The sequence below is a fragment of the Gemmata algarum genome (genome assembly GCF_034097035.1).
GTDB lineage: Bacteria > Planctomycetota > Planctomycetia > Gemmatales > Gemmataceae > Gemmata > Gemmata algarum.
In genome coordinates, this window is record NZ_JAXBLV010000215.1 from 1 (window position 1) to 43,892 (window position 43,892).

A 43,892-nucleotide genomic window follows, 5' to 3' on the forward strand; every position below is an offset into this window, starting at 1 on the left:
ACAAGTTCGGAACGGCTGGAATTGGTATCAGTGCATCGAAGAAGCACGTCGGGATGAGAAACCAGTGGGCAGCAAAACGGTACGTGTTGGGGTAAACTGCCGTCGCTCGTACCCTGCGCGGCGCATGGAGGTGCTCCTGCCCGCGCTCGCCTTTGAGGAGGACGGTTCGTGTCTCTCACCCGCCGCGAGTTGCTTTGCGCCGCAGGCGCGCTTCCCTTCGTGTGCGGGGCCGCCGCGCCGAAGGTTCCACTCGGGTTCAGCCTGTACGGGATGAAGTCGGTCGCCCTTCCGGAGGCCCTCAAGGTGTGTCGCACCGTCGGTTACGACGGGGTCGAACTCGCTCTCATGCCCGGTTACCACGCCGAGCCGAAGGCCCTGTCCGCGAACGACCGCAAAGAACTCCGCGCCCGCCTCGCGGACCTCGGCCTTTCCGTTCACGGCCTGATGGAGAACCTTCAGGAGCCGGCGGCGGACCCGGCGCACAAAGCGAACCTCGAGCGCCTTAAAGCTGCGACGGAACTGGCACACTCTCTGGCCCCGGATGCGCCTCCGCCGATCGAAACGGTCCTGGGTGGCAAACCCGCCGAGTGGGATAAGGTCCGCGCGCAACTCGCGGAGCGGCTCGGGGCGTGGGCCGAACTCGGGCAGAGCACGCGCACCGTCATCGCGGTGAAGCCGCACGTCGCGAACGCCTTACACACGGTTGAAGGTGCCGTGTGGCTGATGAAACAGGTCAACAGCCCGTGGCTGCGGCTCGCGTTCGACTACAGCCACTTCGAGCTGCGCGGGCTGCCGCTCGAGCGGACCGGAGCGCTGCTCCCGTACACGGCATTCGTGCACGTCAAAGACGCGAAGGGTAAGCCGGAGAAGTTCGAGTTCCTGCTGCCGGGTGAGGGCACCACGGACTATTCCGCTCTGGCCAAACTTCTCACAACGGCTAAGTACGCAGGGCCGGTGGTCGTCGAAGTGAGCGGCCAAGTGAGTAACAAGCCCGGCTACGATGCCGCTTCGGCGGCGAAACGCAGTTTCGCCGCCATCGGCGCGGCGTTCGCGCGTGATCTGAAAAAGTGACACCCTGAGCCGCGCGCTTCTGGGGGCAGTCGGTTGTATGGTTGGGTGAGAACCACCCGACGCCCGGAGCGGCGATGTCACGAATCACCAAGCGCTGGCCCGAACCGGCCCACGCGCGCCCCGCATCCGTTGAACCCGCTCCCACCCCGCCCCCGCCGGACGAAACCCTGGAACGGGTGCCCGCGCGCACGCCCGCGGGCACGAACGCACAGCCACGTGCGCCGATCGCGTTTCCGGAATATGAGATTCTCGACGAACTCGGGCGCGGTGGTATGGGCGTTGTGTACAAGGCGCGCCACCGCGGACTGAACCGTCTCGTGGCGCTGAAGGTGATCCTGGGCGGGCCGCTGGCGCGCGACGAAGACAAGGCCCGGTTTCGCATCGAGGCCGAAGCCGGCGCCCGGCTGGATCACTCGAACATCGTGCAGGTGTACGACATCGGCGAGTGCTCCGGGTTCGCGTACATGGCCCTGGAACTGGTCGAGGGTGGGACGCTCCGGCAGTGGCAGGACGGGCGCCCGGTCGCGCCGCGGGACGTGGCCCGGCTGGCATCGGGTGTGGCCCGCGCGATCCACCACGCGCACGAGCGGGGCATCATTCACCGCGACCTGAAGCCCGCTAACATCCTGCTCGCACACGCCCCGGGTCCGGAACCCGAGCGGCGCAACGGAGCCGGCGGCGGGCGGCTTGGGGACGTGTGCCCCAAGGTGACCGACTTCGGGCTCGCGAAGGCTCTGGCCGGGGGCGCCGACCTGACCGGTACGGGGGTGCTCTGCGGAACCCCGAACTACATGGCGCCGGAGCAGATCGGCGGGGCGCGGCCCGGCCCGGGTGTAGACGTGTACGGGCTCGGGGTGGTGCTGTTCGAAATGCTCACGGGGCGCCCTCCGTTTGCCGGCGCGGACACCACGGACGTTTTGAACCAAGTTGTCCGTACCGCCGCCCCGGACGTGCGCCGGCTCGCGCCCCGCGCGCCCCGCGACCTGGCGGTGATCGTGGCCAAGTGCCTGGAGAAGGAGCCCGCCCGGCGGTACGCGACGGCGCGCGAGCTGGCGGACGACCTGGACCGCTATTTGAACGGCGAGCCGATCGCCGCGCGCCCGGTGGGGCCGGCGGGGCGGTCGTGGCGGTGGGGCCGGCGCAACCCGGTGGCCGCCGGGTTCCTGCTCGTGTCCACCGCCGGCTGCTTGCTCACTGGCGTGCTGGCGCTGGCCCTGCTGCACTCCCGCGACGAGGAGCGGGCGGCCCGCGACGTTGCCGACGCGGCGCGGCGCGAGGCGGAGCGCGCCCGGGACGAGCTGACGGGCGCGCTGGCCGCGGCGCAGGCCGCGCGGCGGGCGGCCGTCGAGCAGCACGAGCGGGCGGGCGCGGCCCAGCTCCAGTCCGAGGCCGACCTGCGCGTCGCGGGGCGGGTGATCTGCGACGCCGTCCGCGAACTGGCCCGCGAGCCGCGGTTCGCGGACGAGGAGCTGCGCGGCACCCGGCTCCTGTTGCTGGAGTCCGGCCGCGCGTTCCGCCGGTCGGTGATGGCCGGCCGCCGCGACTCGGAGGAGTGGCTCCAGTTGCTCGGGGACGTGTCGCACTGGCTCGGCTACCTGGAGTTCCGCAACGACAACTATGCCGGGGCGGCCATCGAGTACGGCGCGGCGGCCGAAGCGGCGGGCCAGTGGGCTCGACTGGACCCGGCGAGCCTGGGGGCGCGGGGCCGGCGGGCCGAATCGCTTCGGTGCGCGGCGGGCGCGCTGGCGACCCTCGAACGGCTCGACGAGGCCGAGGGCGCGTACCGCGAGGCCGCCGGGCTGATCGAGGGCGTGCTGGCGGAGCGGGCGCGGCTCCGGGACCCGGCCGAGGCCACCGACCGCCGGCGGGCGCGCGAGCTGTACGACCGGTGGGCCGCGCTGTGCCAGCACCGCGCCCGGCCGGCGGACCGCGAGTGGGCCGCGCGGAAGGCGCTGGAGCACGCCCGCGAACTGCCCACCGCCGGCCCCGACGCGGGGGAGCACCTGCGGCTGCTTCAGTTGGCGCACCAGGGCTACGCGCACGCGCTCGGCGCGCTCGGGCGGTGGGACGAGGGCGAGGAGCACCTGGCCGCCGCGCTCGAGGTGGCGGGGCGGCACCCGGTCGCGGGGCCGCCGGGTGCCCCGTACTCCCTGTACTCCCGGCCGCGCGTGGGCGCGCTGCTCGCCCTGGCCGAGTACCGGCACGCCCGCAACCACACGGCCCGCGCCGACGAAACGTTCGCCGACGTGATCGGCGGGCTGGAGCGGTCGTGCGCGGCCCAGCCGGCGGACGCGCCGGACCCCGCCCTGGGCGTCGAACTGGCCCGGGCCTGCGCGCGCCACGGGGACAGCCTGCGCGGGCGTGGGCGGGCGGTGGAGGCCGAGGCCCGCTACAACCAGGCCCTGCGGGCGCTCGTGCCGGTGCTGCGCCGCGCCCCGGGGTTCCGCGCCGCGCTCGACGCGGCGGCCGACGCCCGGGCGGCGCGCGCGGAGCTGTACGACTGCACCGGCCGGCACGCGCCGGCGGCGGCCGAGTGGGCGGCGCTCGCCGACGAGGACCCGCGGGCGCGGAACCGCCCCCAGTGGGAGCTGAACGCGATGCGCGCGGGGCTCCGCGCGGGCGCGTGGCGGGCCGCCTACGACACGGGCCTGCGCGCACTGGGGAAGCACCAGCCCGGGTGGGCGGCGGCCGAGCAGGCGCACGCCTGGTGTCTGGTCGTGAAGCAGATCGGGGCCGACCCGGCCCTTGCGCCCGATGACCGCGCGGTCGCGGCCCGGGAGGCGGCGGGCAACGCGGTCCGGTGCCTGGAGGCGGCGCGGGCGGCCGGGGAGTTCGAGCACCCGGCCCGTCTGGCGTGGTACGCGGAGCGGGCGGCGGACTTCGCCCCGGTCCGCGGCCGGTTCGACCCGAACCCGAGGTGACCCGGGCCGGTGCCGAGCCCGAGCCGTTTTGACGGGCGATCGTTCGTGGAGGTGCCGAGGGGCGAAAACCGGCTGGCGGTCCCGGCGGCGCGGGTTACAATCTCGCCACCTCCCCACTCCCGCGCCGGAGCGCCTCCGCATGACCCGTCCACTCGCCGCCCTCGTGGCTCTCGCACTCGCCGGCCCGCCCGTGCTCGCGCAAGCCGATTCGCCGGTTCCGGACACGGTGACGTTCGAGAAGGGCGTCGAGTACGCGAACCCGGACGGTCAGCACCTCCGGCTCAACGTCGCGCGGCCGAAGGGGGCCGGCCCGTTCCCGTGCGTGCTGTTCATCCACGGGGGCGGGTTCCGTGCCGGCTCCCGCGAGGGCTACAACGGCCAGATCGTCCGCCTCGCCGAGCGCGGTTACGTGGCCGTCACGGTGAGCTACCGGCTCGCGCCGAAGTACCCGTTCCCGGCCGCGGTCCACGACACCAAGGCCGCCGTCCGCTGGCTCCGCGCGAACGCCAAGACGTACGGCATCGACCCCGACCGGATCGGCGTCACCGGCGGGTCCGCGGGCGGTCACCTCGCGCAGTTCCTCGCGGTCACCGCGGACGTGAAGGAGTTCGAGGGGGACGGCGGCAACCCGACGTTCTCCAGCGCCGTGAGGTGCGTCGTGAACGTCTACGGCCCCAGCGACTTCACCAAGTCCTACGGCAAAAGCGTGGATGCCGCCGAGGTGCTGCCGCTGTTCCTCGGCGGGAACCTGGAGAAGGCCCGACCGCAGCACGTCCGGGCGAGCCCGCTCTACTGGGTGACCCCGAACGCGGCCCCGACGCTGTGCGTCCACGGCACTGAGGATAAGTACGTCCACGTCGAGCAGGCGGAATGGCTAGTGGAACGGCTGAAGGCCGCCGGGGTCGGGGCCGAACTGCTCAAGCTCGAAGGCGCCGGCCACGGGTTCAAAGGTAAGGACGCCGAGACCGCCGAGCGGGCGACGATCGCGTTCTTCGACAAACACCTCAAGCAGAAATAAGGTGGACGCGATGTCCGAGACGGGGAAAGTGGCCCTGGTGACCGGGGCCGGGTCCGGGATCGGCCGCGCGGTGGCGCTGGCCCTCTTGCGCGAGGGCTACCGGGTGGCGCTGGCCGGGCGCCGCGCGGACGCTCTCGCCGCGACCGCCGCCCTGGCCCCGGCCGGGGCGATCGCCTTAGCGGTTCCCGCCGACGTGACCGACCCGGCGGCTGTTCGTGCCCTCTTTGGGCGCACGCAAGAAGCATTCGGCCGGCTGGACGTGCTGTTCAACAACGCCGGGGCCGGTGCGCCCGCGGTGCCGCTCGAAGACCTCACGTTCGAGCAGTGGCGGGCGGTCGTTGACGTGAACCTGACCGGGGTGTTCCTCTGCACGCAGGAAGCGTTTCGGGTGATGAAGGCGCAGGCCCCGCGCGGCGGGCGGATCATCAACAACGGGTCCATTTCGGCGACCGCCCCGCGCCCCAACTCGGCGCCCTACACGGCCACCAAGCACGCCATCACGGGTCTGACGAAGTCCGCCGCGCTGGACGGCCGCAAGTACGACATCGCGTGCGGCCAGATCGACATCGGGAACGCCGCCACCGAGATGACCGCGCGCATGACCGAGGGGGTTCTCCAGGCGAACGGCACCGTGGCCCCGGAGCCGCGGATGGACGTGGAGCACGTCGCGCGGGCGGTCGTGTACATGGCGGGCCTGCCGCTCGACGCGAACGTACTGTTCATGACGGTGATGGCCACGCAGATGCCCCTCGTCGGTCGCGGGTAACAAAACGCGGTGACCGGGTTACGTGCCCCGCCGCGCCTTCTTCGCCGCGTTCGGTTCGGGTATCAACGTAGGTGAGAGAGTTGTTACCGGTGATACCTCTGCTCCGCCCAGTTGCGCGTTCCGGGCCAGGATCAACTTTTTCGGGGCCACCGCGCGGTAGCTTTCCTCGATCCATTCTTCCAGCAGGTCCGTCGGCACCTCGTCGCCGGGCCGAAACGTGCAGGTTACCCATCCGTGCCGGCCGAGCCCGTAGCCTGCCGGCGTCGCGTAGCGCTGCGTCAGTGCATAGGTGCCGGAATCGGGCAGCTTCATGCTGGTCCTGAACTGGTCGCCGAGGGCTGCCAGCGTAACGAAGATTTTGCCCCGCACTTTGATTGCCCGGTGCCCCCACGGGAACTCTTCGGTGGCCCCCGGAAAGCCGAGCGCGTGCGTCCGGAGTGCGGCCTCGGCTTCGGCGAATGGGTCTTGGTCCGGCATAGCTCGGCGCGCTCGTCTGTGGTAGATTGGCCCGTACCGGTGTTGTAACGTTAACGTCGTCCGAATCGACCGGCGGCCGTTACTCCGATACAATTCCGAGTCTGCCGGCTCGCGCACCGACCCGCACGCGCCGAACCGGTCGGTCCCGCCTCTCGCTGCCGAGGGACGCCATGCGCTTCGCTTTTGCACTCGCTCCACTGTTGGCCTGCGCCGCAACACTGGCCGCGGCCCCGCCGTCTTCGACCCCGTCTCCGAACCCGAAGGACCTCGTGGTCCCGGATACGGATCTGTCGAAGGCCCGCGATCTGGTGCGGAAGCTCGGCAGCGAGGTGTTTACCGAGCGCGAGGAGGCCGAGCACGACTTGAACGCGATGGGTCGGCTCGCCCGCAACGCCCTGCACGAGGGCGCGAACAGCGACCCGGACCCCGAAATCCGTGCCCGGTGCCGGCAACTCCTTCCGCGCGCCACCGCCATTGAGATGAAGGCCCGGCTCGACACGTTTCTGGCCGACGCCGACGGCCGGTACGAGCACGACCTGCCTGGCTGGACCCGGCTCCGCTCGACCGTCCGCGGCGAGTGGACGGCGTTCGGGTGGACGTTCAGTGCCCGGCCCCGGGGGGATAAGGCCGCCCGCGAGATGTTCGTGGAGTTCCTCAAGACCGCCGGCGGGCGGCGGCTGCTCACCGCGATCGGCACCGGAGAGAACCTCGGGCCGCTGGTGGCGGGCATGAAGAACGAACTGTACTACGCCCGGTTCCCGCGCGGCGGGGGCGTGAGCCGCGTCCCGAGTCAGATGGAGGTCGCGGCCGTCATGTTCGCGGACTCGCTCACCCGGCCGAGCGCGAACGTGCGGAACACGCTGTTCACCAGCGTCCTGACCACTTCCGGCATCGCCCAGGCCGCGCAAGGGTCGGACGATAAGGCGGCGGCGCTGCGGGCGGTGCTGAACGCCTGGATCGACACGCGCACGGACGCCTACGAGATGTACGCGGCTATGACCCTGGCGAACAGCAGTCAGAACCAGCCGGCGGCGTTACGGCTGGCGGTGCGGCTCTTGAGCGCGCCCGGCGTCCCCGGCTCGTACCGCGGTCAGGCGATGATGACGCTCGGCCGGTACCAGTCGAAGGAGCACCTGCCCGTGCTCGAGCGGCTCATCGGCGACGAAGGGATCGTTACCACAATGAGCACCAACGTGAACGGCGTGGTGACGCGGTACACCATTACCGTGGGGGACTTGGCCCTGGTGGCGGCGGTTCAACTCACCGGTCAGAAGATTGAAGCGTACCACATTCAGGACCGACTCAAGGGGAGCGCGGCCACGTCGATCAGCTACACCCGGTTCCACATTCCCGAGGAGAGCCGCAAAGAGGCCGCGACGAAGTACGGGTGGTGGCGCCTCAAGGAATCGCTGACGGCCGCGAAATAGTTAACCGTGCCGCGGTCCGGTCGTCTTTGTCACGGGGCGCCGTCAGGCGGGCGCTTTTCTGATTGGCGCGGCATCCCGGATACGCCATCTTTAATTGGGTCACGCGCGGCGCGCCACCGGGGCGCCCCTTGGTCCGGCGAGGGCAACTCATGATTCAGCTTCGTGCGGCTCTGTTCGCGTGTGCGGCGCTGGTCGCGGCTCCGGCCCTGGGTGCGTCTCCGGACCCGAAGGACCTTGCCGTCGCGCCGGAAGAGCTGTCCAAGGCACGTGAGCTGGTCCGCCGACTGGGTAGCGAGAGCTACCGGGACCGCGAGGAGGCCACGAACGCGCTCGCGAAAATGGGGCGCCTCGCCCGGCAGGTGCTGGCCGAGGCCGCGAGCGCCGAGACCGATCCCGAGATCCGAACCCGGGCGCTGCGGTTGCTCCCCAAATCCGAGGCCGACGACCTCCAGGCCCGGATTGAAACCTTCCTCGCCGATAAGGACAGCAAGTTCGAGCACAACCTGCCGGGGCTGAAAACGTTCCGCGCCACGCTGGGGACCTCCGCGGGGGCACGCGCGCTGTACGTCGATATCCTGAAGTCGCCGTACAACCTCGACATGCTGGCGGCGATGGACCGCGGCCCCGTCGAGGGCGGGCGGGCGGTATCGGACCGTCGGAACACGCTTTACAGCGACATGATTCAGCGAAACGTCGGGCGCGTCAGTGCCCGCACGACCCCGCCGAAGCAGCCCGCGCTCGCGGACATCGCGGCCGTGCTGCTCGCGGAGACGGTGATCCCTTACGATGCCATTCCGAAGGCAACGATCCAGTGGCAGCAGGTGAGCGGGGTGCTGCTGTTCAACCAAAATGCCTCGATCATGGCGATCAACGGGTCCGGCGCGCACGCGGACGTGTACAAGGTGCTGGCCGGCCGCTGGCTCGCCACCCGCAACGACCCGCAGGACCTGTCGCAGCTCGTCTACCAGCTCGGCAACGGCAACCTGCGGAACTTCCCCGAAACGCTCCCGCTGCTCCGCCGCATCGTCGTTCAGGACAACGTGCAAGGGTACGCGAAGGGGCAGGCGCTGAACTTCCTGGTGCAGCAGCGGGGAAAAGAAGAGGCGGCGTTTCTGAAAGCGGTCATGCGGAACGAGGTGCGGGTCGGCGACTACCCGGAGGCGTTCAAGAAGGGCGAGAACCCGGACAAGCTGGTGTCCGTGGGCGCCGAAACAATGGTGACGCAGGTCTGGTTCCAGCGGAACCTGAACGGCGGCGCCGCCGACATCCACACGGTGACGGTACGGGACGTGGCCTTCGCGTTTACGATCACCCAGGCCGGCCTGAATATGAAGGATTTCGGGTTCGAGACCGCCCCGCACCAGAGCTTCACCCCGACCCCGGCCGGGTTCGGGCAGTACGCCTTCACCTCGGAGGAGAAGCGCCAGAGCGCGTTCGTGAAGTTCGGGTGGTGGCAGATGAAAGAGGGGATCAAGAAGCGAGGGGTTATCCTGCCGAGCCTTCGCGATCGTTAACGGCCGGTCGTTGGACACTCGGGCCGCGCGCTCGGAATCGGGCGCTCGGCCCGTTTCAGTTCGGTCGCTCGCTGCCGCCGTAGGCGCCGGTGGGGGGCGGCCGGTCCGGTGACGCCGCCGGCAGCGCCGCGGGGGGCATTCGGTCCTCGCGGGGCAAAGTCGGTGGCAGCGCCGGTTGCCGCGGCCCGCAAGGTTCACAGGGCACACAGCAGCGGAAGCACCGGCAGCACCCGGTCCCTTGGACCAGCACCACAGTCACCACGAGCAGCACCAACGCGCGGGGGCGCATCTCCGTTTCCTCCTGCGAGAGCCGCAGGTCGCATACCCTGCCGCCTCGCTCCGGACAAGACGGACTCCGGGCGCGGTCGGCGATTGCCTCTTGCCGCGTTCGGGTGGATAATGGAAGAACAAGTCTGTCGTTCTCGACCCCGCTGCGGGACCAACGAACATGGCGATCGAGTTCAACTGCCCGCACTGCCAGCACGCTTACCGGCTCAAGGACGAACTGGCCGGTAAGACCGCGACCTGCAAGACCTGCCGCAACAAGATCACCATCCCGCAGCCGGTGACCGTTCCGGAGGGGCCGCCCCGGATGTCGGCCGAGGAGGCCGCCGAGGCCGAGGCGAGGGCACTCGCGGCCCTCGCCGACGAACAGGCGCAGGCCGAAAACGACCCGGCCGAACAAGTGATTCCGGTCGAGTGCCAGCACTGCAACCACAAGTGGACCGAACCGCTCGCCCGGGCCGGCAAGAACGCGCTCTGCCCCGAGTGCCGCCAGCGGATCAAGATTCCTGAGCCCACACAGGACCAACTCACGGACTGGCGGCAGCAGCACACGAAGCGGCCGAGCCTCGCGAAGCCCGCGTTCGAGAAGCCCGCGGACGCGATGGACATGGGCGATGTCCAGATCGTGACCGGCGGGTCGCTGAAGCAGGCCGGGGCGGACGGGATCGAGTACGAGCCGCGGTCGATCAAGCGGATGGCGATGTTCGGGTTCGTGATCCTCGCGCTCGTCGGCGGGAGCCTGTACGGCGTCGTGTCGCTGTTCCGCAGCCGGGGCGTGGCGCAGGAAGACAAGCTGATGCAGAAGAGCCTGGAGGAGTTCGGCCAGACGGTCGGCTCGCTCCCGGCGAGCGAGGCCCCGGCTGAGGTCCAACTGCTCGGCGCGGTACTCTCGATCGCGGCCGGCGAGCACGCCGTGCGGCACAACGAACCGAAAAAGCTGCAAGAGGCGATCGAACACTTCGCCAAGGCCCGCGACGCGGTCCGGAAGGCCCCGCCGTCTTCCGTTCGGTACGCGGTGGCCGCGGAACTGGCCGTCGCCACGCTGCTGCTCGCCGGCGAAGAACAGCAGATCAGCGAGCAGCTCCGCATCCGGTGGACGCCGGAGTCCGCCATCCGGCCGCGGCTCAACGAGCGCGTTTACACCGTTCACGAGGAGCTGCGGCTCACGCTCGCGCTGCTCCAGGGGGCCGAGTTCGATTTCAAAAACCACCTCGCCCGGCGGCTCGCCCGCGGCCTCGCGCAACGGGGACAGGCCGCGCTGGCCGTGGACCTCATCCCGCTGACGTTGTTCGCCCCCTTCGAACAGGATGAAGGGCGGGCGCTCGTTGCGCTTGAAGTGTACCGGCTCGACAAGGGCTCGCCCCTTGTGCGGAAGGTGATAGACGAACTGAAGGCCCGCGGCACGGTTCTGATGCAAGGGACGCCGACGCCGTCGAGCGCCCAGACGCTGTTCCTGGCGCTCGACGGAGATAAGCCGCGGCAGTTCATCCAGCCGCCGGCGACCGACCCGGTGTCCGACGCCTCCCGGCTCGCCTACGCGGGCAAACACCTGCTCGACGGCCAGCCCGAAGAGGCGCTGAAACTGGCCCAGCGCCGCGGCACCCCCGACGGCCAAGTGCGGGCGCTGGTGCTCTGTGCGGACTGGTCCGCCGACCCCGGCCCGGCCCTTGATGTCGCGCTCGGGCTGGTGACTGCGAACAAGGCCAACAAGGCGTTCGGGTACTCGGTCCTGCGCCTGACGCAGATCGCGGCGGAAAAGGGGCGGCCCGATCAGGCCAAGGAGCTGGCGAAGTTGATCGGCGACGACGGGCTCCAGGCCTGGGCGCAAGGCTCGGCGGTGGCGTTCCGGTCCGCCGCGTCGAAGGAGCGGGCCGACGACAGTTGGGCCGAACTGCCCGCCGCCGACAAGATGCCGAAGGACCTGCGGGCCGGGCACGTCTGGGGGCGGCTGTGGGCCGCGCGGCACAACACCCGGCTCTCGCACAACCAGAGCGCCGAGGTGAAGGCCGTGAGCGCGTGGCCCACGGCGGTCGGCCCGTTCGGCCGCGCCGGGATCGCACTCGGGCTCCAGGACCAGTAGCGTGTGGCCGTTCGCCTCGGTCGGCACGTTGGCCGTGTGGGAGTTGCGCCGGCTGGCCCGGCGCGGTCAGGCCATGCGCGTCCGGCTGGTGCTACTTTACGCCCTGTTCCTCACGTTCCTGGGGCTGACGGCCTATTCGTTTTACCCGCTCCCCGTGCATCGCATTTTCCTGTCCCGGCTGCCGCCGCTCTCGCTGCGCGAGTGTGCGGAGTTCGCGAGCACTTTCGCGCTGTTCACCCTCGAAGCGCAACTGATCGCTGTCGTGGCGGTGACCCCGGCGCTGGCCGCTTCGGCGGTCGCAGAGGAGAAGGACCGACAAACGCTCCCCCTGCTGCTCATCACGCTGATGAGCGACCGCGAGATCGTGTTCGGGAAGGCGGCCGGGCGCATCACGTTCGTACTGGCGGCGGTGCTGGCGGGGGTGCCGGTGCTAATGATCACGGTGCTGTTCGGCGGCGTTGATGTGCGGCTCCTGGGCGCGGGTTACGCTCTGACCGCCGGCACGGTGGTGCTATGCGGCGCGATCGGCGTTGGGGCCGCGTGCCGCGCGCCCGACTTGCGGTCCGCGGTCGTCGGCGCTTACGGGCGGGTCGTGGTACTGGTGTGCGGCGTGTTCGTGCCGCCGTGTTTGTTAGCGACGCCGTTCGGCGTACTGGGGCTGGCTTCCCGGTTCCGGCTTTCTGACACCGATTTCGTGCTGCTCGCGGTGGGGTACCCGCTGCTCCAGGTGCTGATCGGGTTCGCGCTGCTGGTCCGGGCGGCGCGGGCGCTGCGGCTCCGCGAGGCGACGGCCGGCCCGCCACCGGTGACCACGTACCCGCCGCCGCCACGGCCGGCCGAACCGCCCCTCATCCGGCCCGAAGACGAGGTGCCGCCGGACCTCCCGCCGCTCGATCCGGCCGATCCGGTGCTGTGGAAAGAACGGTGTGTGGGCTGGCGCCCGACGTGGACCTTGCCGCTGGCCTCAAAGGTGCTGCGGGGCCTCGCGGCCGTGCTCGCGCTACTGTGCCTGCTGGGGGGCACCTGGGCGCAGGTCGATCGGTTGGTGCGTGGCCTCAACACGGGCGACGCGTCCCGGTCTCGAACGCTGTCGGCCGTTGAGGGCGGGTGGCTGCTGATGGCCGCCGGGGTTCTGGCGGCCGGGCGGTACCTCCTCCCGGTGGCGGTCGGGGTGAGCGGGGCGGTGGCGGGGGAGCGGTTCCGGGCCACACTGGATTCGCTCCTCGCCGCCCCGCTCGACCGGCGGGCCGTGCTGCGGTCGAAGGTTCAGGCGCACGCGGAACGCGGGAGCGGGTTTGTGGCGGTCGCGGTGGCCGCCGTGGGTATGGCGTTCATCGCCGACCAGGGGGTGCGGGTCGGGGTGGCCGCGGCGGTACTGTCCGCATCCGGGATCCTGTTCGTCATCGCGCTCGGGGCGTGGCTAACGGTTCGCTGCGCGGCGGACGTGCGGGCGTTCCGGCTGCTGCTGCCGGTCGCCCTGTTGGCGGCGGGCTGGCCGGCGGCCGTGTGGAACGCTGCCCGGAGCGAACTGGCGATCTCTCAGGAGGATCTGTTTCGCGGGCTGCTGGCCGCTGCCGCCGTCTGTGTTTTAACCGCCGCTGCGTTGTGGTGGCGCGCGGGCCGCGATCTCGTCCGCGGCGTCTGATTGCAGGCGATCCCAGGGCGTGAGCTTCGGATGTGTCTGAATGTGATGTGCCGGCCGAGTTTCTGTCACCGGCCTAGTAGAGGCCGGTGACAGAAGAAAACTATTCTCTCTCCAACCGCATTCGGTTTTGCTCACGTTTCCATGAGGAGCCGGAGCGGGTCGCTGAAGAGCTGTGCGAGCCGCACCGTGAACCGGCACCCGTCGGCGCCGTCGATGACCCGGTGGTCGTAGGTGAGGCTCAGCGGCATCATCAGCCGGGCGACGATCTGGCCGTCCTTTACGATCGGTTGCATCGCAGACTTCGACAGCCCCAGGATGGCGACCTCCGGGTAGTTCACGATGGGCGTGAACGCGGTCCCGCCGATCCCGCCGAGGTTGGTGATCGTGAAGGTGCCGCCGCGCATCTCGTCGATGCTCAGCTTGTTGTCGCGCGCCTTGACCGCGAGGGCCGAAACCTCTGCGGCGAGGTCGCGGATGCTCTTCTTGTCGGCGTCGCGGATCACCGGCACCACCAGCCCGCGCTCGGTGTCGACCGCGATGCCGATGTGGAAGTACTTCTTGAGGATCAGCTTCCCGGCGTTCATGTCGTAGGAGCTGTTGAACCGCGGGAACTCCTTGAGCGCCGCGACGCACGCCTTGATGGCGAGCACCGTCATCGTGATCTTGGAGGCGCCCTTCGGGAGCTGGTCCACGAACCGCTTGCGGCCCGCTTCGAGGTCCGTGATGTCGGCCAGCTCGTGCTGGGTCACCATCGGCATGGTGCGCCAGCCGGCGGTGAGGTTCTTCGCGATCGTCTGGCGGATCGTTGCGACATCCGCGACTTCGACCGCGCCGTACTTCGAGAAGTCCGGCAGCGGCGGGAGCGCGTACTTGTTGACGACGACCGCGTCGGCCGCGAGCGCCCCGCCCGCGCTGCCGCTCTCCTTGGCGCGGGTGCGCTCGCCTTTGACGAAGCCCTTGAGGTCGTCGAGGGTGACGCGCCCGCCGCGGGCGGTGCCCTTCACCTCGGCGAGCGCGACACCCAGCTCGCGGGCGAGTTTACGGGTGGCCGGCCCGGCCGGAATAATGGTCTTGGTGGCGCCATTGCTGCTGGCGGATGCGGCGTGCGTCGGTTGTGGTTGCGGCGAGCGGGGGGCGTCCGCCCCCCGAGTCTGGGGCTGCGGTTGGGCGGGGGACGCCGACGGCTTCGGCTGTGGCGCCGCGGGTGCGGCCCCGCCCTTGAGGGAGAGGAGCTGGCCGCCGATGCTGACCTTGTCGCCGGGCTTGACGTGGACCGCTTCGACGGTACCGTCGGCTTCGGCGGCCACTTCCATCGCGGCCTTGTCCGTTTCGATCGCGACGACGTTCTGGCCCGCTTTCACGACGTCGCCGGCTTTGACGAACACCGCGGTGATGATCCCACCCTCAATGCCCTCGCCGAGCGGCGGGAGCGCGAACGTGCTTGCCGCGCCGCTAGTCGGAGCGGGTTCGGCTTTCGGAGCCGTTTCGGATTTCGCTTCCGGCGCGGGCTTCGCTTCCGGTTTGGCTTCCGGCTTCGGCTCGGCGTTCGCACCGCCGCCGCCGAACTTCAGGAGCGGGGCGCCGATTTGCACCTTGTCGCCGGGCTTCACCAAAACGGCTTCCACCGTGCCGTCGGACTCGGCGTTAACCTCCATCGACGCCTTGTCGGTCTCGACGGACAGGACCGGCTGGTTGGCGGCGACCTTGTCGCCGGGTTTCACCAGCACGGCGGTGACGATCCCGCCCTCAATGCCCTCGCCCAAGTTCGGCAGACGAAAGTCCATATGTGGCTCTCTAATGCTTGCTTCGCGTGCTGTCGAAGGTTGGAAACTCGAAGGTCGTAAAGTCGGGGGTGGGAACGCGACTTTACGACCTTCGAGTTAACGGCTTGTGACCCGGAAAATCAGACCGTCCACGGGTGCGGGCTGTCGGGACTGATGCCCAACTCGGCGACCGCCTTCTTGACGGTGCCGGGGTCGAGTTGGCCCTGCTGGAACAGCGAGTAGAGCGCCGCGACCACCACGTTTTCCGCGTCCACCTCGAAAAACCGGCGGAGCGCCTTGCGGGTCTCCGAGCGGCCGAACCCGTCGGTACCCAGCGCCAGCAGCCGGCCGTTGAGGTACGGCGCCACGGTTTCGGGCAGCGCCCGCATGTAGTCGCTGGTGGCGACGATCGGCCCCTTGGTGTTCCCGAGCACTTGAGTCACGTGCGGCGTCTTCTTCGTCGTGTCCGGGTGCAGGCGGTTGTGGCGCTCGCACTCGATCGCGTCCTTGCGGAGCATCTGATAGCTGGTGGCGCTGTACACGGTGCTGGCGACGCCGTACTTCTCGGCCAGAATGCCTTGCGCCCGCAGCGCCTCGTTGAGGATCACTCCGCTGCCGAGCAACTGCACCTCGAGCTTCGCGCCCTCGGGCCGCACCGTCTTCACCGGGTATAGCCCCTTGATGATGCCGTCGCGGACCTCTTCGCCCGGCATCGCGGGCATGTCGTAGCTCTCGTTGTAAACGGTGAGGTAGTAGAAGCACTCCTCGCCGCGCACGTACATCGCGTTGATGCCCTCCTCGACGATCACCGCGAGCTCGTAGGCGAACGCGGGGTCGTAGGTGCGGCACGTGGGGATGGTCATGGCTACGAGGTGACTGTGCCCGTCCTCGTGCTGGAGCCCCTCGCCGTTGATGGTGGTGCGGCCGGCGGTGGCGCCCATCAGGAACCCGCGGCACCGGGCGTCGGCGGCGGCCCAGGCGAGGTCGCCGATCCGCTGGAATCCGAACATTGAGTAGTAGATGTAGAACGGGATGGTGTTCACCCCGTGCGTGCTGTACGCGGTGCCGGCCGCGATCCAGCTCGCCATGCTCCCGGCCTCGTTAATCCCCTCCTGGAGGATCTGGCCGGTCTTCGACTCGCGGTACTCGGACAGCGACCCTTTATCGACCGGGGTGTAGGTCTGCCCGACGCTCGAGTACATGCCGAACGTCTTGTACATCGGCGGCATGCCGAACGTCTGGCCCTCGTCGGGCACGATCGGTACCAGCAGCGGGCCGACGTTCGCGTCGCGGCAGAGCTGGGTCATCAGGTTGACCCAGGCCAGCGTTGTGGACTGGCCCTTGCCCGCGATCGTGGCGGCGTACAGCCGCTCGAAGTTCTTCCGCTCGGGCGGCCGGCACGGCACGAACTGGTTGTTGCGGAACGGCTGCGGCCCGCCGAGCGCGGCCCGGCGCGCCTGCACGTACTTGGCTTCGGCGCTGTCGGCCGACGGCCGGTAGAACGGGATGTGTTCCAGTTCCTCGTCGGAAATGGCCGGCAGCTCGAACCGCTCACGGAACTGGCGGAGCGCGGCGAGCATCTGCCGCTTCGCCTTCTCCTCCGGCTTCATGTCGGGCACGGCCTCGACCTGCACCGTCAGCTTCTTGAGCTGGTGCGTGGTGAACTTGCCCTGGCCGCCGTCGCCGGGGATGCCGTAGCCCTTGACCGTCTTCACGAGGATGACGGTCGGTTGCCCCTTGTGCTCGGTCGCGGCCTTGTACGCCGCGAACACCTTGAGCGGGTCGTGGCCGCCGCGCTTCAGAGCGGCCACCTGCTTGTTCGAGAGGTGTTCGACCAGGGCCTTCAGCTCCGGCGTGTTGAAGAACGTGTCGCGGATGTACTGGCCGCGGCGCTCGGCGTCCTCTTCCTCGCTGATGAGCCGCCCGGTTTTCACCTCGTCGGGCGTCCGCATGTCGCGGCCGACATAGTTGCAGTACTCGCCGTCCACCACCTCCATCATGCGGCGCGACAGCGCCCCGGTGTGGTCGTTCTTGAGCAGCTCGTCCCAGTCGGTGCCCCACACCACCTTGATGACGTTCCACCCGGCGCCGCGGAAGATGCCCTCGAGCTCCTGGATGATCTTCGAGTTGCCGCGCACCGGCCCGTCGAGGCGCTGCAAGTTGCAGTTGATGACCCAGGTGAGGTTATCCAGTTTCTCGCGGCCCGCGAGGCTGATGGACCCGAGCGATTCGGGCTCGTCGCACTCGCCGTCGCCGAGGAACGCCCAGACGCGGGCCTTATCGGTTTGGGCCAGCCCGCGGTCGCGCAGGTACCGGTTGTACCGCGCGTGGTAGATGCTCATGATGGGGCCGAGGCCCATCGACACCGTCGGGTACTGCCAGAAGTCCGGCATCAGCCACGGGTGCGGGTAGCTCGAGATCCCGCCGCCCGGCTGGAGCTCCTGGCGGAAGTTCGTGAGCTTGAGCTCGTCGAGCCGCCCCTCGACGAAGGCCCGCGAGTACATCCCGGGGCTGGCGTGGCCCTGGAAGAACACCACGTCGCCGGGGTGGTCCGCCGACTTCCCGTGGAAGAAGTGGTTGAAGCCGACTTCGTAGAGGGTGGCCGCCGACGCGAATGTGGAGATGTGACCGCCGACGTTCGTGTTCTTGTTCGCCTTGAGCACCATCGCCATCGCGTTCCAGCGGACGATGCTCTTGATCCTCCGCTCGACCGCCCGGTCGCCGGGGAATTGGGGCTGGTTCTCGACGGGGATGGTGTTGACGTAGGGCGTCGTGACCCCGCCGGGCATTTTGGCCCCGCCGCGCTCGGTCGCGGCGATCAGCGTTTCGAGCAGGAACTTGGCCCGCTCCGGGCCGCCGTGCTTGAGCACGGCCTCAATCGCGTCGAGCCATTCGGCGGTTTCCTGCGGGTCCACGTCGTCGGGGAGTCGAGCGCTGGTGTGTGCCAACACGTCGGGGGTGACGAGCATCGACAACGTCCTCGTGAGCGGGCAGATGGCAGGGCAGGAACCGCGAGTGGCTCGGCTCTTCTAGCAAGGTTAGGATAGGTGGGTCCTTCCGCGTCGTCTATACGACCAGACGCCGCCCGAGACCGGGAGCCACGCATGCGCTTGTTGCCCATTATACCCCTCACTCTCGGCGCGCTCGTGACGCTGGCCCGGGCGGAACCGTCACCGCGTTCGGCACCGGTTCCGACCGCGGTGACGTTCGCCAGGGCCGGCGCGTCGCTGGGAGAGGTCGGCGGGGAACTGTCCAAGCAGTCCGGGGTGCCGATCGCGGTAGCCCCAGCGCTGCTCAAGATCAAGTGCGGTGCCACGTTTGACAAGGCGCCGTTCTGGTCCGCGCTGCAACAGAGCGCCGACACGTCGGGCGCGCGGATCGTGGTGCGTGAGGGCGGGGCGCGGGTGGAGTTGCAGCCGCGCGGCGGCTCGAAAGAGGTTGTTGCCACGAGCGGCCCGTTCCGGGTGGTCGCGCAAGGGGTCACCGGCCGCGCGCTGCTCGACGCGGGCGCCACGTTCCACGAGGTGACACTGTTGGTCCACTGGGAACCGCGGCTGAAGGTCTACCGGATCGACACCACGCCGCGCGTCCGCGCGTTGACGGACGACCGGGGCTCGAAGCTGCGGGACGCGGGCGGGTCGGCGCAAGTGCTCCCGTCCGGTGCGACGGCGGAGATGAAAGTGCGGATCGAGGGCGTGCCGCGTAAGGCCGAGCGCCTGACCGCGCTCGCGGGGGCGTTCCACGCGACCGTTGCCGAGCGGTTGCTGGAGTTCAAGTTTGAGGCGCCCGGCGGAACGCTGCCGCCGCCGCAGAAGTTGGGCGGCGTGACCGGCGCGCTCAAGAAGCTTCAAAAGAAAGGCAACACTTGGGAGGTCGTGCTGGAGCTCGATTACCCGCCCGGGGTGCCGGTGTTTCAGAGCTTCGAGGGCCAACCGTGGCTCCGTGACAACCGGTTGCGGCTCCGATCACCGGACGGGAACTTCGTAACCATCGACGAGTACGAGATCCCGCAGCCGGACCAGACGAGCCCGCTGCGGGTGATCCATCGGTTCGACGAGAACGCGAAGGCGGGGTTCGGTAACCCGACCGGGAAAGGGTGGGCGCTCGTGTACGAAACGCCGGCACCCCTCGCCGATGTGGCGGTGCCGTTCGAACTCAAAGACATCCCTCTGCCGTAGTCGGTGGGGGGCGCATGTTCGGGTTCGGAGCGCGTACCGATTTTAACCGTGGCTTCTGTTTTGCGACGCGGGTGGAACTTGGCGGGGCAAACACGCCGGTCGGACCGCCGGAACCGCCTGTGGCGCCAGTAAATTCGGCCCGAACTACTTGACAGACGGGGCCGTACCCAGAATGATTTCCCATAAATCGATCGGCTCGTGCACGCCGCTGCGCGTCCCGTGCCCCCGTTCTAAACTCCCCGCAAAGGGTGACCGTCATGGCGTCGCAACCGTCCCGTAAGCGCCGGCTCGAAGTCGAAGACATCGGGGACATCGCGGTCGTCAACTTCGTCGATAAGAAGATCTTGGACGAGCAGAACATCCAAATGATCGGCGACGATTTGTTCCGGCTCGTCGACGAGCTGGGCCGTCGCAAAGTGCTGCTCAACTTCGGGAACGTCGAGTTCATGTCCTCGGCGGCCCTGGGCAAGCTCATCACGTTGCACCGCAAGCTGCAAGCGGTGCAGGGTAAGTTGGTGCTGTGCAAGATCGCCAAAGACATTCTGGACGTGTTCAAGATCACGAAGCTGGACAAGATCCTGACGATCTACCCGGACGAGCAGGCCGGGCTTCAGGGGTTCTGAGCCGCGCCCGTTCGCCACGTAATGGGGCCGGGCGAGTCCGGCCCCTCCTTCGTTTCGCCGGTTCCGGCACCCGAGCATGAGCGCGACCAGCACCGCTATCGAACTGTCGATTCCGAGCGACCTGGCGGAGGCCCGGCGCGTTCAGGAATTGATCGAGGGCGCGCTCCAGTCCGCGGGGTACACGCAACACGACACCTTCGCCATCAAGCTGGCGCTGGAAGAAGCGCTGGTCAACGCGATCAAGCACGGGAACCAGTTGGACCCCGACAAGCGGGTGTTCATTGTGTTCAACGTGACCGCCGAGCGGTTCGACATCCGCATCACCGACGAGGGGCCGGGGTTCAACCCCGATGACGTTCCGGACCCGACGGCCATCGAGAACCTGGAACGGCCGTGCGGCCGCGGGCTGCTCTTGATGCGCGGGTTCATGACGGAGGTCGAGTACCACGGCCGCGGGAACGTGGTTCGCATGGCGAAGGTTCGTGAGGTTCCCGCCTGATTTGCTCCTACGCCGTTTGAAGCAGGTCGTCCCATCCGGTCGCTTCGAGCATGCGATCCGCGATCCGTTCCAACCGGCTCAGGTCCGAAATCGCGCTTAAGCCGTTCGCCGCAGCCCCCGTCGGCGGTCCGAACTTTTTGGTTCCTTGGCGGATGAGCAGACTGTGGGCGGTTTCCAGACGCCCTTCCGTCAGCCCTCGCTCCCGCCCTTCGCGGATGAGCGCTTGGTAGGTGGTCGAGTCTTCCAGCAACATGCCCAGCCTCCGGTACATTTCCGCGACCTGCTCGTGTTCGTACCGCAGGCCGCACAGCACAAAAGACGATCCGAGTACGCTTGTGGTGGTGGTCGCGTCCGCACCGCTGTTGAGCAGGTACCGATTGAACCGGTCGAACGCGCTTTCAAGGTTCGCGCCGGCCTCGTCGGTGAGCAGCGCGAGCGGGGCCAAGCCGATGCCACCCCGGAGCCAGTACGCCACGTCACGCTCCCAAACGCGCTCGACGCGGTACCGGAACTGTGCGATCACCCCGCCGTTCACGCCGGTCCGTGTGTAGAGGCCGTTCTGGTCGCTGGCCAGCGCCTTCGGGCGCAACACGGCCAGCACCGTCTCAACGGGTAAGTCGTGCAGGTGGTCGATGAGCGTATTGTACCGCAGGAGTTCGCGGGGCACACCGAGGCGGTGGTTCGCTTCCAGTTCCAGATGCAGGAGAGCAGGCTTCGGGCCGTTGATGCGGAACAGCCGGTCCGCTTGCAGCGTGGTGGCGAGGTCCGTGTCGAGTGAGTCCCACGGCCCCGACGGGATGCCGGTGAGGTGCGCGAAGTATCCGGCCCAGTCGCCCGGGCGCAAGTCGATCAGCGAGTTGAGCGTCGCGTCGAACGGTTTCGCCATGCCGGTTCGCTCCGGCCCGATTGTAATCGGTGGTGGGCGACAGGTTCAACCGGAAGAACGGCCCGCGCTTCGGCGCGCGGTGCTGACTTCGCTGATTCCCATCCGCGGCACAGTCCGATAAACTTCTGTGCGGCCCCGTTACGTTTCGACGCCGGACTTCCGACCCCCGACCGGGCGATGCCATGTCCCGCATGATGCAGCAGTACCACGACGCGAAGAGCCAGCACCCGGGCATGATCGTCCTGTTCCGCAACGGCGACTTCTACGAGCTGTTCGAGGACGACGCGGAACTGGGGGCGCGGGTGCTCGGCATCACGCTCACCAAGCGCGACGGCTCGATCCCAATGGCCGGGGTGCCGGTCCATAAGCTCGAGCACTACTTGGGGATGCTGCTGCGGGCCGGGCACCGCGTGGCGGTGTGCGAGCAGATGGAGGACCCGGACCCCAAGAAGAAGATCATCCACCGGGAGGTGAACCGAATCGTCACCCCCGGCACGGTGACCGACGACGGGCTGCTCGACCCTCGCGCGCCCAACCACCTCGTCGCCATCGCGCCCGGGAAGCCCGGGTTCTTTGGTCTCGCGTGGGTCGATCTCTCCACCGGCCATTTCGCGGCCACCGATGTTCCGGTGCCGCGCCTTCAAGACGAACTGTCCCGGCTGAGTGCCGTCGAGTGCCTGTACGCCGAGGGGCTGACCAACACCGTCTCGCAGGCCGCCGGCGCGTACTTGCCGAAGAGTCGCGTGTCGCGCCCGGACTGGACGTTCGACCCCGCGACGGCGCTGGCGGCGCTCAAAACGCACTTCGCGGTCGGCACGCTCACCGGCTTCGGGTTCGACGACGCGCAGACGTGCCTCGTCGCCGCCGGCGCGGTGGTCATTTACCTCCAGGAGACGCTCAAGGCCAGTCTGCAGCACATCCGCCGGCTGCGGCCGCACCGCCCCGACGCGCTGCTCACCCTCGACGAGGTGACCCGGCGCAGTTTGGAGCTGACCCGGACCCTGCGCGACAACCAGCGCGACGGGTCGCTGCTCTCGGTGCTCGACCGGACCGTCACCCCGATGGGCGCCCGGCTCCTGCACGACAGCGTCCTGGCCCCCCTCACGGACGTGGCTGCGATCGGCGCCCGACTCGACGCGGTGGAAGAACTTCTGAAGGATCACGCCCTCCGGCAGTCCGTGCGCGACCAGCTCGACGCGTGCTCCGACATGCAGCGGCTCACCACGCGCGTATCCACCGCGAAAGCGGGGCCGCGCGACCTGGCCGCGATCGCTCGCACCCTGCGCCACCTGCCCGCGGTGAAGGCGAAGCTCACGGGCCGGCGGTCCAGGCTCCTCCAGGACCTCGAAAAGCGGCTCGAACTGTGCCCGGACATCCGCGAGTTGCTGGACAAGGCGATCGAGGACGACCCGCCGCATATCGCCAAAGAGGGCGGCGTGATCCGCCCTGGGTTCAGCGCCGAACTCGACGAGCTTCGCGCCCTCACCACCGACGGGAAGAACTGGATCGCCCGCTACCAGGCGCAGGAGATCACACGCACGGGCATCGGCAGCCTGAAGGTCGGCTACAACGAGATCGACGGCTACTACCTCGAAATCACCAACGCGAACGAGACCAAGACGCCGCCGGAGTACAAGCACCAGAAGACGCTCAAGAACGCGAAGCGGTACTACACGCCGGCGCTGCGTGAGTACGAGGAAAAGGTCGTCACCGCTCAGGACAAGAGCAAGGCGCTGGAGCTCCAACTCTTTGTGACGCTGCGGGACCAGGTCGCGGCTCAGACGCCGCGCCTGCTGAACACCGCAGAAGTGCTCGCGGCGCTCGACATGCTGGCGGCCCTGGCGGAACTGGCGGCGGCTCGGAACTACGTGCGCCCGGCACTCGTGGAGGAGGCCGTTCTCGACATCCGCGACGGCCGGCACCCGGTTCTGGACCAACTCCTGCCGCCCGGCACGTTCGTCCCGAACGATGTGGTGTTCGGCCCCGACGACGGAGCGTTTTGGCTCGTCACCGGGCCGAACATGGCCGGCAAATCGACGTTCCTGCGCCAGGCGGCCCTCATTACCTTGATGGCGCATGTCGGGAGCTTCGTGCCCGCGAAGAGCGCGAAAGTGGGGCTGACGGACCGCATCTTCACCCGCGTCGGCGCGAGCGACGAGTTGAGCCGCGGGCAGTCCACGTTCATGGTGGAGATGACCGAGGCCGCCAACATCCTGAACAACGCGACGGCGCGGAGCTTGGTCATCCTCGACGAGATCGGCCGCGGGACGAGCACCTACGACGGCGTCTCGCTGGCGTGGGCGATGACCGAATACCTGCACGACACGCTGGGGTGCAGGACGCTGTTCGCGACGCACTACCACGAACTGGCTCAGCTCGCGGCGACGCTGCCCCGCCTCCGGAACTACAACGTGCTGGTCCGCGAGCTGGACGAGGAGATCGTCTTTCTGCACAAGATCGCGCCGGGGAACGCGGAGCGCAGCTACGGCATCCACGTCGCGCGGCTGGCGGGGGTCCCGGGGAGCGTCCTCGCCCGCGCGACCGCGGTGCTCGGGACGCTGGAGAAGGGGCACGACCTGTCGAACGTACCGGCGGCGCCCGTCGCCGTGCCCGATGTGACGAGACCTATCCCCCTACCGACCCCGGCGACACCGCCGCGGGTCGAGCCGCCGAAGCCGAAGATCGTTCAGCCGCCCGAGGCGCCGAGGCGCAAGTCCAAACCCCAAGCGGCGACCGGCCCGAGCCTGTTCGGGGACGGCGACGACGTGCCGTTCTGATCAACGCCGCGAGCAACGGATTAGCGCCCGGTTGTGGTTGACGACGATGGCACCGACATCACACAATGCCGCTTCGACACGATCCTGTGTTCGGAGGGTGGCCCGTGCGCGTTTCTCTGCTCCCACTGGTTGTGCTTACAGTGGCGCCAGCCTTCGCGGGAGATAAACCCGAACCGAAGTACGAGGGGAAGCCGCTCGCCTACTGGGTGGCGCAATTTCAAAAGGGCGATACGGCCGAACAACGGGCGCCCGCGGCGGAAGCTCTCAAGGCGTTCGGCCCGGACGCCGCCCCAGCCCTGCCCACGTTCATTGAAATGCTCGCCGACCGCTCCCCGGCTTACCGCTCACAAGTGCTCGTCATCGTGGCGGCCATTGGCCCCGCCGCCAAGGCCGCCCGTCCAGCGGTCCTCAATGCCTTGAGGTCCAAGCCCGCGTTCGACTTTGGTCACGATCGCTTTGCCCTGAACGCCCTGCTCGCCATCAGCCCCGAGCCGAAGGATGTCGTTTCTGCTCTCGCACCGTTGCTCGAAGACCAGCGGCTCGGTGGTGGGGTGTACGAACAACTTTGCGCGATCGGCCCACCGGCCAAGGACGCGCTTCCGGCGCTGCGGCGCTACGTACTGAGCAAGGTCGCCGAGGGCATCACCGAACCCGTGTGGACGCTGGCCAGCGTGGGGCCGGACGTGGTTCCGCTCTTACTGGAACTGCTGGAAGCTCATCAGGGACGGTCACGCTACGAGGCGCTCAGGTGTCTGGAGGCGCTCGGGCCGAAGGCAGCGTCGGCGGGGCCGGCCCTCCAGAAATTGCTGGCGCACCACGACCCGCACACACGTTATCGCGCGGCAGTGTTACTGTGGGCGTGTAACAACAGTTCGGATGGGGTGCCGGTGCTCGCCGAACTACTAACGCAACTTCCCACACGGGTTGAGAAGGAGCGGTATACCGTATCGCGCCACTTCTCCGCCCACGACGCGGTGCAGACCCTGAGTGAGATCGGCCCGAAGGCACGCGCCGCATTGCCTGAACTCCGGCGACTGGTCAGCACCGGTTTCGCGGTCGGGATCGTTGCGGGGGTCGGCCTTTCCTCGCCCGAGGGCGCCCGTGCGCTGGCAACGAACTACCGGGTAAACTCAGACGGGAGCCTAACCCCTCGCACACCGTACCACGAACTCATGGAACTTGGCCGTGCCGCGGACGCGGCCATTGCTAAGATCGAGCAGAAACCGAATCCGTAGTCCGGATGCCGAAGACCCAATGAATGTTCCCCTGCCGAAGTACGTTGAGCGCGGCCCGATCCATGATGTAGCGTGGATTCCACTAAAGTTCTTCACCGACCCCCGCGGGTGGCTCGTGGAACTGTTCCGCAACGACCTCGTGCCGCCCGCGTTTCATCCGGTCATGGCCTACGTCTCCATGACGAAACCCGGCGTCGCTCGCGGCCCGCATGAGCACGTCGATCAGGCCGACTATTTCTGCTTCACCGGCCCGTCGACGTTTCGCGTCTACCTTTGGGACGCGCGCAAAACGTCGCCCACGTTCGGGCAGAAAGAGGTGCGCGACATCGGCGAGAGTGAGCCGTTCGCTCTGATCGTCCCTTCGGGCGTCGTCCACGGCTACAAGAACGTCGGCGACAAGGACGGGTGGGTGTTCAACGCGGCGAACCGCCTGTACGCCGGGTGGCTGAAGCAGGAGCCGGTGGACGAGATCCGGCACGAGAAAGACCCGAACAGTCCGTACCGAATCGACTGAACCGGTGCCGCGGATCACATGTAGTGTTCGTCGTCGGCAGCGGAGCGGGTGGTCTTCGCTTTCTTCCTGTTCCCGGGGAGATCGAACAGCGGTTCCACGCCGCCGCGCAGGTCCATCAGGAACCCGCGTACGAGCGGTGGTCGGACCTCCGCGCCGAACTTCTCACGCAACTCGTCGGCCAACTCTTTTCCCTCGGGCGAGTCGTACCACGCCATGAGTTCCTCAGCGTACGCCCGCGCGTATTCGGCGTGCTTTTCGCGCTCGCGCCTCGGGTCCGCCTGCGAGTCGAACTTGATGAACTCTCGGTACGCGCCGCAGTCCGCGTGCTCCACGATGTACACGTCGGTCAAGTCACCTTTCGTTAGCTTCAAGACGAGCTTCAGGTGGTCGAGCGCGGCACTCTGCCACGCGGAAAAATCCATTGGCTCGCCGATCGGGTTGCCGCCTTTGTCGCACCGCGGGTAGTAGACCGGTGCCTTCGAGCTTAGCGCGATCGTGCACCCCGCGAACGTCGCTTGGTAGTAGCGGTTGGTCAGGTTGTCGTGGTCGAGGAACCGAACCAAGTCGTCGAGCAGCCGGCAGTCGACACACCCGATCACGAGCGCGTACTTGCGCGGCGCAGGGTAGTGCTGCGGATACTTGCGGGACAGTCCGGGTGAGGTCGGCACGGGGTTGCTCCTGGTCGGAGCCAGCAGGTTACCCGACCACGGCGGTCGGGGCATGAACTTTTGCGGAAACTGTACCGCCGGCGTTCAACCTCACGGCGCTCTTCGCATACTTTCCGTACCACTTATTCACGCTGCCGAGGTGGATCATGTTTCCCGCCCGACCACTTGTTGTCGTCGCACTCACGGCGAGCGCGCTCGCCGCGGCTGTCGCGTTTCAGGACACGGACCCCGGAGCAAAAGCTCCGGCGGCGCCCGAACCCGCCGCCGTCACCACGGCCGCCCCGCGGTACTGGAAAGGGAACCTGCACACGCACACTCTTTGGAGCGACGGGGATGATTTCCCCGAAATGGTCGCCGACTGGTACAAGCGGAACGGCTACCAGTTCCTTGCGCTCACCGACCACAACGTGATCGCCGAAGGCGATAAGTGGGTGGACGCCGCATCCACCGCGACCCGCAAGTCGGCCGTCGCGAAGTACACGAAACGGTTCGGCGAAAAGTGGGTCGAGACGCGCACCGTAAAGGACAAGGCGCAGGTGCGGCTCAAACCGCTCGCCGAGTTTCGGTCGCTGTTCGAGGAACCGGGCAAGTTCCTGCTGATCCCCTCCGAGGAGATCACTCACGCTTACGCCAAACGGCCGGTCCACATCAACGGCATCAACCTGCGCGACCCGATCAAGCCTCTGGACGGGACCGACGCGGTTGAGACGGTGCGGGTGAACCTGCGCCAGGTGAACGAGCAGCGGGCGAAGACCAGCCGCGTGATGATCGCCTTCCTCAACCACCCGAACTTCCAGTGGGGCGTGCGCGCCGAGGAGATGCTGCTGGCGGACGAGCTGCGCTTCTTCGAGGTGTTCAACGGGCACCCCGGGGTGCGCAACTACGGCGACCCGGATCACGCGAGCTGCGAGCGGATCTGGGACATCACGCTCGCGCTGCGGCTCGGCAAGCACAACCTGCCGATCGTGTACGGACTGGCGACCGATGATTCGCACGGGTACCACGAGTACGGCCTCGGTAAGGTGAACCCGGGCCGCGGCTGGGTGATGGTGCGGGCACCGTTCCTCACCGCCGAGACGGCCGTCAAGGGGCTCGAGGCCGGTGACTTTTACGCCAGCACCGGCGTGGTTCTCGACGAGGTCGCGCGAGACGGAAATACGCTGAAAATCGCGATCCGCGGTGAGCCCGGCGTGACGTACAAGACCGAGTTCGTCGCCACAATGAAGGGCACCGACCTAGCCGGCACCCCGAAAACGTTCAAGGACAAGGACGGCAAGGAGACGCCGGTGACCGGCACATATTCTGCGGACATTGGTAAGGTTATTGCCGTCTCAGCCGAGCTGACTCCGTCGTACACACTCACCGGGAAGGAGCTGTACGTGCGCGCGAAGGTGATCAGCACGAAGTCGCCCGCGAACCCTTACGCGAAGGGCGATGTCGAGGTCGCGTGGACACAGCCGATCGTCCCGTAGGCGCGGGGGCGCATCAAGACCCGGGCGCGGGGCCGGAAAGCCGGTACCGGAAGTCGCAGTGCGCCGCGCCCGCCATGATGGTTTGTGTCCGCGCGAACGCGATGTCCGGGTTGAACCCCTCGATCATGGCCGCATCGCGTGCGCACGAAAGCAGACCGCCGAGTTCGGCCAACCCGAGCCGGCGGTACATCTCCGCGAACCGGCACCGGGTCACATCGAAATCGAACGCACCCGGGGCGTCACGCAGGACCGTCAACTCGAGGGCGCCGCCCTCGGCCCACTTTTCGACAACGGCCTTCAGGTGCTCAAGTGCATTACCCCCGCCCGCGGCGGCGCACCCGGCCTGCTTGGCGAGCTCGCGCACCACCCCGCCGACGATCTCCCGCGCCCGGTGCTCGCCGACCTCCGCTGCGAACGCCCGGAACAGAGGCGCGACCACGCCCGCCTCGATCTCGCGCTGCTGGAGCAGGGGAAGGGGAGTCACGGTTCGCTCCGCACACCGGTCATGCGGCCGGCCCGCCCCATGCGTCGCTCAACTCGGCCGCGTGAACCGCATTGAGCGCCATCAGGATGGGCGCCTGGCCTTCGGAAAGCAGCCGCTGGTACAGACGCTCGGTGCGGATGTCGCGCCCGGACACCCACAGGTCCCACGGGGCTTCCTCACACACGCACCCGAGGAACGGGCGCAGCCCGCGGTCCACGAACCACACGCTGAACACCACCTCGCGGGGCTCCAACTGGGGCCACACGTTCGGGTGCCGCTCCCACATCGCCACGTACTCGCTCTTCACCGCCTCGATGCGGGCGACCTCGTGGGGCTCGACGCCGTAGATCACCACCCCCCACGAAACCCGCGAGAACGGCACCACCTCGGCCGCTTGCTGCCCGTACATCACTAGTTGCGCGACCGCATCGAACGTCGCGCGGAGGTTCGGGCGCCCGGTCAGGTCGATCCGAATGTAGCGCCCGAACAGCGGCTCGTGCGGGTCGCTCCGCTCGTACCCGCGTGCCCAAATATGGCTCGGAATGTCCACGGACGGCTCCCTCCGTCGAAACAGCGGTTCCCGACACCGCGCCGACCAGCCGAACGGTCTTGGCGTGCCACGTCACTGCGATCGGGAAACAGGTTCGCAGGCCAATAGCCACGGCCAACTGGTGCTGCAAGGAAAAAAGACCAATTCGTGACCATTTACAGCTCCCCAAGCTCGAACACGGCCCTGCCGCGAACCCCGGGGCGTCGCGCACCGGTTGCGCTCACGTTCCACTTGACGACGGCGTGGGGCGGGCGCTGACAAACGCCCGGAGCGCCACGGTGAGCCGATCGAGTTCCCGCTCCAACTCACTCAGTGCGGTCGCGGCGCCGGTCAGGTCGTTGCTTTTTCCCATCGCTTGCAGCCGGCGGGCGATCGCCAAGTTCGGTCCGGCACGCAGGCTCTCGAGCGAACCGGCCAACCGGTGCGCGGCCCGGGCGAGGTGGGCCGCGTCCCCGGCCGCGACCGCCCCACGAACGGCGGCCAGGTCGCCCGGGACTTCGGTGATGAACAGCGCCGCGATCTCGTAGCGCAGGTCCGCGGGGAGCCATTCCAGGTCGCACACCGGTTCGGCCGGGGGAGGTGGGGGAGACGGGGCGGGCACCAGTTCGGCCAGGATCTGCATTAAACGGACCGGGTCCAGTGGTTTCGGGGCATAAGCGTCCATGCCGGCCGCCCGGCACTCGGCTTCGTCCCCGGCCATCGCGCGCGCGGTCATTGCGACGATCGGAATGCGTCGGTCGCCGCGCGCTCGTTCGCGGGCGCGGATCGCCGCGGTGGCCTCGAGCCCGCCCATCACCGGCATTTGGACATCCATCAGTACCGTGTCGAACGCGCCGGCTTCCCAGGCCGCCACCGCCTGTGCCCCGTCGGCCACGGTCACCACGGTGTGCCCCGCTCGTCCCAGAACCTCCTGCGCAACCCGCTGGTTGATCCGGTTGTCTTCTGCCAAGAGGAGGCGCAACCGGCGCCCCGGCACGAGCGGAGCGGTTTCCGGCTCCGTTGTGTCCGCCGGGACCGCCGGGTCCAGGGCCGCCATGACCGCGTCAAACAGGTCCGACGGCGTGTACGGCCGAGCGAGCGCCGCGGACAGACCGACCGCGGCCCAGCGCCGCGGCATGCCCGGCGCGCCCCAGTGGAGTACGATGACCGGCACACCTGCGGCCGCGGACACAACCTGTTCGGCGCCGCTCGGATCACCGGTTTGCTCTTCCGAAACGACGACCAGTCCGAAGCCACCGGCGGCCAGCCGAGCGACCGCCCCGGCCGGCGTGTCCTCCGTTTCGGGGCGCATCGCCCAACCGCTCAGGAGCCGGGCCAGTGTGTCCCGGTCCGGACCCGGGGGCTTGGCCACCAGCACCCGGACCCCGGTGAGGGACGCGGGCGGCAGCAGGATCGTCTCGCTCGAAACCGTGCCGAGCCGAACCGTTGCCGTGAACGTGCTGCCTCGCCCGAGTTCGCTGGCCACGGTTACGCCGCCGCCCATCATGCGCGTGAGCCGGTCGACGATCGACAGGCCGAGCCCGGTACCGCCGTACTTCCGGGTCGTTGACCCGTCCGCCTGCTCGAACGGGAGGAAGATCATGTCCAGCCGGTTGGCGGGGATTCCGATCCCGGTGTCCGCGACCTCGAACGCGACGGCAAGCCCGCTGACATCGCGTTCCGGCACTCGCACGCGAACCGTGATCCCGCCACGCTCGGTAAATTTGATCGCGTTGGAAACCAAGTTGGTGAGCATCTGCACCAACCGGTCCGGGTCACCCACCGCTTCGGTGGGCACTTCTGGGGCGATGTCGCACCGCAGCGCCAGCCCCTTGTTGCGAGCCCGCTCCGCCAACAGCCGCAGCGCGCGGCCGACGACCCGTTGAAGCTCGAACCGGACCGGTGCCAGGTCCAGTCGCCCGGCTTCGATCTTGGCTAGGTCGAGGAGGTCGTTGACCAGGGTGAGTAACGTGCCGGCCGACTCACGGACCAGGAGCAACCGGTCCCGTTGGTCCGGTGGAAGTTCCCCGGCCAGGGTGAGGTCGGTCATTCCGATGATGCCGTTAAGTGGAGTTCGGAGCTCGTGGCTGACGTTCGCCAGGAACTCGCCCTTGACCCGACTCGCTTCCTCGGCCACGTCCCGCGCGCGGCGCGCCCGGCGCATCGCCTGAAACACCCAGAACCCACTCGCACATGCGAGCCCGGTGCCGGCGGTCGCACACACCGCGACCGCGCTACCGAACCACCGGGCCGCCTCTTCGGCCGCGTCTGCACGCGCCTGGAGCAGGCGCCGCTCCTCGGTCTGCATTGCTTGGCTCGTTTCGACCAGCGTGTCCGAGACATCGGTGAGCTCCTCGGACCGCCGGGCCAGTTCGTTCGCTGTCGCGCCGCCCCGGCGCGCCTCGACGAGCCCAGTTGTCCTCTGGCGGAATTGTTCGAAGGCCGGCTCGAATTGCTTTAGCAACATTTGCTGGTTCGAGTTGTTCTCCGCCAGCTCGCGGATCCGGACCACCTGCACCGCGGTCCGGGACAGGGAGTCGTGAACCCGTGCCGCTTGCCAATCCTCACCGGACAGAGCGTATGCGCGTGCGGACGAGCGGGCGCGGAACGAGGCCGCGTCAAAACACTCAAGCTCATCGAGCACTTCAATGGTGTTCTGGTACCAGTGGACGGCGTCACGGTACTCCTGGAGGGTCGTTCTGGCGAATACCGCCGATGCCATCAGAGCGACGACCGACAACCCTACCCCACACCACGCGGGCCACGTGCGGTCGCGGAGCGAAAGCCCCGCACCCGGCGCGGGGTGGTTCGAGGGAGTATGGTAGTCGGACATGGAACACCTAAAACCGACAGGCTTGGACCAGAAAATCAGTCCTCACAATGCGGTTCACACACCTTAGAACGCCATTTACGGCCAGACCATAATCTCGTGAGGGATTTTCCTGACAAGGGTTTTCTTGCCTTTCGGCAAATGCTCTCGTCCACCGGTCGCTCGTTCGCGCGCCTTTCGTCAGCCGAGTGACCGCACCATCCGGTGCCATTCCGCCCGTTTTCTCCCGGATGGTAGTTCCGGAAGATTGAATCGCCTGAAACGGGTCCCCGGTCCTCAATATCGTTCGGGAATTAGTCAGCCCGCTCGGAGGTGTCCTGCGGCAAGTGTTTGATTTGAAACATGTTGCTACAGATCGCCTCTGCGCAACGCGGCCCGATCTTAGTGATCTCGAGTTTCGGTGTTTCGGTGATTCGTTGGTAGCAATGCCCCAGCGAATCCACCAGTTCGTGACCAGTTCGACGCCAGCAAATGACCAGTCGGCAGCCTACCAGCGCGGTTTCGGGTGCGGCACTGTACCCCCGTTACAGTGGCGGACGAACGGACGGCCCATCCACTCGGCTATGCTGAATAGTTTTGTCGATCGTTACTCATCTGGACGCCTTCGCGCGTCTGCGGTTGTAAAGCGAGCCTGAAGACAGACGGCAGGAGCCAAAGCCAACGCGAGTCGCCCGACTGTTCTGGTCCGGACGATGCACAAAAACAGTACGTCCTGCTTCAAGTTCCGAATTGGGAATGGGCGCCACATGCTCCGGCGCGTTCGAGCCCTAACACCCTCAAGGCTCGCCCGCCGATCGGCTGATGTCAGCCCGCGCTGCCGCGGGCGGCACTGATACATGAACCCGCCTGCGGTGTCGCTTTGTTGACGAGCCGCGACCGCCCGGGAGCGGGGCACGAACACTCGCACGGTTCTGAAGGCAGCTTTTGACAGGATCGACAGGATAAACAGGATTTAAAATCAGTCTGTCTTCATCATGTTCATCCTGTCGATCCTGTCAAAAGCTGCCTTCAGACCCGTGAGGCCCGCACGGGTCGCGGCTCGTCAAGAAAAGTGGCAATATTTATTATGTACGAATATGTTGCTAAATTGGATAGAACTTTGTATGGATACCATCGATCCGTCGAGATCCGGGAGGTAAAGCGGGGCGTCACTCACCCCGTTCTCAGACTCCGTGACCGGCGGGCACGGTAGGATGTCGCGTGCTTCGCCCGCATCACACATCGACCGGAGCCCTCACATGCCTCGCGCTCACAAGCTGTTACGCCGTTCACCGGCTCTCGGCCTCGCGCTTGCGGTCTTGGCCGGGCCTGCGCACGGCGACTGGCCGCAATGGCGCGGCCCCAACCGGGACGGCCGCGCCGCCGACTTCCAGGCGCCCAAAACGTGGCCCAAGGAACTGACTCAGAAGTGGAAGGTGACCGTGGGCGACGGGGTGGCGACGCCCGCACTCGTCGGGGACAAGCTGTTCGCGTTCACCCGCGAGGGCGGGGCCGAGGTCGCCCGCTGCCTCGAAGCCGCCACCGGAAAAGAAGTCTGGATCGAGAAGTACGACGCGGCGTTCAAAGGCGGCGCGGACAGCGGGTTCCCGGGGCCGCGGGCCTCGCCCGCGGTCGCGCAGGGTAAGGTGGTTACGCTCGGCGTCAACGGTACCCTTTCGGCCCTCGACGCCGCCACCGGTAAGAAGGTGTGGCGGGTGGAAACCAAAGGCATCCCCCGGTTCCACACGTCCAGTTCGCCGGTCGTCGCGGACGGGCTCGTGGTGGCCCAGTTCGGGGGTGAAAGCGGCGGCGGGGTCGCGGCTTACGAACTCGCTAGCGGCAAGGAACAGTGGCAATGGACCAACGAAGGGACTGCGTATGCCTCGCCGGTGCTGATGACCGTTGGGGACACGAAGACGGTCGTCGCGGAGACTTCCGCGAGCATCATCGGGTTGGACCTGAAGACGGGCCAGTTGCTGTGGAAGACCGCGTTCGCGGTCACCGGGCGCGGGTACAACTCGTCCACGCCGGTTGTCGAAGGGAACACCGTCATCTTCTCGGGGGCCAACCGCGGCACCCGCGCGTTTACGGTTGAGAAGAAGGGCGACACGTTCGAGGCCAAAGAGACGTGGGCCAACAAGGACCAGTCGGTGCTGTACAACACGCCGGTCGTCCGCGGCAAAAGCCTCTTCGGGCTGACCGCCTCGGACGCGCTCTTCTGCGTGAGCGCCGAGACGGGCAAGACCGCCTGGACCGAACCGCTCACGGGCGGGCGCGGGTACGGTAACATCGTTGACGCCGGCGCGGTGCTGCTCGCACTTCCGCCGAACGGTCAACTCACGGTGTTCGAGCCGAGCGACAAAGAGTACAAGAAGGTCGCGAATTACAAGGTCGGCACGAGCGCGACCTACGCGTACCCGATCGCAACCGGTAACCGCATCTACGTGAAGGACAAAGACTCCATCACCTTGTGGACCGTTGAGTGATCGCGAGCACGACCGCGTTCCCGGCCCTGTGTCGGGAAAGGGCGGGCGCACGCCCGGGGCGTCGCGCGCATCCTGATGGCCGACTACGCGACGCCGAGTCACGAATGCGCCGCCGGCTGAGGCAAGCGGGTGCGGCAACTGGCCCAATGCGAAACGCAGAATAACCCGACACCGATCCGGCCGTTCGGCCACATTTCGCCTCTCGATCACGATCGATCGATCTTGCTTTCTTGCCTTGCGGTCTCTTTAACCCGGCATTAATATCGCGTGCCGGAGACAAAGGGGACGCTTGCGCCCCTCGACTGTCTGTTGTCTTTTTATTTGCTCCCTGTCCTCTTCCCAGGGTGTATCATGCCCCCGCGCCGCCATCGGTCCGCGTTCACGCTCATTGAGCTGTTAGTGGTGATCGCGATTATTGCGATCCTGATCGGGCTGCTGCTCCCGGCGGTTCAAAAGGTGCGCGAGGCCGCCGCCCGCATGAGCTGCTCCAACAACCTCAAGCAGGTCGGCCTCGCGATCCACAATTACGAATCGGCGTACCAGACGCTCCCGCCGCAGACGCGCAAAACCGGCGCGGTGGACGGGCGGCACGGGGCCTCGTTCTGGTGGGTCATTACGGAGTTCGTCGAACAGGGCAACTCGTACCAAGCGCTCTCCGCCGGGACCGGCGGGTCCACCCAGGACTCGACGTGGTGGATGGGAACCAGCACGGGCACCTTCGACCAGAAGCGGGCGATCGTGCGCGACCTGCGCCCGAAGATCTACCGCTGCCCGTCCTCCGACCTGCCCGAAACGCAGGACCTGGTGTACAGCGGCACGACGTGGCAATACCAGTGGAGCAGCTACGTCTGCCTGTCCGGGAGCAGCAACCACTCGACCACCGACCGCACCACCCCACAGGGCGCGGCCCACCATTCGGCCGGTGGCGCGTTTCCGGGGATCAAGGCCGTCCGGCTCGGCGACATCACCGACGGCACGTCGAACACGATCGTCATCGCCGAGCAGTCGGCCTACCTGAGGGGGAACAAGGACAACCGCACCGCCGTGACCAACAGCGGCCCGACGATGGGCGTGAAGAACCCGCGGTTGCCCGCCGGGGACGGCACGTGGCTGGGGACCAACGACCCGAACAACGACACCCGCTGCTTCGGCAATACGACCGTGCGCCAGGTCCCTAACCCGCCCGTGACCGCGAACTGGCAGAAGAACGGGAACTGCAACACCCCACTCGCCTCGAGCCACAGCGGCGGCGTCATGACCCTGCGGGGGGACGGTTCAGTGTCGTTCCTGGCCAACTCGATCGACTTGCTCGTCCTTCAGAACGCCGTGGACAAGGACGACGGCAACGTGGTGTCGGTGCCCTGACACGGTCGGGGCAGCGGCGGGCGGGGCGCCCTTTGTGCCCCACGAACCGACCTTCATTGGGGAAGACATCATGCGACGATACCCCGGCCGGCGGTACAGTTGGTCGATGCTCGTCGGTCTGTGTGCGGTTGCCGGCTGCGCGCCCGACGACGTTCCGATCCCGATCACGGGGGCGGTTACGTTCGACGGTCAGCCGGTCGGCGAGGGTGTGGTGCAGTTCGTCGATGAGAAAACGGGCCGCGGGGCCGAAGTGCGGTTGGGTGCGGACGGGCGCTACTCCGCCGAGCTTCATAAGGGCACTTACAACGTCCTCGTCTCCCCGCCGTACATCGAAGAGAACACCGGCGGGTTGCCCAGCACGAAGTACAAGAAAGTGAACAACATCCCGAACAAGTATCACAGTACCGCGACTTCGGGCCTGTCGGCGACGGTCGGCCCGGACCAGAAGGTACATGATTTCGCGCTACAACGTAACGGACCGTCGGCCCCTACGGGGCCGAAGTCGTAGCCGCTCGGGTCTCGTTCTGCCCCTGGCTTCACGGCCACGCGCAACCGCCTAAACTCGCTCAGAACCTCGCCCGCCAAGCGTAAAGAGACGAGTCGAGAGGGCCGCGGCTGACCGCGGCCCTTTCCGACCGTCACTCGTCGGGCTCGATCTCGGTGCAGGCGATGACCTTGGCGTCGTCGTTGAAGTACACCAGCACTTCTGTCCCGTCGGTGTCACGTCCGACGTACAGCCCGCCTTTGTCTTTTTTGAAGTTGACGCGGACCGCCCGCTCGGCGGCCTTTCCGCGTTTGACCGACGGACTCAGGTCCGCCTTCGGGTGCTTGGCCCGCAGCTCGATCAGGGCCTCCTCGAACGTCATTGCCTCAAACCTCCAGTCGGATCGAAGAAGAAAGAAGGTTAGGAATGAGAGTAGCATCCGTCAACCTGGCCGACCGGGGCTTTCCCCCACCCTCCCCACCACAAACGGGCCGCCAACATTGTTGCGCGCCCGGCCGCCGAAATGTTCAGGCCCGGTCAACACCGTCGGACGGGCTGTACTGACCCGGGCGGTAGCAGCCTTTTGCAGAAACGGCGATCACGGTAACCAATCTTAAACCAACCCGGAACTGGAAACTATAGGCATCAACCGGTCTGGAACTTTGTTCCGAACGTGCCCGCTTCCCCCATGCGTGCGCCGGCGGGGCGCCGGGTCGCATCCGAGCGGTCGTCACGTTCTCACGCGGTCGCCGGGGGCGCCGCGCCGTCGCGCGAAATGACCAGGAACAACAGGATGTTGCGCCCGTACTTGCGCACGTCCCAGGCCTCGGGGGTCGGCAAGCGGTCCAGCGGGAAGCCCTCCTCGGCCTGGATCGTCAGCACCGATTCGTTGGGCGCTTTTGCGAACAGCGCGTTCACCAGCGCCAGAAACTCGTCGGCCTTCTCGCTCAGGTCCGGGAACGGCGGGCTCAGGAACAGGTTCACCGGGTCTTTCGGCGGCAGCCACCGCTCCGCCCACCGGTACACGTCCGCCTTGAGCACCTGCACCCGCGCCGACACCCCGAACTGCTCGGCGTACTTCTGGATGTCCGCGACCTGTCGCGGGTCCTTCTCGATCAGCCGCGCGACCGACGCGCCGCGGCTGACCGCCTCCAGGCCGATCACGCCGGTGCCGGCGAAAATGTCGTAAAACGCGCGGTCCGGCACCGCGTTCCCGAGGATGCTGAACAGCGCCTCACGCACCATCTGCGGGGTCGGGCGCATCCCCTCGTGGACCACCACCGTGAGCTTCCGCCCGCGGAGCGACCCGGCCACGATTCGGACCTGAACTTTTTCGAGCATAACAACAGGGACAGCGGCCCCGCACCGTGAGTTCGCGAACTTTCCGCACCTCATTTTACAACCCGCCCCGCGTACAGTCGCTACAGACCCATCCGCGGCCCGCGGTTCTCGGCGCCGGGAGTGCCATTCCGGTCGCGCCGGCGTGTCGCCCAACGAAAGATGGAACGGGCGCCGCGGTCGGGCTTTTCCGGGGCCACCGTGAACGCTATAACCCGCCGCCCCCCGCCCGAGACTGAGGAGGTTCATCGATGAGAGCCGCTGGCTTCACCCTGGCCGCACTGTTGATCGCCGGTTCGGTCGGCGTGGCCCAACCGCCCGCCGGCGCGGTGCCCGGCCAACCGGTCCCGCCCGCCCAGTCCCCGGTCGCGAAGGCCGACCCGCAACTCGACGGGCACCTGGCCGCCTGGGAAAAGAAGATGGCGTCCGTGGTGAACCTGCGCACCGAGGTCGGGCTCACCCGCACCGACAGCGTCTCCCAGAGGTCCACCGCCTACAGCGGGCAGGTGCTGTGCATGAAGCCCAACTTCGCCGTGCTGCGGCTCAACAACAACGCCGACAAAACGAGCACCGACTACGAAGCGTACATCTGCAACGGGAAGGCCGTGTACGTGTACAACGGGCTGGCGAAGACGGTGACCGAGATCGAGCTGCCCAAGGCCGGCCCCGGGGTGGACAACCTCATGCTCGACTTCCTCGCCGGCATGAAGGCGAAGGACGTGAAGGAGCGGTTCGACATCAACCTGTTCAAGACCGACGAGAACTACATCTACCTGGACATCAAGCCGCGGTTCGGGAAGGACCAGCTCGAGTTCAAACACCTCCGGCTGGCGCTGTACGGCCCGGGGCCGGCCACCGTGCGGGCCGCGTACCTGCCGGCCCAGGTGTACATGCTGAAGGCGAACGACGACACGGAAGTCTGGAAGTTCTCCAACCCGATGGTGGATATCCCGGGCGTCAAGCCGGAGCACTTCCAGTACGTCGAGATCAAGGACAAGGGCTGGCAAGTCGTCAAAGCCCCGCCGCAACCGGTGGGCGGGAACCGGCCGGTGCCGGCGGGCGGCGCGGTGCCGGCGGGCGGTGCGGTGCGCCGGGACAAGTGACACGCTCCTGAACACGTTTACCCGCGCCCGTGCGAATTTCGCGCGGGCGCGGGTTTTTGCGCCCTTTCTCATTCCCCTTTCACCGCCATGACGTAACGATGTGGACAGCCGACGGGGACTCGTCCCGCGGCGGACCTTTCACCTCTCCCCCAAGGGGAATGTCATGCGGGCGATGCGGTGTATGCTGGCGGGCCTGATGGCCGCCGTTGTGGTGACCGTGGTTACCGCCCAGCCGGGCGGCCGGCAGTTCGGCGGCGGGTTCGGCGGCGGGTTCGGCGACATCAACACTCTGGTGCTGACCAACGCCGCGCTGCAAGAAGAGATCAAGGTGACCGCGGCCCAGAAGGAGAAGCTCAAGCCGCTCGCGGACAAGCAGTCCGAGCTCCAGAAGTCCCGCATGGAAATGTTCGGCAAGGGCAAGGACGGGTTCGACAAAGAGAAGTTCACCGAGCTGAACGAGCAGGGCCAGAAGCTCACCGAGGAGGTGAAGAAGACGGTCGAGGACACGCTGAGCGCCGACCAGAAGAAGCGCCTGCACCAGATCGCCATCCAGCAGATGGGCTTCACGGTGTTCAACGACCCCGAGGCCAAGGGCGGTGGCGGCGGCGGTAAGGGTGGCAAGGGCGGCAAGGGCGGGTTCGGTGGCGGCGGCGGCTTCGGTGGCTTCGTGACCGAATCGCAGAAGGCGACCATTAAGGAAGTCGGCGACGCCCTCAAGCTCAGCGACAAGCAGAAGAGCACGATCAAGGGCGTGGTGGACGACTTCAACAAGGAGTCCCGCGAGATCCGCACCGAGGCCGGCATCGGCGGCGGGTTCGGCGGCGGTAAGGGCGGCAACCGGGAGCAACCGGATCAGGAGAAGGTCGACGCGGCCAACAAGAAGATCGAGCGGCTCCGCAAGGAGGCCTGGGCGAAGGTCGAGGAAGCCCTCGACGGCACCCAGAAGACCGCGTGGAAGGGGCTCGTCGGCGAGCCGTTCGATCTGGCCAAGCTGCGCCCGGCGCCGCTGCCCAAGAAGGACTGAGTCCGGCCGGGCGCTGTAGCGTCCGACGGAACTCGGTTGACGCCCGCCGGTCGGCTCTCGTTGAGAGCCGACCGGCGGGCGTTTTGGTCCGGTGCTTGAACCGCGCGCGTCGTCAGGTGCGGTGCTACTCGGGCAGGCGGCCGGCGAAGCAGTCCGCCGCCGCTCGGTACATCCCCTGCAATTCGTACCCGTGGCCCATCACGCGGAGCACGTCCGCGAGGGGCACGTCTTTGCTCTTGGTCAGCGCCCAGCAGCGGCGCACGGCGTCCTCGCCGTTACCGTCACGGGCGTCGAGCGCGGCCAGCCGCAGCTCGGCCCGCGCCCGCAGGCCGTACGGGTCCACCGCGGCCACCGACAGGTACCGGGCCCGGGCGGCGGGCCGGGCGTCGAGCCGGTCGTACCGCTCCGCCACTTCGTACAGCATCCGCAGCGCGAGCGGCCCGCGGGCCGTTTCGACCTCGCGCTCGTACAGCGAGCACATTTCCCGGGCGAGCCCGAGCTCGCTGTACACGCGGCCCGTGAGGTACACCCCGCCCGGCCCCAGCGCGCGGCCCTCGTCCGCGGCGTCGATCGCCCGGAACAGCAGCTCCTTGCGGCTCTCGCTCGGGGCGGTGCGGTACCGGAGCAGGGCGGTGAAGTAGTTCGTGACCATCGCGTGCCCCTCGCGGGTGCTGAGCTTGGCGTCGGCCAGCAGCTCGCGCACGGCGGCCTCGTTGCCCGTGAGCAGGTCGCACATGCACACCCCCAGCGCCCCGGCGGAAGCGGCTTCCCGGTTGTTGCCGTTGAACGCTATCACGTACGCCCGGCGCGCGGCCTCCGGGGCGTCGTCCTCGAGGTGCGAGCGGGCGATCCAGCACCACGCGAACTCCGCGAAGGTGGTGCCGGGGGCGCGGTCGATCACCTCGAAGAACCGGGCCACCGCGCCCTTGCGGTTCCCGGCTTTCATCTCCATCAGCCCGAGGTTGTACGCCGCGTACGGGGCCGCCGGCGCGTGCCCGACGGTCTCGAACACCTGCCGGTAGCCCAGCGTCGCGGCCCGGAACCGTCCGGCCCGCGCGTCCAGGTTCGCGAGCGCCACCTGCATCGGGGCCGCGGCCGGGTGCCCGGCCGCCACTTCGAGCGCTTGGTGCAGCGCCCGCACGGTGAGCTCCGGGCCGGTGCCGTAAGGGGCCGGCGCGAGCCGCAGCTCGCGCCCCTTGATCTCCCACTTCACCCGCGCCCGCTCGGTCAGCGCCGTCAGCACCACGTCGAGCGGCAGCCGCTCGACCTCGACCGGGCCGACCGGGTCGGCGAGCAGCTTCGCCACCGTGTCGTCATCGGGCACCTCCAGTTGCGCGGCGTCCGCCAGCGCGCGGACCGCGTCCATAGCCGGCTGCTTCGCGAGCCGCAGCGTGACGGCCGGGTTCAGCGGGTCCTTGTCGGCGTGGACCTCGACCACGTCGCGCCCGGTGTCCGGGCGCGGGCTGCCGGTCGTCGCGCCGCTGGCGAGCCAGTCCAGGTACGCGTCGGGCTCCACCTGCATCGTCGGCCAGGAGAGGGCCGCGGCGTTGAGCGGGTCCAGCGGGGCCGGCGCCCCGAGTTCCAGGACGCACACCCGCGCCCGGAGGTACGCGACCTCCTCGCGGAGCTTGCTGCCGCGGCACTCGTGGTGGCCGGAGCGGAGCAGCACGCGGTCCATCAGCGCCCGCGCCTCGGTCAGCGTGCCCGCGTCGATCGCGCAGCGGGCGCGGCCGAGCGTGGCCCGCGCCCACCCGCCCACGTTGGGGTCCTGTTCGGCCTTCTGGTACGCCGCGTCGGCCTCCTTCAACCGGTTGAGCCCTTCCAGGCACAGCCCCTCGCGGTACGCGGCCTGGTACTCGTCGGCGAACGCGCCCGGCGCGGCACTCCGGACCAGCTTGAGCGCGTACGCGTAGCTCGCGGCGCGGATGCTGTTGTCGATGCGGCCCGCGGCCGTCCGATCGGCCGGGGGCGGGGCCGCGTGGGGACCCGCTCCAGAGTGGGCGTCGGGTGCGGGCGGCGCGTCGGCGTCGGCCGATGCCTCCGCGGCCTCGGGCGCGGGTTTGGGGCGGAGCTGCTGGCTCAGCCCCGCGCCGCCGGTGACGCACGCCAGCACGATCGCCGGGGTCACGAGCCGGCGGATCAGACCGCGGCGCGGTCGCGGGGCGGCGGGCTGGGCGGTTGCGCCGTCGGCCGGCACTTCGGGTGCGGGGAGTGAGGCGGAGGAGTCGCTCATGACGGTGTCCAGCCCGGTTGAGGTGGGATATCAGATTCCAACCGTATGATCGAAAATGTCTCCGAGCGGTTGCGGTCGCTTTTTTGACGCAATTTTATTTGAATCCGCTCGATACATATTCTCGTAGGCCGCGAACATCGGCCCCAACACCTGAAAACAGCGAGTATAGAGACATGCGTATCGAACCCTCAGGAGTCCAACCGCCCGCCCCGCAAACCCCGGCGACCCGCACCACTGCGAGCCCGGTCGTCGAACCCGGCAGCGCGAAGGAGTTCGTGCTCACCGGTAAACTGGCCACCCTCCTGGCCGGCGTCCGCCAGGCCCCTGACGTCCGCCCGAACGTGGTTTCCGAAGCGGCCGCCCGGCTCGCGGCCGGCGACTTCAACACCGCCGAAGCCGCCGCCGCCGCCGCCGCCGCCGCCGCCCAGACGCTCCCCGACATCGAAGGCCCGGTCAGCTGAGACCATAAGTCCGATAACGACACACGCGGCCCCCGCCGAGCACCTGGCTCGGCGGGGGCCGCGGCCGTTTTCCGGCCCCGCGGCGCGCGCCGCGCCGCGCCGCAAACCCGCTGAAAACGCGGGCAAATCTCCCCGGGGGAGTTCGATAACTTCTGCAGACGGGAAGGACTCACCAACCCGCAAACTGAACCCTCAGCTGGAGTGCTCATCATGGCTCTGACCGTCGTCAACAACACCGCGTCCCTCAACGCCCAGCAGAACCTCGGCCGCGCCAGCAGCGCCCTCAACACCTCGCTGGAACGGCTCTCGACCGGCCTGAAGGTGAACCGCGGTGCGGACGGCCCCTCGGCCCTCGTGATCTCCGAAACGCAGCGGGCCCAGATCGCCGGCCTGAAGACGGCCCTCGACAACACGAACAAGGCGGTGTCGCTGGTCCAGACCGCCGAAGGCGCGCTGAACGAGATCAACAGCCTGCTCACCAAGGCCCGCAGCCTGGCCCTCGACTCGGCCAACTCCGGCGTCAACGACGCGACCGCCCTGGCGGCCAACCAGGCCGAAATCACCAACATCCTGAGCTCGATCGACAACATCGCCGCGACGACCAAGTTCGGCACCAAGGCCCTGCTCAACGGGGCCGCGACGAACGGCGCCCTGGCCACCACCCAGTCCGGCGTGGTGATCTCGGGCACCCTGGCCGCCACCCCGCCGCTGACCAGCTACAACACGGTGACCGTGACGCAGCGGGCGGTGCGGGCCCAGACCACGGGGAGCGGTGCCGGTGCCACGATCGGCACCTCCGGTAACCTGAGCGTCAACGGCATCAACGTCGCGCTGCTCAGCACCGACACCATCGACCAGGCGGTCGCCAAGCTCAACTCGTCGTTCAACGCGAACTCGATCAAGCTGACGGCCGACAACGTCGGCGGGCAGATCCGGTTCACCGCGACGGACTTCAAGACCGACGTGGTGATCGGGGCCGGCACCGCCGGCACGACGAGCGGTGCGGGGCTGACCGCGGGCACCTACGCCCGCACCGCCGCGACCGTCACCTACACCAACTCGCTGGCCGCGACCGTGACCCAGAGCGGCACCGCGACCGCCGGGACCAACGGTAACGGCGGCAGCGACGCGTCGGCGGTGGCGCTGACGGGCGAGCTGGCCGGTGCGACCGTCACCCTCGGCCTGACCGCCGGCTCGACGATCAACTCGGTGCTGTTCACCAACGGCACCTTCGTGGTCGGCCAGAACCTGCAGTTCCAGACCGGGGCCAACTCCGGCGAGACCAGCCTGCTGTCCATCGGCCGCACGAACTCGAACTTCCTGGGCAACAACTCGACCGCGTCGAGCACGTTCACCAGCCTGAACGCGATCGACGTGACGACCTCCTCCAACTCGACCGCCGCGATCACCGTGATCGATAAGGCGATCAGCGACATCAGCACCACCCGGGCGAACCTCGGTGCGTTCCAGGCCAACAGCCTGGAGTCCAACGCCCGCAGCCTCCAGGCCACCCTGGAGAACACGACCGCGGCCCAGTCGATCATCCGCGACACCGACTTCGCCTCGGAAATCGCGAACTTCACCCGCCTCCAGACGCAGGTCCAGGCCGGTGCGACGGTGCTCGGCAACGCGAACCAGACGACCCAGCTCGTCGCCCAGCTGCTCCGGGGCTAAGCGGTAGCCGCTGACTGAACCCGGGAGGGGGCGCGGGGGGGGGGGGGCCCCCCCCCCCCCCCCCCCCCCCCCCCACACCCGCG

At 68.0% G+C, this 43,892-nt stretch carries 34 protein-coding genes; 22 read left to right on the forward strand and 12 right to left on the reverse strand.

Annotated elements, in window-relative coordinates; genetic code table 11:
• The first annotated feature begins 168 nt into the window (after positions 1 to 168).
• The 4 genes from R5W23_RS25615 to R5W23_RS25630 all read left to right on the forward strand — a co-directional run bounded on the left by R5W23_RS25615 (position 169) and on the right by R5W23_RS25630 (position 5,776).
• Entirely contained in the window at positions 169 to 1,071 is a 903-nt protein-coding gene (locus R5W23_RS25615) for a sugar phosphate isomerase/epimerase family protein (protein WP_320688808.1), read from the forward strand.
• Between the two features lie 74 nt (positions 1,072 to 1,145).
• Positions 1,146 to 3,992: a serine/threonine-protein kinase gene (locus tag R5W23_RS25620; protein WP_320688809.1), complete on the forward strand. Its 2,847-nt coding sequence runs from the start codon at positions 1,146 to 1,148 to the stop codon at positions 3,990 to 3,992.
• A 139-nt stretch (positions 3,993 to 4,131) separates the two neighbouring features.
• The gene (locus tag R5W23_RS25625) at positions 4,132 to 5,010 is read left to right on the forward strand and encodes an alpha/beta hydrolase (protein WP_320688810.1); all 879 of its coding nucleotides are present in this window, start codon (positions 4,132 to 4,134) and stop codon (positions 5,008 to 5,010) included.
• Positions 5,011 to 5,020: 10 nt separating this feature from the next.
• Entirely contained in the window at positions 5,021 to 5,776 is a 756-nt protein-coding gene (locus R5W23_RS25630) for an SDR family oxidoreductase (RefSeq protein WP_320688812.1), read from the forward strand.
• 18 nt (positions 5,777 to 5,794) lie between these two features.
• Here R5W23_RS25630 and R5W23_RS25635 read toward each other — a convergent pair whose 3' ends face one another.
• Complete coding sequence (locus R5W23_RS25635) at positions 5,795 to 6,253, reverse strand: MmcQ/YjbR family DNA-binding protein (protein WP_320688813.1); 459 nt, start codon at positions 6,251 to 6,253, stop codon at positions 5,795 to 5,797.
• A gap of 170 nt (positions 6,254 to 6,423) precedes the next feature.
• On the opposite strand from R5W23_RS25635, the gene R5W23_RS25640 reads away from it, so the two are divergent.
• Together R5W23_RS25640 and R5W23_RS25645 are read left to right on the forward strand one after the other, a co-directional pair.
• On the forward strand, positions 6,424 to 7,680 hold the full coding sequence (locus tag R5W23_RS25640; RefSeq protein WP_320688814.1) for a hypothetical protein: 1,257 nt from the start codon (positions 6,424 to 6,426) through the stop codon (positions 7,678 to 7,680).
• A 149-nt stretch (positions 7,681 to 7,829) separates the two neighbouring features.
• On the forward strand, positions 7,830 to 9,194 hold the full coding sequence (locus R5W23_RS25645; RefSeq protein WP_320688815.1) for a hypothetical protein: 1,365 nt from the start codon (positions 7,830 to 7,832) through the stop codon (positions 9,192 to 9,194).
• Between the two features lie 55 nt (positions 9,195 to 9,249).
• Here R5W23_RS25645 and R5W23_RS25650 read toward each other — a convergent pair whose 3' ends face one another.
• Positions 9,250 to 9,483 (reverse strand): hypothetical protein, encoded by a 234-nt coding sequence (locus R5W23_RS25650; RefSeq protein ID WP_320688816.1) that lies wholly within the window; start codon positions 9,481 to 9,483, stop codon positions 9,250 to 9,252.
• A 159-nt stretch (positions 9,484 to 9,642) separates the two neighbouring features.
• Here R5W23_RS25650 and R5W23_RS25655 point away from each other — a divergent pair, with 159 nt between their 5' ends.
• Both R5W23_RS25655 and R5W23_RS25660 read left to right on the forward strand, forming a co-directional pair.
• Positions 9,643 to 11,559 carry a hypothetical protein gene (locus tag R5W23_RS25655; protein ID WP_320688817.1) on the forward strand — a complete coding sequence of 639 codons (1,917 nt, stop codon included), beginning with the start codon at positions 9,643 to 9,645 and terminating at the stop codon, positions 11,557 to 11,559.
• Between the two features lies 1 nt (position 11,560).
• On the forward strand, positions 11,561 to 13,204 hold the full coding sequence (locus R5W23_RS25660; RefSeq protein WP_320688818.1) for an ABC transporter permease: 1,644 nt from the start codon (positions 11,561 to 11,563) through the stop codon (positions 13,202 to 13,204).
• 131 nt (positions 13,205 to 13,335) lie between these two features.
• Here the strand turns inward: R5W23_RS25660 and R5W23_RS25665 are convergent, their stop codons facing one another.
• Positions 13,336 to 14,988, reverse strand: coding sequence for a 2-oxo acid dehydrogenase subunit E2 (locus R5W23_RS25665; protein ID WP_320688819.1), 1,653 nt, complete (start codon positions 14,986 to 14,988; stop codon positions 13,336 to 13,338).
• A gap of 119 nt (positions 14,989 to 15,107) precedes the next feature.
• The gene (gene aceE / locus R5W23_RS25670) at positions 15,108 to 17,936 is read right to left on the reverse strand and encodes a pyruvate dehydrogenase (acetyl-transferring), homodimeric type (RefSeq protein WP_320688820.1); all 2,829 of its coding nucleotides are present in this window, start codon (positions 17,934 to 17,936) and stop codon (positions 15,108 to 15,110) included.
• A 135-nt stretch (positions 17,937 to 18,071) separates the two neighbouring features.
• Here aceE and R5W23_RS25675 point away from each other — a divergent pair, with 135 nt between their 5' ends.
• The 3 genes from R5W23_RS25675 to R5W23_RS25685 all read left to right on the forward strand — a co-directional run bounded on the left by R5W23_RS25675 (position 18,072) and on the right by R5W23_RS25685 (position 20,267).
• Positions 18,072 to 19,145 (forward strand): hypothetical protein, encoded by a 1,074-nt coding sequence (locus R5W23_RS25675; RefSeq protein WP_320688821.1) that lies wholly within the window; start codon positions 18,072 to 18,074, stop codon positions 19,143 to 19,145.
• A gap of 257 nt (positions 19,146 to 19,402) precedes the next feature.
• A complete protein-coding gene (locus R5W23_RS25680; RefSeq protein ID WP_010043054.1) occupies positions 19,403 to 19,768 on the forward strand; it encodes an STAS domain-containing protein in 366 nt (121 codons plus the stop codon).
• A 76-nt stretch (positions 19,769 to 19,844) separates the two neighbouring features.
• On the forward strand, positions 19,845 to 20,267 hold the full coding sequence (locus R5W23_RS25685) for an ATP-binding protein (RefSeq protein WP_261187450.1): 423 nt from the start codon (positions 19,845 to 19,847) through the stop codon (positions 20,265 to 20,267).
• Between the two features lie 7 nt (positions 20,268 to 20,274).
• On the opposite strand, the gene R5W23_RS25690 is transcribed toward R5W23_RS25685, so the two are convergent.
• Positions 20,275 to 21,153 carry an RpnC/YadD family protein gene (locus tag R5W23_RS25690; RefSeq protein WP_320688822.1) on the reverse strand — a complete coding sequence of 293 codons (879 nt, stop codon included), beginning with the start codon at positions 21,151 to 21,153 and terminating at the stop codon, positions 20,275 to 20,277.
• 182 nt (positions 21,154 to 21,335) lie between these two features.
• On the opposite strand from R5W23_RS25690, the gene mutS reads away from it, so the two are divergent.
• The 3 genes from mutS to R5W23_RS25705 all read left to right on the forward strand — a co-directional run bounded on the left by mutS (position 21,336) and on the right by R5W23_RS25705 (position 25,679).
• The gene (gene mutS, locus R5W23_RS25695; RefSeq protein ID WP_320688823.1) at positions 21,336 to 23,930 is read left to right on the forward strand and encodes a DNA mismatch repair protein MutS; all 2,595 of its coding nucleotides are present in this window, start codon (positions 21,336 to 21,338) and stop codon (positions 23,928 to 23,930) included.
• A 104-nt stretch (positions 23,931 to 24,034) separates the two neighbouring features.
• Positions 24,035 to 25,165, forward strand: a complete 1,131-nt coding sequence (locus R5W23_RS25700; protein WP_320688824.1) for a HEAT repeat domain-containing protein — start codon at positions 24,035 to 24,037, stop codon at positions 25,163 to 25,165.
• A gap of 19 nt (positions 25,166 to 25,184) precedes the next feature.
• Positions 25,185 to 25,679 (forward strand): dTDP-4-dehydrorhamnose 3,5-epimerase family protein, encoded by a 495-nt coding sequence (locus R5W23_RS25705; protein WP_320688825.1) that lies wholly within the window; start codon positions 25,185 to 25,187, stop codon positions 25,677 to 25,679.
• Between the two features lie 14 nt (positions 25,680 to 25,693).
• Here R5W23_RS25705 and R5W23_RS25710 read toward each other — a convergent pair whose 3' ends face one another.
• A complete protein-coding gene (locus R5W23_RS25710; RefSeq protein ID WP_320688826.1) occupies positions 25,694 to 26,347 on the reverse strand; it encodes a hypothetical protein in 654 nt (217 codons plus the stop codon).
• A 146-nt stretch (positions 26,348 to 26,493) separates the two neighbouring features.
• On the opposite strand from R5W23_RS25710, the gene R5W23_RS25715 reads away from it, so the two are divergent.
• A complete protein-coding gene (locus tag R5W23_RS25715) occupies positions 26,494 to 27,819 on the forward strand; it encodes a PHP domain-containing protein (protein WP_320688827.1) in 1,326 nt (441 codons plus the stop codon).
• A 13-nt stretch (positions 27,820 to 27,832) separates the two neighbouring features.
• Here the strand turns inward: R5W23_RS25715 and R5W23_RS25720 are convergent, their stop codons facing one another.
• The 3 genes from R5W23_RS25720 to R5W23_RS25730 all read right to left on the reverse strand — a co-directional run bounded on the left by R5W23_RS25720 (position 27,833) and on the right by R5W23_RS25730 (position 31,665).
• Positions 27,833 to 28,303, reverse strand: a complete 471-nt coding sequence (locus R5W23_RS25720) for an L-2-amino-thiazoline-4-carboxylic acid hydrolase (protein WP_320688828.1) — start codon at positions 28,301 to 28,303, stop codon at positions 27,833 to 27,835.
• Positions 28,304 to 28,322: 19 nt separating this feature from the next.
• Positions 28,323 to 28,853: a hypothetical protein gene (locus tag R5W23_RS25725; RefSeq protein WP_261187442.1), complete on the reverse strand. Its 531-nt coding sequence runs from the start codon at positions 28,851 to 28,853 to the stop codon at positions 28,323 to 28,325.
• A 220-nt stretch (positions 28,854 to 29,073) separates the two neighbouring features.
• On the reverse strand, positions 29,074 to 31,665 hold the full coding sequence (locus R5W23_RS25730; RefSeq protein ID WP_320688829.1) for an ATP-binding protein: 2,592 nt from the start codon (positions 31,663 to 31,665) through the stop codon (positions 29,074 to 29,076).
• A 1,235-nt stretch (positions 31,666 to 32,900) separates the two neighbouring features.
• Between R5W23_RS25730 and R5W23_RS25735 the strand changes: the two genes are divergently transcribed.
• The 3 genes from R5W23_RS25735 (at position 32,901) to R5W23_RS25745 (ending at position 36,000) form a co-directional block, all read left to right on the forward strand.
• Positions 32,901 to 34,127 carry a PQQ-binding-like beta-propeller repeat protein gene (locus R5W23_RS25735; protein WP_320688830.1) on the forward strand — a complete coding sequence of 409 codons (1,227 nt, stop codon included), beginning with the start codon at positions 32,901 to 32,903 and terminating at the stop codon, positions 34,125 to 34,127.
• 351 nt (positions 34,128 to 34,478) lie between these two features.
• Positions 34,479 to 35,492 carry a DUF1559 domain-containing protein gene (locus tag R5W23_RS25740; RefSeq protein ID WP_320688831.1) on the forward strand — a complete coding sequence of 338 codons (1,014 nt, stop codon included), beginning with the start codon at positions 34,479 to 34,481 and terminating at the stop codon, positions 35,490 to 35,492.
• Positions 35,493 to 35,562: 70 nt separating this feature from the next.
• The gene (locus tag R5W23_RS25745; protein ID WP_320688832.1) at positions 35,563 to 36,000 is read left to right on the forward strand and encodes a peptidase associated/transthyretin-like domain-containing protein; all 438 of its coding nucleotides are present in this window, start codon (positions 35,563 to 35,565) and stop codon (positions 35,998 to 36,000) included.
• A gap of 130 nt (positions 36,001 to 36,130) precedes the next feature.
• Here R5W23_RS25745 and R5W23_RS25750 read toward each other — a convergent pair whose 3' ends face one another.
• Both R5W23_RS25750 and R5W23_RS25755 read right to left on the reverse strand, forming a co-directional pair.
• Complete coding sequence (locus tag R5W23_RS25750) at positions 36,131 to 36,358, reverse strand: hypothetical protein (protein WP_261187437.1); 228 nt, start codon at positions 36,356 to 36,358, stop codon at positions 36,131 to 36,133.
• Positions 36,359 to 36,714: 356 nt separating this feature from the next.
• Positions 36,715 to 37,317 carry an RsmD family RNA methyltransferase gene (locus R5W23_RS25755; protein WP_320688833.1) on the reverse strand — a complete coding sequence of 201 codons (603 nt, stop codon included), beginning with the start codon at positions 37,315 to 37,317 and terminating at the stop codon, positions 36,715 to 36,717.
• 248 nt (positions 37,318 to 37,565) lie between these two features.
• Between R5W23_RS25755 and R5W23_RS25760 the strand changes: the two genes are divergently transcribed.
• Together R5W23_RS25760 and R5W23_RS25765 are read left to right on the forward strand one after the other, a co-directional pair.
• Positions 37,566 to 38,417, forward strand: coding sequence for a TIGR03009 domain-containing protein (locus R5W23_RS25760; RefSeq protein WP_320688834.1), 852 nt, complete (start codon positions 37,566 to 37,568; stop codon positions 38,415 to 38,417).
• 163 nt (positions 38,418 to 38,580) lie between these two features.
• On the forward strand, positions 38,581 to 39,441 hold the full coding sequence (locus R5W23_RS25765) for a hypothetical protein (RefSeq protein ID WP_320688835.1): 861 nt from the start codon (positions 38,581 to 38,583) through the stop codon (positions 39,439 to 39,441).
• Positions 39,442 to 39,565: 124 nt separating this feature from the next.
• Here R5W23_RS25765 and R5W23_RS25770 read toward each other — a convergent pair whose 3' ends face one another.
• Positions 39,566 to 41,674, reverse strand: a complete 2,109-nt coding sequence (locus R5W23_RS25770; protein ID WP_320688836.1) for a tetratricopeptide repeat protein — start codon at positions 41,672 to 41,674, stop codon at positions 39,566 to 39,568.
• Between the two features lie 173 nt (positions 41,675 to 41,847).
• Between R5W23_RS25770 and R5W23_RS25775 the strand changes: the two genes are divergently transcribed.
• Positions 41,848 to 42,135 (forward strand): hypothetical protein, encoded by a 288-nt coding sequence (locus tag R5W23_RS25775; RefSeq protein WP_320688837.1) that lies wholly within the window; start codon positions 41,848 to 41,850, stop codon positions 42,133 to 42,135.
• A 210-nt stretch (positions 42,136 to 42,345) separates the two neighbouring features.
• Positions 42,346 to 43,809, forward strand: a complete 1,464-nt coding sequence (locus R5W23_RS25780; RefSeq protein WP_320688838.1) for a flagellin N-terminal helical domain-containing protein — start codon at positions 42,346 to 42,348, stop codon at positions 43,807 to 43,809.
• Positions 43,810 to 43,892 lie beyond the last annotated feature (83 nt).

Coding starts and splice junctions, on each gene's coding strand:
- R5W23_RS25620 (WP_320688809.1), top strand. CDS start 1,146: ATGTCACGAATCACCAAGCGCTGGCCCGAACCGGCCCACGCGCGCCCC.
- R5W23_RS25625 (WP_320688810.1), top strand. CDS start 4,132: ATGACCCGTCCACTCGCCGCCCTCGTGGCTCTCGCACTCGCCGGCCCG.
- R5W23_RS25630 (WP_320688812.1), top strand. CDS start 5,021: ATGTCCGAGACGGGGAAAGTGGCCCTGGTGACCGGGGCCGGGTCCGGG.
- R5W23_RS25635 (WP_320688813.1), bottom strand. CDS start 6,253: ATGCCGGACCAAGACCCATTCGCCGAAGCCGAGGCCGCACTCCGGACG.
- R5W23_RS25640 (WP_320688814.1), top strand. CDS start 6,424: ATGCGCTTCGCTTTTGCACTCGCTCCACTGTTGGCCTGCGCCGCAACA.
- R5W23_RS25645 (WP_320688815.1), top strand. CDS start 7,830: ATGATTCAGCTTCGTGCGGCTCTGTTCGCGTGTGCGGCGCTGGTCGCG.
- R5W23_RS25650 (WP_320688816.1), bottom strand. CDS start 9,483: ATGCGCCCCCGCGCGTTGGTGCTGCTCGTGGTGACTGTGGTGCTGGTC.
- R5W23_RS25655 (WP_320688817.1), top strand. CDS start 9,643: ATGGCGATCGAGTTCAACTGCCCGCACTGCCAGCACGCTTACCGGCTC.
- R5W23_RS25665 (WP_320688819.1), bottom strand. CDS start 14,988: ATGGACTTTCGTCTGCCGAACTTGGGCGAGGGCATTGAGGGCGGGATC.
- aceE (WP_320688820.1), bottom strand. CDS start 17,936: ATGCTCGTCACCCCCGACGTGTTGGCACACACCAGCGCTCGACTCCCC.
- R5W23_RS25675 (WP_320688821.1), top strand. CDS start 18,072: ATGCGCTTGTTGCCCATTATACCCCTCACTCTCGGCGCGCTCGTGACG.
- R5W23_RS25680 (WP_010043054.1), top strand. CDS start 19,403: ATGGCGTCGCAACCGTCCCGTAAGCGCCGGCTCGAAGTCGAAGACATC.
- R5W23_RS25685 (WP_261187450.1), top strand. CDS start 19,845: ATGAGCGCGACCAGCACCGCTATCGAACTGTCGATTCCGAGCGACCTG.
- R5W23_RS25690 (WP_320688822.1), bottom strand. CDS start 21,153: ATGGCGAAACCGTTCGACGCGACGCTCAACTCGCTGATCGACTTGCGC.
- mutS (WP_320688823.1), top strand. CDS start 21,336: ATGTCCCGCATGATGCAGCAGTACCACGACGCGAAGAGCCAGCACCCG.
- R5W23_RS25705 (WP_320688825.1), top strand. CDS start 25,185: ATGAATGTTCCCCTGCCGAAGTACGTTGAGCGCGGCCCGATCCATGAT.
- R5W23_RS25715 (WP_320688827.1), top strand. CDS start 26,494: ATGTTTCCCGCCCGACCACTTGTTGTCGTCGCACTCACGGCGAGCGCG.
- R5W23_RS25730 (WP_320688829.1), bottom strand. CDS start 31,665: ATGTCCGACTACCATACTCCCTCGAACCACCCCGCGCCGGGTGCGGGG.
- R5W23_RS25735 (WP_320688830.1), top strand. CDS start 32,901: ATGCCTCGCGCTCACAAGCTGTTACGCCGTTCACCGGCTCTCGGCCTC.
- R5W23_RS25740 (WP_320688831.1), top strand. CDS start 34,479: ATGCCCCCGCGCCGCCATCGGTCCGCGTTCACGCTCATTGAGCTGTTA.
- R5W23_RS25745 (WP_320688832.1), top strand. CDS start 35,563: ATGCGACGATACCCCGGCCGGCGGTACAGTTGGTCGATGCTCGTCGGT.
- R5W23_RS25750 (WP_261187437.1), bottom strand. CDS start 36,358: ATGACGTTCGAGGAGGCCCTGATCGAGCTGCGGGCCAAGCACCCGAAG.
- R5W23_RS25755 (WP_320688833.1), bottom strand. CDS start 37,317: ATGCTCGAAAAAGTTCAGGTCCGAATCGTGGCCGGGTCGCTCCGCGGG.
- R5W23_RS25760 (WP_320688834.1), top strand. CDS start 37,566: ATGAGAGCCGCTGGCTTCACCCTGGCCGCACTGTTGATCGCCGGTTCG.
- R5W23_RS25765 (WP_320688835.1), top strand. CDS start 38,581: ATGCGGGCGATGCGGTGTATGCTGGCGGGCCTGATGGCCGCCGTTGTG.
- R5W23_RS25770 (WP_320688836.1), bottom strand. CDS start 41,674: ATGAGCGACTCCTCCGCCTCACTCCCCGCACCCGAAGTGCCGGCCGAC.
- R5W23_RS25775 (WP_320688837.1), top strand. CDS start 41,848: ATGCGTATCGAACCCTCAGGAGTCCAACCGCCCGCCCCGCAAACCCCG.
- R5W23_RS25780 (WP_320688838.1), top strand. CDS start 42,346: ATGGCTCTGACCGTCGTCAACAACACCGCGTCCCTCAACGCCCAGCAG.